At 72.2% G+C, this 55,156-nt stretch carries 54 protein-coding genes and 3 pseudogenes; 35 read left to right on the top strand and 22 right to left on the bottom strand.

What is annotated here, in order from left to right; genetic code table 11:
* Nucleotides 1–295: 295 nt before the first annotated feature.
* From AB0C28_RS53605 to AB0C28_RS53595, 3 genes and pseudogenes are all read left to right on the top strand, one after another.
* Nucleotides 296–433 (top strand): annotated as a pseudogene (locus tag AB0C28_RS53605) (universal stress protein); the annotation flags it as partial.
* Between the two features lie 101 nt (nucleotides 434–534).
* Nucleotides 535–2,019, top strand: coding sequence for an FAD-dependent monooxygenase (locus AB0C28_RS53600; RefSeq protein ID WP_358084881.1), 1,485 nt, complete (start codon nucleotides 535–537; stop codon nucleotides 2,017–2,019).
* The gene (locus tag AB0C28_RS53595) at nucleotides 2,016–2,624 is read left to right on the top strand and encodes a TetR/AcrR family transcriptional regulator (protein ID WP_357860106.1); all 609 of its coding nucleotides are present in this window, start codon (nucleotides 2,016–2,018) and stop codon (nucleotides 2,622–2,624) included. Before AB0C28_RS53600 ends, AB0C28_RS53595 begins: the two co-directional genes overlap by 4 nt.
* A gap of 10 nt (nucleotides 2,625–2,634) precedes the next feature.
* On the opposite strand, the gene AB0C28_RS53590 is transcribed toward AB0C28_RS53595, so the two are convergent.
* The 10 genes from AB0C28_RS53590 to AB0C28_RS53545 form a co-directional block, all read right to left on the bottom strand.
* Nucleotides 2,635–3,321, bottom strand: a complete 687-nt coding sequence (locus tag AB0C28_RS53590) for a CBS domain-containing protein (protein ID WP_358084878.1) — start codon at nucleotides 3,319–3,321, stop codon at nucleotides 2,635–2,637.
* Nucleotides 3,322–3,323: 2 nt separating this feature from the next.
* Nucleotides 3,324–4,004: a CBS domain-containing protein gene (locus tag AB0C28_RS53585; protein ID WP_357860100.1), complete on the bottom strand. Its 681-nt coding sequence runs from the start codon at nucleotides 4,002–4,004 to the stop codon at nucleotides 3,324–3,326.
* Between the two features lie 158 nt (nucleotides 4,005–4,162).
* On the bottom strand, nucleotides 4,163–4,783 hold the full coding sequence (locus AB0C28_RS53580; RefSeq protein ID WP_358084875.1) for a response regulator transcription factor: 621 nt from the start codon (nucleotides 4,781–4,783) through the stop codon (nucleotides 4,163–4,165).
* Complete coding sequence (locus AB0C28_RS53575; protein ID WP_357860094.1) at nucleotides 4,780–5,988, bottom strand: sensor histidine kinase; 1,209 nt, start codon at nucleotides 5,986–5,988, stop codon at nucleotides 4,780–4,782. The genes AB0C28_RS53580 and AB0C28_RS53575 overlap by 4 nt, the downstream gene beginning before the upstream one ends.
* A 34-nt stretch (nucleotides 5,989–6,022) precedes the next feature.
* Complete coding sequence (locus tag AB0C28_RS53570; RefSeq protein WP_358084872.1) at nucleotides 6,023–7,855, bottom strand: hypothetical protein; 1,833 nt, start codon at nucleotides 7,853–7,855, stop codon at nucleotides 6,023–6,025.
* Nucleotides 7,840–8,592, bottom strand: coding sequence for an ABC transporter ATP-binding protein (locus tag AB0C28_RS53565; protein ID WP_358084870.1), 753 nt, complete (start codon nucleotides 8,590–8,592; stop codon nucleotides 7,840–7,842). The genes AB0C28_RS53570 and AB0C28_RS53565 overlap by 16 nt, the downstream gene beginning before the upstream one ends.
* A gap of 99 nt (nucleotides 8,593–8,691) precedes the next feature.
* Nucleotides 8,692–9,042, bottom strand: coding sequence for a hypothetical protein (locus AB0C28_RS53560; protein WP_358084867.1), 351 nt, complete (start codon nucleotides 9,040–9,042; stop codon nucleotides 8,692–8,694).
* Between the two features lie 682 nt (nucleotides 9,043–9,724).
* The gene (locus AB0C28_RS53555; protein WP_358084865.1) at nucleotides 9,725–10,732 is read right to left on the bottom strand and encodes a rhodanese-like domain-containing protein; all 1,008 of its coding nucleotides are present in this window, start codon (nucleotides 10,730–10,732) and stop codon (nucleotides 9,725–9,727) included.
* An 8-nt stretch (nucleotides 10,733–10,740) separates the two neighbouring features.
* Nucleotides 10,741–11,247, bottom strand: coding sequence for a cupin domain-containing protein (locus AB0C28_RS53550; RefSeq protein WP_357860028.1), 507 nt, complete (start codon nucleotides 11,245–11,247; stop codon nucleotides 10,741–10,743).
* Complete coding sequence (locus tag AB0C28_RS53545) at nucleotides 11,244–12,134, bottom strand: LysR family transcriptional regulator (protein ID WP_358084862.1); 891 nt, start codon at nucleotides 12,132–12,134, stop codon at nucleotides 11,244–11,246. The genes AB0C28_RS53550 and AB0C28_RS53545 overlap by 4 nt, the downstream gene beginning before the upstream one ends.
* A gap of 278 nt (nucleotides 12,135–12,412) precedes the next feature.
* Here AB0C28_RS53545 and AB0C28_RS53540 point away from each other — a divergent pair, with 278 nt between their 5' ends.
* The 10 genes from AB0C28_RS53540 to AB0C28_RS53495 all read left to right on the top strand — a co-directional run bounded on the left by AB0C28_RS53540 (nucleotide 12,413) and on the right by AB0C28_RS53495 (nucleotide 21,818).
* Nucleotides 12,413–13,519 carry an LLM class flavin-dependent oxidoreductase gene (locus tag AB0C28_RS53540; RefSeq protein WP_358084859.1) on the top strand — a complete coding sequence of 369 codons (1,107 nt, stop codon included), beginning with the start codon at nucleotides 12,413–12,415 and terminating at the stop codon, nucleotides 13,517–13,519.
* A complete protein-coding gene (locus AB0C28_RS53535) occupies nucleotides 13,516–15,054 on the top strand; it encodes an ABC transporter substrate-binding protein (RefSeq protein ID WP_358084856.1) in 1,539 nt (512 codons plus the stop codon). The genes AB0C28_RS53540 and AB0C28_RS53535 overlap by 4 nt, the downstream gene beginning before the upstream one ends.
* Complete coding sequence (locus AB0C28_RS53530) at nucleotides 15,051–16,076, top strand: ABC transporter permease (RefSeq protein ID WP_357860016.1); 1,026 nt, start codon at nucleotides 15,051–15,053, stop codon at nucleotides 16,074–16,076. The genes AB0C28_RS53535 and AB0C28_RS53530 overlap by 4 nt, the downstream gene beginning before the upstream one ends.
* Entirely contained in the window at nucleotides 16,073–16,936 is an 864-nt protein-coding gene (locus AB0C28_RS53525) for an ABC transporter permease (protein WP_357860013.1), read from the top strand. The genes AB0C28_RS53530 and AB0C28_RS53525 overlap by 4 nt, the downstream gene beginning before the upstream one ends.
* Complete coding sequence (locus AB0C28_RS53520) at nucleotides 16,920–17,786, top strand: ABC transporter ATP-binding protein (RefSeq protein WP_357860011.1); 867 nt, start codon at nucleotides 16,920–16,922, stop codon at nucleotides 17,784–17,786. The genes AB0C28_RS53525 and AB0C28_RS53520 overlap by 17 nt, the downstream gene beginning before the upstream one ends.
* A complete protein-coding gene (locus tag AB0C28_RS53515) occupies nucleotides 17,783–18,628 on the top strand; it encodes an ABC transporter ATP-binding protein (protein ID WP_358084853.1) in 846 nt (281 codons plus the stop codon). Before AB0C28_RS53520 ends, AB0C28_RS53515 begins: the two co-directional genes overlap by 4 nt.
* A 16-nt stretch (nucleotides 18,629–18,644) precedes the next feature.
* Nucleotides 18,645–19,418 carry a hypothetical protein gene (locus tag AB0C28_RS53510; protein WP_358084851.1) on the top strand — a complete coding sequence of 258 codons (774 nt, stop codon included), beginning with the start codon at nucleotides 18,645–18,647 and terminating at the stop codon, nucleotides 19,416–19,418.
* A gap of 138 nt (nucleotides 19,419–19,556) precedes the next feature.
* Nucleotides 19,557–19,991, top strand: a complete 435-nt coding sequence (locus AB0C28_RS53505; RefSeq protein WP_357860002.1) for a hypothetical protein — start codon at nucleotides 19,557–19,559, stop codon at nucleotides 19,989–19,991.
* Between the two features lie 4 nt (nucleotides 19,992–19,995).
* Nucleotides 19,996–21,156 (top strand): ATP-binding protein, encoded by a 1,161-nt coding sequence (locus AB0C28_RS53500; RefSeq protein WP_358084848.1) that lies wholly within the window; start codon nucleotides 19,996–19,998, stop codon nucleotides 21,154–21,156.
* Nucleotides 21,153–21,818 (top strand): response regulator transcription factor, encoded by a 666-nt coding sequence (locus tag AB0C28_RS53495; RefSeq protein WP_357859996.1) that lies wholly within the window; start codon nucleotides 21,153–21,155, stop codon nucleotides 21,816–21,818. Before AB0C28_RS53500 ends, AB0C28_RS53495 begins: the two co-directional genes overlap by 4 nt.
* A 27-nt stretch (nucleotides 21,819–21,845) precedes the next feature.
* On the opposite strand, the gene AB0C28_RS53490 is transcribed toward AB0C28_RS53495, so the two are convergent.
* Nucleotides 21,846–22,715: a universal stress protein gene (locus AB0C28_RS53490; protein ID WP_357859993.1), complete on the bottom strand. Its 870-nt coding sequence runs from the start codon at nucleotides 22,713–22,715 to the stop codon at nucleotides 21,846–21,848.
* A 221-nt stretch (nucleotides 22,716–22,936) separates the two neighbouring features.
* Between AB0C28_RS53490 and AB0C28_RS53485 the strand changes: the two genes are divergently transcribed.
* From AB0C28_RS53485 to AB0C28_RS53455, 7 genes are read left to right on the top strand one after another with little or no spacing between them, the layout of a single operon-like run.
* Complete coding sequence (locus AB0C28_RS53485) at nucleotides 22,937–23,290, top strand: metalloregulator ArsR/SmtB family transcription factor (RefSeq protein WP_357859991.1); 354 nt, start codon at nucleotides 22,937–22,939, stop codon at nucleotides 23,288–23,290.
* Nucleotides 23,271–23,747 (top strand): oxidoreductase, encoded by a 477-nt coding sequence (locus tag AB0C28_RS53480; RefSeq protein WP_357860339.1) that lies wholly within the window; start codon nucleotides 23,271–23,273, stop codon nucleotides 23,745–23,747. Before AB0C28_RS53485 ends, AB0C28_RS53480 begins: the two co-directional genes overlap by 20 nt.
* Complete coding sequence (locus AB0C28_RS53475) at nucleotides 23,744–25,789, top strand: proton-conducting transporter membrane subunit (protein ID WP_357859988.1); 2,046 nt, start codon at nucleotides 23,744–23,746, stop codon at nucleotides 25,787–25,789. The genes AB0C28_RS53480 and AB0C28_RS53475 overlap by 4 nt, the downstream gene beginning before the upstream one ends.
* Nucleotides 25,786–26,730: an NADH-quinone oxidoreductase subunit H gene (locus AB0C28_RS53470; protein WP_357859985.1), complete on the top strand. Its 945-nt coding sequence runs from the start codon at nucleotides 25,786–25,788 to the stop codon at nucleotides 26,728–26,730. Before AB0C28_RS53475 ends, AB0C28_RS53470 begins: the two co-directional genes overlap by 4 nt.
* 16 nt (nucleotides 26,731–26,746) lie before the next feature.
* Nucleotides 26,747–27,406, top strand: a complete 660-nt coding sequence (locus AB0C28_RS53465; RefSeq protein ID WP_357859982.1) for a hypothetical protein — start codon at nucleotides 26,747–26,749, stop codon at nucleotides 27,404–27,406.
* A complete protein-coding gene (locus AB0C28_RS53460; RefSeq protein ID WP_358084845.1) occupies nucleotides 27,406–28,926 on the top strand; it encodes a proton-conducting transporter membrane subunit in 1,521 nt (506 codons plus the stop codon). The genes AB0C28_RS53465 and AB0C28_RS53460 overlap by 1 nt, the downstream gene beginning before the upstream one ends.
* A 37-nt stretch (nucleotides 28,927–28,963) precedes the next feature.
* Nucleotides 28,964–30,430 carry an NADH-quinone oxidoreductase subunit C gene (locus AB0C28_RS53455; RefSeq protein ID WP_358084842.1) on the top strand — a complete coding sequence of 489 codons (1,467 nt, stop codon included), beginning with the start codon at nucleotides 28,964–28,966 and terminating at the stop codon, nucleotides 30,428–30,430.
* Nucleotides 30,431–30,520: 90 nt separating this feature from the next.
* On the opposite strand, the gene AB0C28_RS53450 is transcribed toward AB0C28_RS53455, so the two are convergent.
* Nucleotides 30,521–31,489: an endonuclease/exonuclease/phosphatase family protein gene (locus AB0C28_RS53450; RefSeq protein ID WP_358084839.1), complete on the bottom strand. Its 969-nt coding sequence runs from the start codon at nucleotides 31,487–31,489 to the stop codon at nucleotides 30,521–30,523.
* A gap of 348 nt (nucleotides 31,490–31,837) precedes the next feature.
* On the opposite strand from AB0C28_RS53450, the gene AB0C28_RS53445 reads away from it, so the two are divergent.
* Together AB0C28_RS53445 and AB0C28_RS53440 are read left to right on the top strand one after the other, a co-directional pair.
* A complete protein-coding gene (locus AB0C28_RS53445) occupies nucleotides 31,838–32,344 on the top strand; it encodes a hypothetical protein (RefSeq protein WP_357859970.1) in 507 nt (168 codons plus the stop codon).
* A 624-nt stretch (nucleotides 32,345–32,968) separates the two neighbouring features.
* Nucleotides 32,969–33,502, top strand: a pseudogene (locus AB0C28_RS53440) (NAD(P)H-binding protein); the annotation flags it as partial.
* A 348-nt stretch (nucleotides 33,503–33,850) separates the two neighbouring features.
* Here AB0C28_RS53440 and AB0C28_RS53435 read toward each other — a convergent pair.
* Nucleotides 33,851–34,459, bottom strand: coding sequence for a helix-turn-helix domain-containing protein (locus tag AB0C28_RS53435; protein ID WP_357859967.1), 609 nt, complete (start codon nucleotides 34,457–34,459; stop codon nucleotides 33,851–33,853).
* Nucleotides 34,460–34,527: 68 nt separating this feature from the next.
* Between AB0C28_RS53435 and AB0C28_RS53430 the strand changes: the two genes are divergently transcribed.
* Complete coding sequence (locus AB0C28_RS53430) at nucleotides 34,528–35,292, top strand: SDR family oxidoreductase (protein WP_358084836.1); 765 nt, start codon at nucleotides 34,528–34,530, stop codon at nucleotides 35,290–35,292.
* A gap of 56 nt (nucleotides 35,293–35,348) precedes the next feature.
* On the opposite strand, the gene AB0C28_RS53425 is transcribed toward AB0C28_RS53430, so the two are convergent.
* The 4 genes and pseudogenes from AB0C28_RS53425 to AB0C28_RS53410 form a co-directional block, all read right to left on the bottom strand.
* Complete coding sequence (locus tag AB0C28_RS53425; RefSeq protein WP_357859963.1) at nucleotides 35,349–36,116, bottom strand: phytanoyl-CoA dioxygenase; 768 nt, start codon at nucleotides 36,114–36,116, stop codon at nucleotides 35,349–35,351.
* Between the two features lie 111 nt (nucleotides 36,117–36,227).
* Complete coding sequence (locus tag AB0C28_RS53420; RefSeq protein WP_358084834.1) at nucleotides 36,228–37,541, bottom strand: M23 family metallopeptidase; 1,314 nt, start codon at nucleotides 37,539–37,541, stop codon at nucleotides 36,228–36,230.
* Nucleotides 37,542–37,685: 144 nt separating this feature from the next.
* On the bottom strand, nucleotides 37,686–38,252 hold the full coding sequence (locus AB0C28_RS53415; RefSeq protein ID WP_358084884.1) for a WD40 repeat domain-containing protein: 567 nt from the start codon (nucleotides 38,250–38,252) through the stop codon (nucleotides 37,686–37,688).
* Between the two features lie 3 nt (nucleotides 38,253–38,255).
* Nucleotides 38,256–38,318, bottom strand: a pseudogene (locus tag AB0C28_RS53410) (hypothetical protein); the annotation flags it as partial.
* Between AB0C28_RS53410 and AB0C28_RS53405 the strand changes: the two are divergent.
* Nucleotides 38,295–38,567 (top strand): hypothetical protein, encoded by a 273-nt coding sequence (locus tag AB0C28_RS53405; protein WP_358084887.1) that lies wholly within the window; start codon nucleotides 38,295–38,297, stop codon nucleotides 38,565–38,567. The pseudogene AB0C28_RS53410 and the gene AB0C28_RS53405 sit on opposite strands and share 24 nt — an antisense overlap.
* Before the next feature lie 197 nt (nucleotides 38,568–38,764).
* Here AB0C28_RS53405 and AB0C28_RS53400 read toward each other — a convergent pair whose 3' ends face one another.
* The gene (locus AB0C28_RS53400; protein WP_358084831.1) at nucleotides 38,765–39,136 is read right to left on the bottom strand and encodes a hypothetical protein; all 372 of its coding nucleotides are present in this window, start codon (nucleotides 39,134–39,136) and stop codon (nucleotides 38,765–38,767) included.
* A gap of 170 nt (nucleotides 39,137–39,306) precedes the next feature.
* On the opposite strand from AB0C28_RS53400, the gene AB0C28_RS53395 reads away from it, so the two are divergent.
* The 8 genes from AB0C28_RS53395 (at nucleotide 39,307) to AB0C28_RS53360 (ending at nucleotide 47,410) form a co-directional block, all read left to right on the top strand.
* Nucleotides 39,307–39,732: a hypothetical protein gene (locus AB0C28_RS53395; protein WP_357859955.1), complete on the top strand. Its 426-nt coding sequence runs from the start codon at nucleotides 39,307–39,309 to the stop codon at nucleotides 39,730–39,732.
* Nucleotides 39,733–39,965: 233 nt separating this feature from the next.
* Nucleotides 39,966–40,301: a peptidase inhibitor family I36 protein gene (locus AB0C28_RS53390; RefSeq protein ID WP_357859953.1), complete on the top strand. Its 336-nt coding sequence runs from the start codon at nucleotides 39,966–39,968 to the stop codon at nucleotides 40,299–40,301.
* Nucleotides 40,302–40,509: 208 nt separating this feature from the next.
* Nucleotides 40,510–41,934: a cellulase family glycosylhydrolase gene (locus AB0C28_RS53385; protein WP_358084828.1), complete on the top strand. Its 1,425-nt coding sequence runs from the start codon at nucleotides 40,510–40,512 to the stop codon at nucleotides 41,932–41,934.
* Nucleotides 41,935–42,136: 202 nt separating this feature from the next.
* The gene (locus AB0C28_RS53380) at nucleotides 42,137–42,793 is read left to right on the top strand and encodes a hypothetical protein (RefSeq protein ID WP_358084825.1); all 657 of its coding nucleotides are present in this window, start codon (nucleotides 42,137–42,139) and stop codon (nucleotides 42,791–42,793) included.
* Nucleotides 42,794–42,871: 78 nt separating this feature from the next.
* Complete coding sequence (locus AB0C28_RS53375) at nucleotides 42,872–44,242, top strand: DUF4331 domain-containing protein (RefSeq protein ID WP_358084822.1); 1,371 nt, start codon at nucleotides 42,872–42,874, stop codon at nucleotides 44,240–44,242.
* Between the two features lie 27 nt (nucleotides 44,243–44,269).
* Nucleotides 44,270–45,571 carry a tetratricopeptide repeat protein gene (locus AB0C28_RS53370; RefSeq protein ID WP_357859942.1) on the top strand — a complete coding sequence of 434 codons (1,302 nt, stop codon included), beginning with the start codon at nucleotides 44,270–44,272 and terminating at the stop codon, nucleotides 45,569–45,571.
* The gene (locus AB0C28_RS53365) at nucleotides 45,568–46,896 is read left to right on the top strand and encodes a High-affinity nickel-transporter (protein ID WP_358084819.1); all 1,329 of its coding nucleotides are present in this window, start codon (nucleotides 45,568–45,570) and stop codon (nucleotides 46,894–46,896) included. Before AB0C28_RS53370 ends, AB0C28_RS53365 begins: the two co-directional genes overlap by 4 nt.
* An 82-nt stretch (nucleotides 46,897–46,978) precedes the next feature.
* Nucleotides 46,979–47,410, top strand: coding sequence for a nitroreductase family deazaflavin-dependent oxidoreductase (locus AB0C28_RS53360; RefSeq protein WP_358084816.1), 432 nt, complete (start codon nucleotides 46,979–46,981; stop codon nucleotides 47,408–47,410).
* A 49-nt stretch (nucleotides 47,411–47,459) separates the two neighbouring features.
* Here the strand turns inward: AB0C28_RS53360 and AB0C28_RS53355 are convergent, their stop codons facing one another.
* Nucleotides 47,460–48,512, bottom strand: coding sequence for an LLM class flavin-dependent oxidoreductase (locus AB0C28_RS53355; RefSeq protein ID WP_357859933.1), 1,053 nt, complete (start codon nucleotides 48,510–48,512; stop codon nucleotides 47,460–47,462).
* A gap of 132 nt (nucleotides 48,513–48,644) precedes the next feature.
* Nucleotides 48,645–49,229 carry a TetR/AcrR family transcriptional regulator gene (locus tag AB0C28_RS53350; RefSeq protein ID WP_358084813.1) on the bottom strand — a complete coding sequence of 195 codons (585 nt, stop codon included), beginning with the start codon at nucleotides 49,227–49,229 and terminating at the stop codon, nucleotides 48,645–48,647.
* Nucleotides 49,230–49,324: 95 nt separating this feature from the next.
* Here AB0C28_RS53350 and AB0C28_RS53345 point away from each other — a divergent pair, with 95 nt between their 5' ends.
* The 3 genes from AB0C28_RS53345 to AB0C28_RS53335 all read left to right on the top strand — a co-directional run bounded on the left by AB0C28_RS53345 (nucleotide 49,325) and on the right by AB0C28_RS53335 (nucleotide 51,753).
* The gene (locus AB0C28_RS53345; protein WP_357859927.1) at nucleotides 49,325–50,251 is read left to right on the top strand and encodes a zinc-binding dehydrogenase; all 927 of its coding nucleotides are present in this window, start codon (nucleotides 49,325–49,327) and stop codon (nucleotides 50,249–50,251) included.
* A 191-nt stretch (nucleotides 50,252–50,442) separates the two neighbouring features.
* On the top strand, nucleotides 50,443–50,895 hold the full coding sequence (locus AB0C28_RS53340; RefSeq protein WP_357859924.1) for a hypothetical protein: 453 nt from the start codon (nucleotides 50,443–50,445) through the stop codon (nucleotides 50,893–50,895).
* A gap of 78 nt (nucleotides 50,896–50,973) precedes the next feature.
* On the top strand, nucleotides 50,974–51,753 hold the full coding sequence (locus AB0C28_RS53335; protein WP_357859921.1) for a hypothetical protein: 780 nt from the start codon (nucleotides 50,974–50,976) through the stop codon (nucleotides 51,751–51,753).
* Nucleotides 51,754–51,830: 77 nt separating this feature from the next.
* Here the strand turns inward: AB0C28_RS53335 and AB0C28_RS53330 are convergent, their stop codons facing one another.
* Nucleotides 51,831–52,112, bottom strand: coding sequence for a hypothetical protein (locus tag AB0C28_RS53330; protein WP_358084811.1), 282 nt, complete (start codon nucleotides 52,110–52,112; stop codon nucleotides 51,831–51,833).
* Between the two features lie 74 nt (nucleotides 52,113–52,186).
* A complete protein-coding gene (locus tag AB0C28_RS53325; protein ID WP_358084808.1) occupies nucleotides 52,187–54,865 on the bottom strand; it encodes a BTAD domain-containing putative transcriptional regulator in 2,679 nt (892 codons plus the stop codon).
* Nucleotides 54,866–55,156 lie beyond the last annotated feature (291 nt).

The following is a 55,156-nucleotide window of genomic DNA, read 5'->3' as shown; positions in this document are numbered from 1 at the left end:
CTGCTGCTGATGTGGGCGGCCGAGCTGCCCCTGACCACCAACCCGTTCATGGACGACCACATCGTCTACGCGATCGTCCTCGTCGGTCTGGCCCTCGCCGGCGCCGGCCGCACGTTCGGACTGGGCAACCTGCCCGTCGTCCGCCGCACCCCGTGGCTCAAGTGAGTCCCTCGGCCACCCGCCCGCCCTGCCCCGCAGGGCGGGCTTTCGCCGACGCGGAAGCGAGGACGGAGGAAAGATCACGATCGTCGTGGGAGTGGACGGCTCGCGGGCCGGGCTGGAGGCCGCCGGCCGGGCGGCGCGGGACGCCGAGCTGCTGGTGGTGGGCTCGCACGGGTACGGCACGTTCGCCGGCATGGTGCTGGGCTCGGTCGGTCATGCCCTGCTGCACCACGCCCCGTGCCCGCCGGCTGTGGTGAGAATCACCCGTTGATCCGGCCCGTCCCCGACGCTGACGGCTGGACAGGACGGCTCATCGCGAGCACTATTTATTTTACGAGACCGTTTCGTAAATAAAATGGTGAGGTGATGGCGATGGACACGGAAGTACTGGTGGTCGGCGCGGGACCGGTCGGTCTCGCGCTGGCCTGCGGGCTGCGCGAGCACGGCGTCGCGGTACGGGTGATCGACAAGGCCGCCGGCCCGGCGGCCACCTCGCGGGCGAACTTCGTGCACGCCCGCGGCTCGGAGGTGCTCGACCGCCTCGACGCCCTGGGCGAGCTGCCGCAGGAGTCGGTGCGGGCCATGACGATCACCACCTACGCGGGGGACCGCCCGATGATGCGCATCCGGTTCGGCGACCCCGGGCTCCGCACCGCCGCCGCGCCCATGGTGATCTCGCAGGCGCGGGTCGAGGCGGTGCTGCGTGAGCGGCTGGCCGAGCTCGGAGTCCGGCCTGAATGGGGCAACGGCGTGGTCGAGATCGCCCAGGACGCGACCGGCGTCACCGCGGTGCTCGCCGACGGCGGCACCGTGAGGGCCGGCTGGCTGGCAGGCTGCGACGGCGCCGGCAGCACGGTCCGCAAGCTGGCCGGCATCGGCTTCCCCGGCGTCAAGGTCAGCGAACGTTTCCTGCTCGTCGACGGCCACATCGACGGCGAGCCCGCGCTGGACCGATCGGGCACCAGCGGCTGGGTGCATCGGGATGGCATGCTGGGCGCCATGCCGATGCCCGGCGGGCACTGGCGGCTGCTCGCCTACGACCCCGCCTTCACCGACGACAAACCCAGCGAGGAGCAGATCGCCGACCGGATGCGGCGCATCCTGCCAGGCCGCACCGGCCGGCCCGGCCTGCGGCTGGGCGAGGTCACCTGGGCCTCGCTGTTCAGCGTGCACCGGCGCCTGGCCGACGGCTACCGCGCCGGGCGCGTCCTGCTGGCCGGCGACGCCGCGCACGTCCATGCCCCGTTCGGCGGCCAAGGCATGCTGACCGGCCTCGGCGACGCCGAGAACCTCGCCTGGAAGCTCGCCCTCGTGGTAAATGGATCGGCTGGGGACCGGCTGCTCGACACCTACCAGGCCGAACGCCGCCCGCTCGCCACCGCCGTGCTGCGGGGCAGCACCGCGGCCACCAAGGTCAACATCGCCGACGGGCCGCTCGGCCGGTTCCTGCGCGACCAGATCCTGCTGCGCGTCTTCAGCCCGGCCTGGATCCAGCGGTGGATCACGTACACGACCTCGCAACTGTGGGTGAGCTACCGCGGCGGGCCGCTCGGGGGCCGGGGCGGCAGACCCCGTCCCGGCGACCGCGTGCCCGACCTGGCCTGCGAACGCGACGACGGCACCCGCACCCGCTTGTACGCCGAGCTGCGCGGCACCTGGGCGGTGCTCGGCGACCGCGCGGACGCCGCCTTCGAGGCGGCCCGGCGGCGGCTCGGCGACCGCGTCGTCCGGCTGCACGCCTCCGGCTCCGCGGGGCAGGCGCTGCTCGTCCGCCCGGACGGGCACCTGGCCTGCAAGGGGGGTCCGGCCGAGTTCGGCCGCTGGCTGGACGAGTGGCTGGACGGGGCACTCGGGTGACGGTCACCCGAGGACGAGGGCGCCCGCGCGACCCAGGCACCGACACCGCGATCCTGGCCGCCGCGCTGGAGCTGTTCGTCGAACGCGGCGTCGAGGGCACCAGCATGGAGCAGGTCGCCAAACGCGCGGGCGTGGGCAAGCTGACCCTCTATCGCCGCTGGAGCAGCAAGGAGGAGCTGCTCGCCCAGGCCATCGAGCAGGAGGTGAGCGCCGAGGTCAGCCCGTCGGCCGCCGACGTCCAGGCCCTGGCGCCGCGCGACATCGTCGAACGCCTCCTGCCCGCGGCGGCCGAGACGGCCGCGAGCCCGGGCTTCCGCGCACTGGTCGCGCGCATCCTGGGCTCGGCCGTCAGCCATCCGGAGCTGATGGAGATCTATTGGAAGCACTACGTCCTGCCCCGCAGGGAGCTGGCCGCCGCCCTGCTCCGCCGCGCCCAGCAGGACGGCCTGGTGGCCGCCGACGCCGACCTGGACGTCGTCATCGACATGATGGCCGGCGCGGTGACCTACCGCGTCCTGCAACCCGACCCCCCGGACGCCGCCGGGATGCTGCGCTACCTGAAGGCCGTCTACCGCCAGGCGGGCCTGTACCCGCCAGGACCATGAGGTCCCGAGGTCACGCGCCACCCCAGACGGGCAGGTCGGCGATGTCGTCGTGCTTCCAGCTCAGCTCGTCGTGCACCGCCACGACGCCGTCGATGTTCTCGGCCAGGTGGACGGCGGTGACGGCCTGGCTGCGCTCGGGGAAGGTCCCGGTCAGGGTGACGACGGCGTCGGTCACGCTGACGTCGGCCCGGCCGCGCAGAGCCTCGCGGACGTCCCGTTCGATGTCCTCGTCCAGGCGCAGGAAGACCTTGATGAGGTCACGGCGGCTGACGATGCCGACGAGGCGGCCGTCGGCGTCCACGACCGGCAGGCGCTTGACGCCGTAGCGGTCCATCAGGCGCGCGGCCGTCACGACGGCGGCGTCGGGAGTGGTGACGCGCGCGGGACTGGTCATCAGCGCGCCGGCGGTCTCGCCGAGTGACTTGCGGTAACCGCTGCCCTCGCTGCCCGCACTGTGGCGGATGCGGGCACGCAGCGGCGGCCGGTAGTCGTCGCCGTAGTAGCGCTCCTTGAACTCCTCCTTGGCCAGCAGGTCGGCCTCGGAGACCACGCCCAGGACGCGGTTGTCGTCGTCCAGCACCGGCACGCCGCTGATGCCCCGGCTGATCAGCAGTTCGGCGACGGTGTGGAAGGAGGCGTTCTCGTTGACGGCGGCGACGTCGGTGGTCATGACGTTCTCGACCTTCTGCACGGACATGGCTACCTGCCTTCCCACTTCGAATCGTCGGTCTTCCAGGTGAGCCGGTCGACGACGTCGACCACGCCGTTGACCCGCCCGGTCATGCGGACGGCGATCGCGGCCTCGGTGCGGCGCTCCATCCGGCCGGACAGCGTCACGACGCCCTGCAGCACGTCCACGCGGACGTCGCCGGTGTCGACCCACAGGCTGCGGTCGAGAACATCGTCGCGCACCTCGGCGGCGATCGCCTCGTCGCCGCGCAGGAAGAGTTTGACCAGGTCACGGCGGCTGACGATGCCGACGAGGCGGCCGTTGTAGTCGACCACCGCGAGCCGCTTGACGCCGTGGCCGTCCATGAGGCGGGCGGCCTCCACGGCGGACGCCTGCGGCGAGACGGTGACGGCCGGGGTGGTCATCAGCTCGGCGGCGGTGTCGCCCTCGGCCTTCCGCCGGCCCTTGGGGTGGCGCAGCCGGGCGCGTAACGGGGGCCGGTAGCCCTCACGGTAGTACTGCTCGCGGAACTCCTCCTTGCGCAGCAGGTCGGCCTCCGACACCACGCCGAGCACATGGTTGTCGTCGTCGGTGACCGGGACGGCGCTGATGCCGCCGCTGATGAGCGTCTCGGCGATCTCCTTGAACGGGGTTGCGGCGGATACGGCGACGACCTTGTCCGTCATCACGTCCGCGACGGTCCTGCGCATGACATCCTCCTTGCCGGTTGCCCTCATCACACCTCGGGCGGGCGGCGGCGTTCAGAGGCGAAGGTCCCGAGCGGGACGGTCGTTGGTCCGCGCGACGGCAGGTCTCCATGGCGGCAGGTCGTCGATCCGGCAGGTCTTCGCGGTGGCCGGCCGGTCGGCTAGCTGAGCAGACCTCGCCGGTACGCCTCGCCGACGGCGGCGGCGCGGTCGCGGACGCCGAGTTTGTCGTAGATGTGCAGCAGGTGAGTCTTGATGCTGGCCTCGCTGATGAAGAGCTTGGCGGCCGCCTGGCGGTTGGACGCGCCGTCGGCGACCAGGGCCAGGACCTGCAGCTCGCGGTCGGTGAGGGGCGCCCTGACCGGCTTGCGCACCTGGCCCATCAGCCGGCCCGCGACTGACGGCGACAGCACCGGCTCACCGGCGGCCGCGGCGCGGACGGCGCGCAGGAGCTCGTCGGTGGGGGCGTCCTTGAGCAGGTAGCCGGTGGCGCCGGCCGCGATCGCGGGCAGGACGTCGGAGTCGCCGTCGAAGGTGGTCAGGACGAGGATCTTGATGTGCGGATGGGAGCGGCGCAGCGCGGTGATGGCGCTGACGCCGTCCATCTCGGGCATGCGCAGGTCCATGAGGACGACGTCGACCTCCAGCGCGGCGGCGCGATCGACGCCCTCGCGGCCGTTGGCGGCCTCGCCGGCGACGTGGATGTCAGGCTCGGCCTCGAACGCGGCACGCAGGCCGTTACGGACGATGGGGTGATCGTCGACGATGAGGAGACGGATCACTGCGGGTCTCCTTGGAGCGCGGGGACGGTGGCGCTGACGGCGGTGCCCTCTCCGGGCGTGCTCTCGATCTCCAGCGAGCCGCCGACACCGCGCAGGCGTTGTCTCATGCTGCTGAGCCCGAATCCTTTACCGCCGGGGTCGCGGAAGCCGGTGCCGTTGTCGCGGATGTCGAGCAGGACGACGGAGCCGGTGTAGGACAGGGTGAGGCCGGCCCGGGTGGCGCCCGCGTGTTTGGCGACGTTGGCGAGGGCCTCCTGCGCGACGCGGAAGAGGGTGACCTCGATGGCGGGGCTGAGCGGCACGCGGTCGCCGGTCACCTCGACGTGGAGATCGACACTGGTGGTCTGGGCCCAGTTGCGGGCCAGCACGGTCATGGCTTCCGGCAGGTGGGCGTCCTCCAACTGGTGGGGCTGGAGGGCGGCGACGGAGCGGCGGGCCTCGGTGAGGCTGTCCTGGGCGAGATCGAGCGCGAGCTCGACGTGGGTGCCGGCGTCCTCGACGCGCTGGGCGGCGCGTAACTGGGTGATGATGCCGGTGAGGCCCTGGGCGAGGGTGTCGTGGATCTCGCGGGCCATGCGCTGGCGTTCGTCGAGGATGCCGGCCTGGTGGGCCTGGGTGAGGAGCTGGGCGTGCAGGTCGGCGTTCTCCTCCAGGGCGGCCTGGAGGTCGCTGACCACCTTGCGGTATTTGCGCTGCCGCTCCTCGATCTTGACGCCGGCGATGTGGCCGCCGCCGATGGCGACGGTCTGCACGGCGACGATCGCCAGGTGGAAGGCGATGAGCTGAACGGTGGCCTGGGCCCAGTCGATCGTCGACTGGTACAGCACGACGGAGGTGGCGGCGACGGCGGCGAAGGTCCACTTCGACGGAGCGAAGTTGGCGGCGAGGAAGAAGCCCGACGTGCAGTAGATGATGAAGATGGGGTCGTGGGCGGTCAGCAGGGCGGCGGTGACCAGCATGCCGGCGAAGTGCACGGCGACGGCGGCCCTGCGCCCGCGCATCGCGGCGGGGAGCAGGGTGCGTGAGCCGATCAGCCAGGCGAGGGCCAGGCCGGTGAGCGCGAGGGTGCGCGGGATCCCGCCCGCGGGCTGGACGGGTGTGGCCAGACTGATGACCAGCGAGGCAGCGAGGGTGACGTAGGGGACGATCTCGATGGCGACGACGAAGCGTCGTTCCCAGGTGGAGGGCGGGAAGAGGTCGTTCATCCGAGGGTCCCCTCCTCTCGGGCGCGGACGGGTCTCACCGGGTGGTGGCCGGTGAGGTCGAGCTTAGGCGCATGGGGATCAGGAAGGCGTATCCGTACATGAGCAGTCCCAGGGCGATCATGAAGATGATCATCGGCCACTGCCAGGTCGGCGGGAGGTGAAGGGCGAGGAACCACACGGGGTTCTCGAACCCGAAGATCTTCATGACCATCGGCACGAGTCCCTGCGGGATCAGGGGGAGCCAGGCGATGGCGTGGCAGATCGAGACGCCGACGCGGTGGTGGAGGGGAAGATCGGCGATGACCGGCTTGCCGGGCTTGGGCGCCGGTCCGTGCTTCATGAGGTTGAGCAGCTCGATTCCGTCCTTCTCCAGCCTGCGGCAGGCGATCTCGCCGAGCCCCCAGGCGCTCAGCGCGCCGGTCAGCAGCCCGGTGGCAAGGCCGGCCCAGGGATCGAGCAGCACGGCGCCGGCCGCGGGCAGGGCGGTGGCGGGGACGGTGACGAGCACGAGCCAGGCGAGACCGGTCTCGGCGCTCTCGTCGGCGCCGGTGCTCAGCGGGTTGCCGCCGCGCTTGTGCGGGTCGGTGCCGGGGACGAGCGAGGTGACGGCGATCAGGACGATGACCCCGGCGCCACCGCCGAGGAGCGCGGGGAGCAGGGCGAGCATCCAGGGCCAGGCCCAGCTCTCGCCGCTGACCAGGCTCCCGGCCAGGGAGAGCACGACGGCGGGCGGGCCGACGACGAGCAACCAGGCGAGCTGGCGGCCCCGTACGTCCGCGCGTTCCGCCCCAGGGGTCATCAGGGTGAGCCAGAGCGCGGTCCCGTCGGCGCCGTAGAGGTTGGCCGAGGCCGCGGCGGCCACCACGATCGCGATGAGTCCCGTGAAGGGCACCACGATCCAGCTGCCGATGGTGACGAGCAGGAGCGGGGTGACGACGGCGTAGGTCAAGGCGGTGACGAGCAGCTGGATGCGGACGAGGTCGCGCCACCAGGTGCGCAGTTCCCTGGCGGCGACGGCGCGGGCGCCGCCGGCGGCGGGGAAGGGGCGGGGCGTGCCCCGGCGCGGCGGCACACCGCCGCGGGCGGCCGAGACGACGCGCCGCGACAGCAGACACGCCCAGGCGGCCAGGAGCAGGGCGATCACCCCGGCGCCCGCGGCGAGGATGGCGACGGCAAGGAGCCAGGGGGCTTCGATGGCGGCCAACCCCCATCCGGAGGGCAGCACACGGACGATGACCTCGGACCAGGCCGCGCTGTCGGCGCCGCCCAGGGCCACGAGAGGCGCCCAGCCGTTGCCGCACAGAGCGATGGCGGCGCCGGTCACGACGCCGACCGCCGCCGCGGTGACCCGGGACCTGACGAACAGGCCGATGGCCGCCACGATGACCCGGGAGATCATCACCATGGTGACGAACGTGGTGACGGCCGCCACCAGGCCGATGAGCACTCCGGCGAGGCCGTACCGCCAGCCGTGGACGGGCAGGGACAGCAGGGCGATGAGGGTGATCGCGGGCGCGGGGCCCGCGAAGGCGCCGGCGAGCAGCGCCGCCGCCATCCGGCCCGGCGCGATCGGGAGCATGGCGAAGTACTCGGGGCGCAGCGCCTCACTGCCACCTCCCATGAGGATGGGGCCGAAGACCCAGCCGCAGAGCCATCCGGCCAGGCAGAGCGGCAGGTAGGCGGGCCACAGGACGGCGACGGCGATCGTCCCCAGGGCCAGGGTCAGCCCGACCGCGCCGCCGATGTAGAGGTTGGAGGCGTTGTCGCCGCGCAGGGAGTTGCGCATGAGCATGAGCCGCATGCGGATCAGGTGCCGGGCCAGGACGGCGGGGCCCGGGGTCAGCGGTGGGGTCAGGACGTGAGCCATGCCAGCCCCTCCGTCGCTCGCGGGCGGGCGCCGACCAGGTCGACGAAGGTCTCCTCCAGGGTGGCGGCGCCGCGTACGTCGGCCAGCGGCCCGGCGGCCACCACGCGCCCGCCGGAGATGACGCCCACGTGGTCGCAGAGCTGCTCGACGAGCGGCATGACGTGGCTGGAGATGATCACGGAGCCGCCCTCGGCGACGAACCTGCGCAGGATCGTCCTGATCGTGGCCCCGGAGACGGGATCGACGGCCTCGAAGGGCTCGTCCAGGACGAGCAGCCGGGGCGCGTGCAGGAGGGCGACGGCCAGGCCGATCTTCTTGCGCATGCCGGTGGAGTACTCGATGACCAGCGTCCGCTCGGCGGAGTCGAGTTCGAGGACGTACAGGAGTTCTTCCACGCGCTCGGCGACGACGGCGGCGGGCAGGCCGCGCAGCAGGCCGAGGTAGGTGAGCACCTCGCGGCCGGTGAGCCGTTCCGGCATGGCGTTGCCGTCGGGCAGCACGCCGATCAGGCCCTTGGCCTGGACGGGGTCGCGCCAGACGTCCACGCCGAAGATCTCGGCGCGGCCGGCGTCGGGGCGGAGCAGGCCGACGGACATGGCCAGGGTCGTGGTCTTGCCGGCGCCGTTGGGGCCGACCAGGCCGTAGCAGGATCCAGCCGGAACGGTGAGGTCGATGTCGTCGGCGGCGACGTGGTCGCCGAAGACTTTTCGAAGTCCGGTGGTACGGAGAGCGGGCATGGTTCGAGAATCGCCCGGGGACGGGGGCGGCGGATCGTCCGGGCGGAGAGCGGGATGGTGGATTCCGGCATCAACCGATCGGTTGATGCCGGAGCACGGTCAGGTGATCAGGATGTTCCCGACCTGGCCCAGGTTCTCCGCCTCCAGCGTGACGGAGGAGACGTTGTCGGCGGGCGCCGGGTAATAGATGTAGCCTCGCCCGGTCATGCCGTGATCGAGCGCGGGCACCCAGTTCTCGACGAACTCGGTGTACATCTTCAGCGGGTGACAACGCGTCTTCGTCGCCGGGTCGACCAGCATGAACGCGCCGAAATCGGCTCCCGAGGAGAAGGCGCTGTCCCAGCCGTTGAAGGGGGCGGGCACGGGGATGAGCCGCTGGGCGCCGTCCGAGACGACGTCGAAGGAGGCGACCAGGTAGGCGCCGTCGCGGTAGAAGGGATGGAAGTCCACGCGCAGCCGGTCCTCCCCGCGCTGCCAGCCGAGCGAACCCGCCGTTCTGGTTGTAGGCGTCGTCGCCCTTGCTGTCGGTGTGCCCCACGACGCTGATCGGCGGCTTGGCGGGGTCGGCCCTCTCGCGGGTCTCGCGTACGGGGTCGTCGAGGATCGCGGTGGCCTTGTCAGAGACGCGCTCCTTGGCGACGGGCCCGCTCGCGCCCGGGATGACCGGAAGGCCCGTCATCGGCGCCATCGGCAGGTCGGGCACCAGCGACACGCGCCCCACGTCGGCGGGCAGTGGCGGGAAGTACACCTCGACCGGGTAGCGCACCCCCGGCCGGAACTCGTCGGGCAGGATTCCCTGCGTCACGGGATGCCGGGTGCCGAACGCGAGCCCGTTGGCGTCCTTCTCCCGCAGCGTGAGGTACACCTTCCCCGCGACCGGGTCCAGCAGCCGGAACCTGCCGAAGCTCACGCTCTGCCCGCGCAGGCCGTCATATCCGAAATCTCCGGAGGCCGGCTGGTCGCCGGTGGTCGTGATCACCATCTTCATCGCGGTGAGCGCGGAGTGGCGCTCGACCGCCTTGACCTCGACCCGGAACGGGGCGGCTGTCGCCGGTGGACGTGTCGATTCGCTGCAGCCGACGAGTACGGCGGCGGTCAGGACGAGCACGGCACCTCGGGTCGCACGCACGGATCACCTCCGGATCAACGCCGGGGAGCCTAGCGCCTTACCGCCGGGTGGGGCCGCTTCGCACCCGAACGTGCGCCTCCGGGTGGGCTCAGGCCGTTCTGGCCGCGCGGGTGGCCGCGATGGTGTCGAAGTCCGGGATGCGCTCGGCGATGGGGCTGCCGGTGAAGTCGCCGATCCAGCCGTCGTCGTCGTGGAAGAAGCGGATGGCGGTGAAGGCCGGGCTGGTGCCCATGTCGAACCAGCCCGCCGGGCGACGGCGTGGGCGCCCGAGCGGGCGAGGGCGTGATGGGGCTCCGCCACGGTGGCCGGGGCTGTGCCGGTGGCTCCGTGATCGAGCCGCTGACCGGCCAGCGTCCAGCCGATGGTGCCGTTGCGCAGTGCCGCCACCGGGTTGGGCAGGCCGGCGTTGATCAGCGACTGCGCGCCGATGATGCTGCGCGTACGCCCCGCGCAGTTCACCACGACGGGCGTGGCGGGATCGGGAGCGAGCTCACGAATGCGCAGCACCAGCTCCGCACCCGGCACGCTGGTGGCGGTCGGGATGCTCATGGTGTGGAACTCGTCGAACCGGCGCGCGTCCACGATCACAGGAGGCGTGCCGGCGTCGATCAGCGCCCCCACCTGCTGGGCGGTCAGCGACGGGGTGCGGCTGACCGACTCGACCAGCTCGCCGAACGCCTTGCTGGGCACGTTGACGTCCTGGAAGAGCTCGCCACCCGCCGCGATCCAGCCGTCGAGCCCGTCCAGCAGCGGGCGCGCCTGGGTGTACCCGAGCCGGCGCAGCACGTCGATCGCCCGGCGCGCGGGCGCGTCCGCGTCGCCGTAGACGACGACGGGGGTGTCCCGGCGGGGGATGCGCCGCCAGGCGTCCAGTTCCAGCAGGGAGAGGGGGAAGTTGGCCGCCCACAGCGGATGGCCTTGCGCGTACGCGGCCTCTTCGCGTACGTCGGCGATGACGGCCTCGTCGCGGCGCAGCAGCAACGCGCGGACTTGAAAAGCGGTAAACCCCATCGACCGGCTCAGCGGAGCTCGACGCCGGACCAGTCGAGCCCGTCGAGGTTGACCACGATCGCCTCCTGGGTCGTGCGGGCGATGACGACGACGGCCTCGGTCTCCGGGTCGGGGTTCTCCTCGCGGTGCGGGACGAACGGCGGCACGAAGACGTAGTCGCCGGGACCGGTCTCGACCCGATGCTCCACCGGCTCGTCGCCCTCCACGTCGAGGAAGACGAAGACGGGATGCCCGGACACGACGTAGATCGCGGTCTCCGACGCCCCGTGGTGGTGGTCGCCGGACGCCGTCGAGGCGGCGACGTGCGTCTGCCCCATCCAGAGGTTCCGCGCGCCGACCGTCTTGCCGCTGATCGCCTCGACCCGCGTCATCCCCGAGGTCTGCGAGGTCTGCCCGATCAGGCCGTTCGGCGCGACGTGGTGCAGGGTCCGGTGGAACGGGTCGATGCCTGCGGGCACGAGGACGCCGCTCGGCGTACGGACGAAAAGTGCGTCGGACGGCTGAACGGGCATCATGCTCCTTTGGCGAGGACGAGATCGTGGGACGGCACCTTGGTCAGGACCGGCGCCGAGAGGAGAGCGCGCAGTGTGTCCGACGCGCGTTCGGAGACCGCCGGCGCGACCCCCTGACGGGTCCACAACGCCAGCGGCAGCGGGCTCGGCCGGGGCAGGTCGTCGCGGGGCACGAGGCCGGCCGGGGTCTGCCCGAGGGTGGCCAGCAGCGCCACGCCCGCGCCCGCGCTGACGGCGGCCTGCACCCCGGCCAGCTGGTTGGCCTCGGCGGCGATGGCGACCTGGATCGAGTGGTGCGCCAAGGTCACGAGGGCCCGGTCGCGCAGGGCGCAGGGGTCGTCGAAGGCGACGACCGGAAGAGGCTCACCCCGCCTGGGCGCCGTCCACCCGGGAGCGGAGTACCAGGTGAGGGCCAGGTCGCCGACCGGCGTGGCGCGCGGATCGTCGGCTGGGCCGATGAGCAGGGCCAGGTCGATGCGTCCCGTCGCGAAGCTCTCGCGGAGCTTGGTCCCGCGGTCGATCCGGAACTTGACTCCGTAACGAGGCGCGAGCGCGGTCGCCAGGTGCGGCAGCAGCTGGGCCGCGGCGTGCTCGGTCGACCCGATGACGATCGTCCCGCGCGCCTCGTGGCCGAAGCTGCGCAGCCCTTCGTCGTGCAGCGCCAGGAGGTTGCGCGCCAGGCCGAGCAGCTTCTCGCCGTCGGCGGTGAACCGGGAGCCGCGGCCGCGCCGCTCCACCAGCGGGCGGCCGATCGCGGACTCCAGCCGGCGCACGTGCTGGCTCACCGCGCCCTGGCTGAGGTGCAGGGCGTCGGCGGCCCGCTGGAAGCCACCGGCGTCGGCGACAGCGACGAAGCTGCGCAACGGAGCGATGTCCAGCGTACGGTTCATGTCCCGAAGTATACCTATTATTCCTACCTGATGTAAGGGTATTTATCACGTGACGTGATGAGCGGTGATTAGAAAGCGTCGTTGGACAGTCCGGCGGGCGACGCCGCAGGCTGACGAGTGTGCACCGGCCGGCCGTCGGCGGCGGTGTGACCTCCGTGCCCACCGAATCCGTGCCCACCCAAAGTGCCCACCCAAAGTGCCCACCCAAAGTGCCCACCGAAAGTGCCCACCGAGAGCGGCCGACGCGGCCTCAGTCCACACGTTGAAAGGTTCGCACATTGTCGATCCAGATCCTGGGGATGGTCTCGACCACCTACGGCTCGGAAAGCGCCGGTTGGCGGGGACCCGTCGTCGACCCCGGCTACCTCGCCGACTTCGCCCGCGCCCACGAGGAGGCCGGTTTCGACCGCGCGCTCATCGCGCACAGCGCCAGCTCGCCCGAGGGCTTCGCCGCCGCCGCCCACGTGCTCTACAGCACCGAACGCCTGGGCGTGCTCATCGCCCAGCGGCCCGGATTCATCCAGCCCACCCTGACCGCCCGTAAGCTGGCCACGCTGGACAACCTCACCGGCGCGGGCCGCGTGGCCATCCACCACATCACCGGCGGCAGCGACACCGACCAGCGGCGCGACGGGGACTTCCAGGACAAGCAGGCGCGCTACCGGCGTACCGCCGAGTTCATCGACGTGCTCAGGCGCACCCTCACCTCCGACGAGCCCTTCGACCACGAGGGCGAGTTCTATCGCTTCGAGGGCGCGTTCAGCTCGGTCAAGCCTCGGGGAGAGGTGCCGATCTTCTTCGGCGGGCAGTCCGACGACGCGATCAGGGTGGGCGGCCGCTGGGCCGACGTCTACGCCCTGTGGGGCGAGCCCCTGGCGCAGACGCGCGAACGCATCGACGTGATCCGCGCCGAGGCCGCGCGGCACAGCCGCGAGATCGGCTTCTCCCTGTCCGTACGCCCGATCGTGGCCGAGACCGAGGACGCCGCCTGGGAGAAGGCCGACGGCATCCGCCGCGCCTTCGAGGACAACCTCACCCAGAAGGGCAACGCGGCCTGGCGGATCGGCCGAGGCGAGAACACCGCGGTCGGCGCCAAGCGCCTGAAGGACGAGGCGGACGAGAAGCTCGTGCACGACGAGCGGCTCTGGTTCGGCGTCACCCAGCTGACCGACGGCGGCGGCAACTCCACCGCCCTCGTCGGCACGCCCCAGCAGGTCGCCGACGCGCTGCTGAACTACTACGACCTCGGCATCCGTACCTTCCTCATCCGCGGCTTCGACCCGCTGGCGGACGTGCGCGAGTGGGGCAGGGAGCTCGTCCCGCTGCTGCGCGCCGGCGCCGCGGCCCGCGAGCAGGCGCCCATCGCCGCTGGGCAGGGCCGATGAACGTCAGAAAGGCCGCCGGCGTCGTCGGCGTGGTGGCGCTGCTGCTGGCCGGCTGCGCCTCCCGGGCGTCCGTCGGCGGCGCGGCCTCCTCCGACGGCACCGCCGTGGCCGCCGCCGATCAGCGCGGCGACACCCTGACCTGGGGCTGGTCGCTGCCGTCCACCTGGGACCCGGTGACCTCCGCCGTGGGCAACGACGTCCACGCGCTGACCCTCGTCTACGAGGGCGTCACCGAGGTGGACGAGAAGGGCGAGGCCAAGCCCGGTCTGGCCGAGTCGTGGACGTACGCCAAGGACGGCCGTTCGGTCACCTTCCACCTCCGGCCCGGCCTGACCTTCTCCGACGGCACGAAGCTCGACGCCGCCGCCGTCAAGGCCAGCCTGGAACGCGGCAAGACCGCGAAGGACTCGACGATCGCGCCGCAACTGGTCACGGTCGAGCGCATCACCGCCGACGGCGCCACCGACGTGACGCTGCACCTCACCCAGGTGGACTACCAGATCCCGCTGCTGCTGTCGGGCAAGACGGGGCAGATCGTCAGCCCGGCGGCGGCGAAGGACCCCGCCAAGCTGGCCACCCAGCCCGTCGGCGCCGGCCCGTTCATCCTGAAGACCTACGTGCCCGGGTCGCAGGCGACGCTGGTGAAGAACCCCGCCTTCTGGAACGCGGGCCAGATCCTCGTCGACAACTTCGTGCTCAAGCCGACCCCCGACCCGTCCGTCGCGGTGGCGGGGCTCAACTCGGGTCAGTACGACGTCGCGGACCTCACCGCGTCGCAGGTCGGCGGGGTCGAGGCGGCCGGATTCCCGGTCGTGGCGACCGACGTGCTGCCGGTGCGCGTGCTCGACGTGAACAACACCGTCAAGCCGTTCGACAACCCCAAGGTCGTCCAGGCGATCAGTACGGCGATCGACCGGCAGGCGCTGGTCAAGGCGGCCAACTTCGGCTATGGGCAGCCGGTCTGGCAGCCGTTCCCCAAGGGCTACGTCGCCCACGACCCGGAGCTCGACAACCTGCACCCGCACGACGTGGCCGCCGCGAAGCGGCTGCTGGCCGAGGCGGGATATCCGGACGGCGTGGACGTCCAGCTCGCGCTGGGCAAGGCGGACGACCCGGTCGGCGAGCTGATCCAGCAGCAGCTGAACGCGGCCGGCATCCGCACGACGCTCACCGTCCTGACGCCGGGCGTCAACAACTACATCACCCGCAGGTACCCGTTCGTGCTCGACCAGTTCAACGCCCGCCAGTCGCCGGTCCAGGCGCTGCAGGTCCTGTTCGGCGCGCAGGGCCTGATGAACCTGGGCAAGACCACTCCCGAGGCACTGCCCGGCGCGGTCGCGAAGGCGAGCGGCCACCCGCTGACCGACCCCGCCTACCCGGCGGCGATCCAGAACGCCACCAAGATCGCCGTGACGAACATGCCGAACGTGTTCCTGTTCACGGTGACGCGCTTCGCCGCGCACAGCCCCAAGGTGCACGGCCTGCGGAACTGGGTGGACATCCAGCGCTTCGAGGGCGTCTGGGTGGAGAAGTGACCACGCTGAACGTGCGTGAGGCGCCCTTCAAGACGGTCGACGCCGGCGCGTTCGTGCTGACCACTGTCGCGCGGACTGCCGCCGCCCTCGGCCGGGCCCTGCTGATCGCGCTCCCCGTGCTGCTCGTCTCCACCTTCATCACCTTCATGCTCGGCGGGCTGACGGAGCAGGACCCCGCCTCGGTCGTGCTCGGCGACTCCGCCACCCCCGCCGACGTGGCGCGGATGCGCGAGGTGTTCGGGCTCGACCAGCCGCTGCTCGCACGCTACGCGCTGTGGTTGTGGGACGCCCTGCACGGCGACCTCGGCGCCTCCTGGTTCACCAAGATCCCCGTGGCGCAGAGCATCGCCGACCGGCTGCCGGTGAGCCTGTCCGTGGCCGCCGGGGCGCTGCTCATCGCCGTCGTGCTCGGCGGCGTCTTCGGCGTGCTCGCCGCCGTCAGGCAGGGCGGCCGGCTGGACCGCGCCGTCACGGTCGTCACCTCCGTGCTGGCGACCGTGCCCGGGTTCGTCGCCGCCATCGCCCTCATCACCGTCTTCTCGCTGCTGGTGCCGGTGCTGCCGTCAGGCGGCTGGGCGCCTCCGTCCGACGGACTGCTGACCTGGGCGAGCTTCCTCGTGCTGCCGTGCGTGGCGCTGAGCCTGGACGCCGCCGCGGACGTCGCCCGCCAGCTGCGGACCGGGCTGGCCGACACCCTGCACGAGAACTACGTCGTCGGGGCGCGGGTGCGCGGCCTGCCGGGGTGGCGCATCGTGCTCGTGCACGCTCTGCGCAACGGCGCGGGGCCCGCGGTCGCCGTGCTCGGCATGCACGTGCCCCGGCTCATCGGCGGAGCCGTCATCGTCGAGACCGTGTTCGCGCTGCCCGGCATCGGCGAGCTCACCAAGACCGCGGCGCTCGGAGGTGACGTGCCCGTCGTGCAAGGGGCCCTGCTCGTCACGATCGGCGTCGTGCTGGTCTCGTCCGCGCTCGTCAACGTCCTGCTGGTCAAGCTGCGCCCGGCCGCACGGAGGGAGATATGAGGACCATCACCGACGCCCTGCGCACCCGCGCGGGCGCCGCCGCGGCGGCCGTGCTGGCGGCCGTGCTCCTGCTCGCCGTGATCGGGCCCTTCCTCGCGCCGTACGATCCGCTGCGCAACGGCGCCGACATCCTCATGCCGCCGAGCGCGGCCCACTGGTTCGGCACCGACTACCTCGGCCGCGACGTGCTGAGCCGGGTCCTGGCGGGCGCGCCGGCGTCGGTGCTGACCGCGTTCGAGGCCGTCGGCATCGGGCTCGTCATCGGCGTCGTCCCCGGCATCACCTCCGTCTACCTGGGGCGCGTCTACGAGTGGATCACGCTGCGGGTCATGGACGGGCTCATCGCGCTGCCCTTTCTGATCTTCGCCATCGCGGTGGCCGCGCTGCTCGGCAACGCCGTCCACCAGGCGATGATCGCCGTCGGCATCCTGCTCGCGCCGTCGTTCTACCGCATCACCAGGGCCGCCGCCCTCAGCCACGCGAACGCCCAGTACGTGACCGCCGCGCAGCTGTTCGGCGCCTCGACCTGGCGGGTGCTGCGCACGCACGTGTGGTCGAAGATCCTGCCCACGCTCGTCGTGACCACCGCGAACGCCACCGCGGGCGGCCTGCTGATCGTCTCGTCGCTGACCTTCCTCGGCATCGGCGTCGTGCCGCCCGAGCCGACCTGGGGCGGCATCGTCGCCAGCGACCTCGGTTACCTGACGCAGCGGCCGTACGGGCCGGTGTTCCCGTCCCTGTTCATCATGGCCACCGTCGGCGCGCTCAACCTGCTCGCCGATGCGATCAGGGACGCCGGCGGCGACCACGGCCGCGCCCGGACGCTGAGGAGAGGAGCCGCCCGTGTCCGTCTCACCTGACGCCGCGACGGCGGTCCGCACGGTCGCGGACGCCGTGAGCGAGCCCCTGCTGTCGGTACGCGGGCTGCGCGTGAGCGTCGCCGACGGCACCGAGGTCGTCCGCGGCGTGGACCTGGACGTGCCCCGCGGCTCGGCCGTCGGGCTGGTCGGCGAGTCAGGCAGCGGCAAGACCCTGACCTGCCGCGCCGTCCTGGACCTGCTGCCCGCCGGCGTCGAGGTCACCGGCGGCCGGATCAGCCTGAGCGGCGAAGAGCTGACCGCGCTGCCGTCGGCCGGGCGAGCCCGCCTGCGCGGCACCCGTCTCGCGGCCGTCTTCCAGGACCCCGCCTCCTACCTCAACCCGTCGATCACCGTCGGGGCGCAGCTCGCCGAGGTGCTCCGTGTCAAGGTCGGGCTGGCCCGCCGGGCGGCGCGGGAGCGGGCCGTCGAGCTGCTGCACGCCATGGGGCTGCGCCGCCCCGAGCGCGTCTACGCGCAGTACCCCTTCGAGCTGTCGGGCGGGATGTTGCAGCGGGTGCTGATCGCGATGGCGATCACCGCCGAGCCCGAACTGCTGATCGCCGACGAGGCGACCACGGCCCTCGACGTGACCGTGCAGGCCGAGGTGCTGGAGCTCCTGTCCGACCTGCGCCGCGACCGTGGCCTCACGCTCATGGTCGTCTCGCACGACCTGGCCGTGATCGCGCAGATGTGCGAGAGCGTGTACGTCTTCCGCGACGGCGTCGTCGTCGAGACGGGACCCACCCGGCGGGTGCTGCGCGGGCCGCGTCATCCGTACACGCGCGAGCTGATCGCCAACCACGAGCGCTTCGGGATCGACCGGGTGCGCGAACAGGGGAGCCGCCGATGACCGCGCTGCTCGACGTCTCCGGGCTGCACGTCGCGCTCGGGCGCGGTCGCGGGCGTACCGAGATCCTGCACGGCGTCGACCTCACGGTGGCGCCGGGGGAGATCGTCGGGCTGATCGGCGAGACCGGCTCGGGGAAGACCACGCTCGCCCGCGCCGTGCTCGGGCTGGTGCGGGCGCACCGAGGCTCGATCGCGATCGACGGGCGCGAGGTGGGCGGGCTGCGCGGGGGTGCGCTGCGGGCGTTCCGCCGCGGCGGCGCCGCCCAGTACGTCTTCCAGGACCCGCTGCGCAGCCTCGACCCCGAGCGCACCGTGTCCGACACGTTGATCGAGGGGCTCGCCGTGCGCGGTGGGCGCTCCCGCGCCGAGCTGCGGGAGGCCGCACGAGAGGTGGCCCAGCTCGTCTCCCTGCCGCTCGACCTGCTGTCCCGGCACCCCGGCGAGCTGTCGGGCGGCCAGCGGCAGCGCGTCGCCATCGCCCGCGCCGTCGCCGTCGATCCGCGGCTGCTGATCTGCGACGAGCCCGTCAGCGCCCTCGACGCCTCGACCCGCATCACGATCCTCGAACTGATGCTCCGCCTGCGCGAGACCCGCGACCTCGGCGTGCTGCTGATCACGCACGACCTCGGCTCGCTCGGCGGCGTGGCCGATCGGGTCGTCGTGCTGTACCACGGGCAGGTGGTGGAGACGGGCACCACGGAGGAGATCTTCCTGGCGCCGCGACATCCGTACACCCGCCTGCTCGTGGCGTCCGTGCCGTCGATCGGAGATGCGCGACCGCCGGATCCCGAGCTGCGCCGGGCCCTGCGCGCCGAAGTGCGCGGCCTCACCGCCCACCCTTGAACTCCTGGAGCATGACATGACGCAGATCACCGACTTCCACGCTCCCGCCGGGCTGCGGACCAGAGGCACGGTCGTCATCGTGCCGGGCCGCGGCGAGACGGCGGCGACGTACGCGCGGTTCAGCGCGCGGCTCGCCTACGACGCCTACCGGGTCCGGATCGCAGCCCTGCCACCTGCCGACGAGTCCTTCCTGGACGCCCTCGCCCGGGGGTTGGCCGAGGCCGTCGAGGAGGTCGCGGCCGAGACGCCGGACGGGCTGCCACGACCGTTGGTGCTGGTGGGTTCCGACCTGGGCGCCGCAGGAGTCGCCGCCCTGCTCGCCACGGCCTCCACCACAGCCGCCTCGACGGCGGGGTGGTGGCCGCAGGCGGTCGTGCTGGCCGGGCTGCCCGGCAGCGGTTCGCGGGCCGGCGGCGGGTGGGAGGACGAGCTCGACCTCCGCACCTCCTGCCCCACGCATCGCGGCGTCCTGACCGGCGACACCGCCGTGGAGCGCGGCATGCTGGCCGGTGCCGTGCCCCAGGACCTGCTCGACGCGGCGTACGCGAACACCGCCGACCTCCCGCACCTGCTCCTGGTCGGCGACGCCGATCCGCTGGCGGACCGGGACGCGGTCGCGCGGGCGGCCAAGACCCTGCCGCGCGCACGGCTCAGTGTCGTGCGCGGCGCCCACCACGACGTGCTCAACGACCTGCAGCACCGCTCGGTGGCCGCTGAAGTGGTCACCTTCCTGGAAGCCCTGCGCGACGGGCTGACGCCGGCCGTCACCGTGGAGGCCAGCGCCTGGTGAGCGTTCTACTCCTTTCGCGGTAGAACGTACGGCGAATGGTGCAAGGGAAGGTGACGATCAACGGATGACGCGCTCCCGCCTCGGCCCGGCCTAGCGTTTCTCCCCGAGACAGCCGGACGAGAACCGAAGGAGTTCGCCATGAGCAGGAAGATGATGAACGCGATCGCCGGGCTGAGCGTGACGGCCGGTCTGCTGGTCTCGGCCGGCGCACCGGCGGGCGCCCAGGTCAGCCAGGCTGCCGCATCAGGCCGGGCCGGCACGGCCGCGGTGGCCGCGCCGAAGCCGCCGAAGGGCGCCAGGGCGGTGGTTCAGGTGAGCCCCAACCCCACCACCAGGCGAGGCCAGCGGGTGACGATCACCGGCCACTGCGGCGGCGGTAAGGGGCTCAAGGCGGTGCTGGCCGGGGTGGACAGGAAGCACCCGGTGCTGCGGGACATCCGCATCGTCAAGGACGACGCGAAGGGGTTCGTGGCGAAGGCGACCCTCGCCCCCGAGATCGGCAACGGCGTCGGTCCCGTCTTCGTCGACTGCGGCGGCGAGGCGGGAGTGACCCTCCTCGTCACCCACGTCTGAGCCCATGGCGGAACCATCCCCACGCCGCGAAGCCGCTCCGGCCCGGCACCTCGCCCGGATCACCGACCTCGCGCTCTCCGTCCTCACCCTGGTCTTCTTCGTCGCCGTGGCCCTCGCCACCGGGGTGCACGGCCCCTGGTCGGGCCCGATCCCCCTAGGGCTGTTCCTCGGCGCGCTGCTTCTGGTCAGACGCCGATGGCCGATGACCGTGCTGCTGCTGTCGATCGGCGGCGTCCTCGTCTACCACCTGACCGGGCACTGGTCTCCCGCCGGGTGGATCTGGCCGGCCGCGGTCGCCTACTTCACCGCCGCCACCACGCCACGCGTGCGCTGGGCGGCCGCCGCCGGCCTGGCCCAGCTGGTCTACTCCGCGATCGACTTCCGCCCGATCCTGGACCTCAACCCCAGCCGCTACCTGATCCACGTCGTCGGAGAAGGACTGCTCCTCGCGATCCTCATCGCCGCGGGCCGCGCCTACGCCGCCGCGCTGCGCCGGCGCGAACAACTGCGCGAGGCCGACGACCGGGCCCGCGTGGCGGAGGAACGGCTGCGCGTCTCGCACGAGGTGCACGACGTGATCGCCCACACGCTGGCCGTCGTCGGCGTGCAGCTCAACGTGGCCGCCGACGCCCTGGAGGAGGAGGACCAGGCCGCGGCCGCCGCCGCGCTGAGCCTGGCGAAAGACGTCAGGAACCGGGCGATGGCCGACCTTCGCGCCCTCATCACGGTCCTGCGCGACGGCCCGGAGGGCACCGCGCCCCAGGCCGATCTGGCCTCCCTGGACACGCTCGTCGCCGACGCCCGCGCCGCCGGCCTTGAGGTGACCTTCGAGGAGCACGGCGACCGGGCCGCCGTCACCGCCATTCCCGCCATCGCCGTGCACCGCGTCGTACAGGAGTCCCTCGCCAACACGCTCAAGCACGCCGACGCGAGCGAGGCCGCGGTGACGATCGGCTACGGACCCCGCTCGATCACCGTGGAGGTCTCCGACAACGGCCGAGGCGCTCCGGCAGATGCCGCAGGAGCCGCGACGGCCGGGGGTCACGGGCTGGCCGGCATGCGGGAACGGGTGAGCGCACTCGGGGGCGCGCTCACCGCGGGACCCGCACCAGGCGGCGGCTTCACCGTACGGGCCGAGATCCCTGTGGCAGGCTCGTCGGCATGACGATCACGGTGCTCCTCGCCGACGACCAGGCACTCGTCCGGGCCGGCTTTCGCAGCCTGCTGGCCCGCTCACGGGACCTCACGGTCGTCGGCGAGGCCCAGGACGGCGACGAGGCCGTACGGCTGGCGTCGAGCACCCGTCCCGACGTGATCCTCATGGACATCCGCATGCCCGGCACCGACGGGATCACCGCGACGCGCCGCATCGTCACCGACCCGGCCACGCGGGGCTGCCGCGTCATCATCCTCACCACGTTCGACACCGACGAACACGTTTTCGCCGCCCTGCGCGCCGGAGCCAGCGGCTTCCTCACCAAGGAGGTCGAACCCGCCGAGCTCCGCCGCGCGGTCGCCGCCGTCGCCGGCGGGGACGCGCTCCTGTCGCCGGGCGTGACCCGCCGCGTCATCGAGCAGTTCGCCCACCGGCAGGACCTCACGCCCGCCGCGGGGGAGCGGCTGGCCGCCCTCACCTCCAGGGAACGGGAGACGGTCAGGCTGGTGGCGCTCGGCCTGTCCAACCAGGAGATCGCCGAGCGCCTCGTCATCAGCCCGCTCACCGCCAAGACCCACATCACCAGGGCCATCGCCAAGCTGAACGTGCGCGACCGGGTCCAGCTCGTCATCCTGGCGTACGAGAGCGGCCTGATCAGGCCGGGCGGGTGAGCCCGAGGTCCTGAGCAGGCACGCCCGTCACCCGTCCGGGAGGTCGCCGGGGACGACGGCGACCGGGCAGGCGGCGTGCTCGACCATCGCCCTGACGACCGTGCTCAGCCGGCCGTGGTGGCGGGTCCGTTCCGCGCCCACGACGACCAGGCTCGCCCGGCAGGACGCCGTGCGCAGGGCCTCCTTCGCCGGCGCGGTGGCGGCCTGCGCCTCCACGCCCACGTCCGTGTGCCGGACGCGCCAGGGGGCCAGGCGTTCCTCCATCCGTTCGCGCCCGGTCGCGGTGGCGGCCTCGACGTCGGGCACGGGCGCCATCGCCACTCCCCATGCCAGGTTCTGCAGGTGCACGGCGTGCACGGTCATGAGCGGAAGCTGACGCAGGGCGGCCTCGTCGAAGGCGAACTGCAGGGCCGCGTCCGGCGTGGCCGGGCTGAGGCCGAGGACCACGGGGCCGGGACGGGACGACGCCGGTATCGGGCCGGGGCCGCGTACGACGATCACCGGGGACCGTGCGTGGGCGGCGACATAAGTGGCGACCGAGCCGACGAGCGACCTGGCCAGGGATCCCAGGCCCCGGGAGCCGACGACGACGAGGGCGGCGCCGGTCGACAGTTCGACGAGGCGTTCGGCGGGCGATCCCTCGTACAGGTCGGTCATGACATGGTCGACGGCGCTGGTGGCGCGGGCGCAATCGGCGCCGTGGGAGAGCACGTGCTCGGCCGCCTTGCGCAGATGGAGCTTGGCCTCCTCGGATGCCTCGCCGTACGGCCAGTGCCAGGCGTGCGTCAGCGTCAGCGGCAGCCCCCTCAGCTCGCACTCGTCGAGCGCCCAGTCCAGAGCCTGGACCGAGAAGTCGGAGCCGTCGTAACCGACGACCACGCTGCGGACTTCGGTCATGGTTGTCACCTCGCATCCGCGACCCCAGACCGCCGGACTCTCACCACCGGCTACCCCATGGGAGGGGGCCTATCCCTGGGTCGCGCCGTGGAAGCGGGCACGCGGTCACGGGACGGACCTCTTCATCGGGTGCGCTATCGTAATTGCGCAGATTCGTAATTAATGAATGCGGCATGAATGCGTGTGTTCGGGAGACCGCGGGATGGGACGGAGGGCCCGTGATGTCGGTGCCGCTGTACGAGGCCAAGGCCGAGCTGTTCCGCCTCCTGGGCCATCCGGTCCGGATCCGGGTGCTGGAGCTGCTCCAGGACGGGCCGAAACCGGTCCGCGAGCTGCTGGCCGCGATCGAGGTGGAGCCGACCGGCCTGTCGCAACATCTGGCGGTGCTGCGCCGCTCCGGCCTGGTCACCGCGCAGCGGGAGGGCACCACCGTGGTCTACGCGCTGGCCGGCGGCCGGGTGGCCGGTCTGCTGCGCGCGGCTCGCGAGCTCCTGGCCGAGAAGCTGTCCGGCCAGCACGAGCTGCTCAACGAGCTGCTGGAGGGCGGTGAAGAAGATGTGGCGCAAGATCGTTAAGACGGGGCGGGTGGCCGAGCCCGCTCCGGAGCGCGCCGACGGCGAGGTGCCCGAGAAGGCCGCGGAGCTCGCCGGATCGGTGCAGATCAGGCACGTGGACGCGGGGTCGTGCAACGGGTGCGAGGTGGAGATCGCCTCGGCGTTCGGCCCGGTGTACGACGCCGAGCGGTACGGCGCGCGGCTGGTGGCCTCCCCGCGGCACGCCGACGCCCTGCTGGTGACGGGGCCGGTGACGCGCAACATGGAGATGGCGCTGCGCCGTACCCACGACGCGGTCTCCGAGCCGCGGCTGGTGATCGCGCTGGGCGACTGCGCCCGCGACTGCGGCGTGTTCGCCGGCGCGTACGGCGTGGCCGGGGCGGTGCGCGACGTGGTGGACGTGGACGTGGAGGTGCCGGGCTGCCCGCCGCGTCCCGAGGAGATCGTGGCGGCGTTGCGCGGGCTGACCGGCCGATGAACCTCGTCGGCACCCTGTACGTGACGGCCCTGGCCGGCTGCGCGCTCGCCGCGCTGGCCGCCCTGACGGCTCCGGCGCGGGCCAGGCTGCCGCTGGCGGGCTGGTGCACCGCCGTCGCGGGGGCCGTGGGAGCGGCGGCGGGAGTCTTCGCCCTTGCCGGCGGCGTTTCTCTGGGTGGTCCGGTGGGCGGGCACGGCCCGAGCTGGTCGGCCTGGCTGCCGGACCTGCTGCCCCTGGCCGGCGTGCGGCTCGCGATCGACCCCCTGGGCGGGGTGTTCATCGCGGTCATCGGGCTGGTGACCGTGTGCGCGGCGATCTACGGCATCGGCTACTGCGCCCACGGCCTCGACGGGCGCCTGTTCCAGGCCGTGCTGCCGCTGTTCGTGGCGGCCCTGCTGCTGGTGCCCGCTGCGGCGAGCGTGAGCACGTTCCTGCTCACCTGGGAGCTGATGGCGGTGACCTCGCTGCTGCTGGTGCTGGCCGAGCACCGGCGGCGGGCGGAGGTGGGCCGGGCCGGGCTCTGGTACGCGGTCATGACGCACCTCGGCCTCGTGGCCATCCTGACCGGGCTGGTGGCGTTCGCCGCCGGGGCCGCCGGCGAGAGCTTCGCCCAGTTGCGCGCCGCCGAGCTGTCCTCGGGCGCCGCGACCGTCGTGTTCCTGGCGACGGCGGCCGGGTTCGCCTCCAAGGCCGGCATCGTGCCGCTGCACGTCTGGCTGCCCCGGGCGCATCCGGAGGCGCCGAGCCACGTCTCGGCGCTGATGAGCGCGGCGATGGTGAACCTGGGCGCGTACGGGATCATCAGGGTCGGGCTCGACCTGCTGGGCGGCGGGCCGGCCTGGTGGTGGCTGCTGGTACTGGCGGCCGGCGCGCTGTCGGCGCTGTACGGCATCCTCCAGGCGGCGGTCACCTCCGACCTGAAGCGGCTCCTGGGCTACTCCACGACGGAGAACCTCGGCCTGGTGCTGGTCGGCGTGGGCGCGTCCGGCTTCTTCGCCGTCTCCGGCCTCCCCGTGCCGGCCGCGCTGGCGCTGGCCGCGGCCCTGCTCCACGTGGTCAACCACGCGGCGTTCAAGACGGTGCTGTTCCTGTCGGCCGGCTCGGTGTTGCACGCCACCGGCACCCGCGACCTCGACGCGCTGGGCGGGCTGCGCACCCGGCTGCCCTACACCACGGCCGTGTTCGCCGTCGGCGCGCTGTGCGCCTCGGCGCTGCCGCCCGGCAACGCCTTCGTCAGCGAGTGGCTGCTGCTGCAGAGCCTGATCCACGCCCTGCCCGGCGCCGGGGTGGCGGGCGCGGTGACGATGCCACTGGCCGTCGGGGTGATCGCGTTGTCGGCCGGACTGGCCGTGGCGACCTTCGTCAAGGCGTTCGGGGTGGGCTTCCTGGCCCGGCCGCGCAGCGCCGAGGCCGAGCGGGCGACCGAGAGCCCGCCGTCGATGCTGGCCGCGATGACGTTCGCGGCGGTGAGCTGCGTGGTGCTGGCGCTGGCCCCCACGCTGGTCGTGCCCGCGCTCGGCCGGGCGGTCGGCGTGATCTTCCCCGGGCGCGACGTGGTCAGCGGGGAGCTGACGCTGCGGCTGGCGGGCGTCTCGGGGATGATCTCGCCGCTGCTCATCGCCGTCGCCCTGGTGGCCGCCGTCGCGGCCGTGCTCGGCCTGGTACGGATCACGGCCACGCGACGGGCCAGGCGCGCCGCCCGGCTGTGGGACTGCGGCGCCGGCCCCATGTCGGCCCGGATGGAGTACACCGCCACCTCGTTCGCCGAGCCGCTGCAACGGGTCTTCGACGACGTACTGGCCCCCGAGAGCGATGTGGACGTCACCCCGATGAAGGAATCGGCCTATCTGGTGGAACGCGTGCGTTTCCAGGCGCGCGTGCCCGATCGCATCGAGCACCGGCTCTACGGTCCGCTGATCGCCGCGGCGGCGGCCCTCGGGAACAGGGCGCGCGCCCTGGCCACCGGCAGCGTGCACCGCTATCTCGGCTACGGCTTCTGGGCGCTGACCGGCGCGCTGATCGTCCTGGTGGTGCTGTGGTGACGGGCACGATCGGAGCGGTGCTCCAGGTTCTCGCCATCGCGGTCGGCTCGCCGCTGCTCGTGGGGGTGATGCGGCAGGTCCGCGCCCGCATGGAGGGACGCGCGGGAGCCGGCATCGCCCAGCCGTGGCGCGACCTGCGCAAGCTGATGCGCAAGCAGGCGATCTCGCCCCACGGCACCGGCTGGGTGTTCCGCCTCGCGCCGCTGCTGCTGGCAGGCACGGCCCTGGTGGCGGCCGCCGTCGTCCCGCTGGTGACCACGGCCTCGCCGCTGGACGGCGTCGCCGACCTGTTCGCGGTGACCGCGCTGCTCGCCCTGGGCTCGGTGGCGCTGGCGCTCGGCGCGCTCGACACCGGGACCGCGTTCGGCGGCATGGGCGCCAGCCGCGAGATGACCGTGCTGGCGCTGGTCGAGCCGACGATCCTGGTGTCGGTGTTCGCGCTGTCGATCAGGGTCGGCTCCACCAACCTGGGCTCGATCGTCACCGCGACGGCCGAGGATCCACTGTCGGTGATCTCGCCGGTGAGCGCGCTGGCCGCGGTCGCGCTGGCCATCGTCACGATCGCGGAGACCGGCCGCATCCCCGTGGACAACCCGTCCACGCACCTTGAGCTCACGATGATCCACGAGGCCATGGTGCTGGAGTACGCGGGACCGGACCTGGCGCTGATCGAGTGGGCCTCGGCGATGCGGCTGTCGGTGCTGCTGGGCCTGCTGGCGAGCCTGTTCTTCCCGCTCGGCATCGCGGGCGCTGACGCAGGGACGCTCGCGCTGCCGCTGGCCGTGGTCGCGATCGTGGTCAAGGTGGCGCTGCTGGGCGTGCTGCTGGCGGCCGGCGAGGTCTTCATGGCCAAGCTGCGATTGTTCCGCGTGCCCGAGCTGCTGGCCGGGTCGTTCCTGCTGGCGCTGCTGGCCGTGGCCGCCTCCTTCTTCCTGGCCTGAAACGGGGGCGAGACACATGACCGATGCTCTGTACGTCCAAGCGCTCTACCTGGCGTGCGGCGCGTTCCTGCTGACCGGCGTGATGGTGTTGTGGCGGCGCGAGCTGTCGGCGATCGTGCGGCTGTTCACCCTGCAAGGGGTGGCGTTGACCGCGCTCGTCGTCGTCCTCGGCCTCTGGCACGGCGAGCTGGAGCTGATCCTGGTCGGCGCCGGGGTGGGCGCCCTGCGGGCCGGGCTGCTGCCGTACCTGATGCGCCGCGCGCTGGTGGCCGGCGGCGCGGGCCGTGAGACGCAGCCGCTGGTCAACGTGGCCACCTCGCTGCTGGTGGCGGCGGTGCTGGCGATGCTGGCGTACGCGGTCTCCCAGCCGCTCATCCGGCTGTCGCCCACGCCGGCCACGCAGGCGGTGCCCGTCGCGCTGACCGTGCTGCTGATCGGGTTCTTCGTCCTGGTGACCCGTAAGCGGGCGCTGTCGCACGTGGTGGGCTTCCTGCTGATGGACAATGCCATCACCGCCGCCGCGTTCCTCACCACCAGCGGCGTCCCCCTGGTGGTCGAGCTCGGGATCTCCCTGGACGTCCTGCTGGCCGTGCTGGTGCTGCAGGTGCTGACCACCCGGATGCGGGCCGCGTTCGGCGGTACCGACCTCGACGAGCTGCGGGAGTTGCACGACTGATGGAAAGCCTGCTGGTGCTCGCTCCGGTCGCGGTGCCCGCCGTCGCCGCGTGCCTGTACGCGGTGCTCGGCTGGAACCGGGTCACCGCCTGGCTCGGAACACTCTCGGCGGCCGTGTTGCTGGCCTGCGCGGTCGCGCTGTCCACGGCATCGGCCACAGCTGGATCCACGGTCGGGTCCACGGCTGGATCTGCGGCTCTTTCTACGGCGGGTACGCGTGAGGCGCTGGGCGGGCTGCTCTTCAGCGATGCCCTGAGCGCCTTCATGCTGATCGTGATCGGCGTGGTCGCGCTGCTCGCGATGGCCGCCAGCCCCGCCTACCTGGCGGCCGAGCTCGCCGCCGGGCACACCGGCCCGCGCGCGATGCGCCGCTACGGCGTACTGACGCAGGCGTTCATCGCCGCGATGGCGCTCGCCGTCCTGGCCTCCGGGCTGGGCCTGCTGTGGGTAGCCATCGAGGCGACCACCATCGTGACCGCGTTCCTGGTCGGGCACCGGCGCACCCGCGCGGCCACGGAGGCCGCGTGGAAGTACGTGGTCATCTGCTCGGTCGGCATCGCGCTCGCGCTGCTCGGCATCGTCATGGTCCACTACGCCGGCACGCACGCCGGCGTGACCTCCCTGGACTGGGCGCCGCTGGCCGAGGGCGCGAGCCGGCTCGATCCCGGCGTGATGCGCGTCGCGGTCATGCTGCTCGTGCTCGGGTTCGGCACCAAGGCCGGGCTGGCGCCGATGCACGCCTGGCTGCCCGACGCGCACAGCCAGGCCCCGGCCCCCGTCTCCGCGCTGATGTCCGGGGTGCTGCTGTCGGTGGCCTTCTACGCCGTCCTGCGGGTCAAGGTCATCGCCGACGTGGCGCTCGGCGCCGGATTCGTCCGGACGCTGCTGGTCATCGTGGCGCTCGCCTCCCTGACCGCGGCCGCGCTGCTGCTGCTCGGGCAGCGCGACTACAAGCGGCTGCTGGCCTACTCCAGCATCGAGCACATGGGGCTGCTCGCCCTCGGCGCGGCGATCGGCACCAGCCTCGCCCTGGTCGCGGTCCTGCTGCACATCCTCGGGCACGGGCTCGGCAAGTCGGTGCTGTTCCTGGCCGCGGGCCGGCTGCACCAGACGTACGGCAGCAGCCTGATCGGAGCGGTCCGTGGCCTGGCGAGTAAAGCCCCGCTGCTGGCCGGGACCTTCGCGCTGGGACTGCTGGCCCTGCTGGGGATGCCCCCGTTCAGCCTGTTCGCCAGCGAACTGGGCCTGGCCCGGGCGGGCTTCGCCGCCGGGCTGGGCTGGCCGGTGGCGGCGGCGCTGGTGCTGATGCTGGTCATCGTCGCCGCCGTCACCCGCCACACCCGCCACATGCTCCTCGGCGACGGACCAGACGGTGGGCCGGGTGGGGTCGTCACTCTGCCCCGCAGTCTGGCCGTGCCGCTGGTCGCGGGGCTGGCCGCGTGTGCCGTGCTGGGCGTCACCCTCGGACCACTGCACTCCCTGCTGCAAGCCGCCGCCGTGATCGCCGGAGCGACCCCGTGAGCATCCGTACCACCGCCGTGATCGCCGGAGCGACCTCATGAGCATGCGTACCATCGCCGACATCAGCCCAGGCGAGCTGCCGGAGCAAGCGGCGCGGCTCCTCGCCGACGGCCACAGGCTGGCGCTGATCTCCGCACGTCAGGAGGCGGAGGAGTTCGCCCTGGCGTACCTGTTCGTCGCCGGCGGCCCCGACCGTCGTGCCGAGCTGCACGTGCGTCTGCCCGTCGCGCGCCCGGCCGTGCCGAGCCTGGCTCGCCTGTCCTTCCCGGCCGGCCGGTTCGAACGCGAGATCCGCGACCTGTACGGCATCACCCCGCTCGACCATCCCCTCCCGCGCCGCCTCGTGCGCCACCACCACTGGCCGCGCGGCTGGTACCCGATGCGCGCCGACGCCGGCCCGCCCCCCGCTTTCGGCGACCCCGAAGGCCCGTACCCGTTCCTCACCGTGGAGGGCCAGGGCGTCTACGAGATCCCCGTCGGACCCGTCCACGCCGGCCTCATCGAACCCGGGCACTTCCGCTTCTCCGTGGTCGGCGAGACCATCATCAAGCTCAAGGCCCGGCTCTGGTTCGTGCACAAGGGCATCGAGAAGCTCTTCGAGGGCCGCCGCCCCGAGGACGGGCTGGAGCTGGCCGAACGCGTCAGCGGCGACACCAGCGTCGGCCACGCGCTCGCGTACTGCCTCGCCGTGGAGGAGGCCACCCAGGCCGAGGTGAGCGAGCGCGCGCAGCGGGACCGTGCCGTGCTGCTGGAGCTGGAACGCCTCTACAACCACGTCACCGACCTGGGCGCGCTCTGCAACGACGTCGCCTACGGCATCATGCACGCCCAGACCGGCCGCATCAGGGAACAACTCCTGCGCATCAACGACGAGGTCACCGGGCACCGGCTGCTGCGCGGCGGCGTCCGCCTCGGCGGCGCCGAGCTGCGGACGCTGCCCGATCCAGAACGGCTGCACGCCATCGGCGCGGACGTCGCCGAACTGACCGCACTCGCCCTGCGGCACACCGTGGTCGCCGACCGCTTCACCGGCACCGCCGTCCTGTCCGCCGACGCCGCCCGCGACCTCGGCACCCTCGGCTACGTGGCCCGCGCCAGCGGCCTCGACCCCGACGCCCGCCGCGACCACCCGTTTGCCGACCTCGGGGACTTCACCCCCGTCCGCCACACCGGCGGGGACGTGCTGGCCCGCTTCCAGGTCAGGGCCGAGGAGATCGCCGCCTCCATCGCGCTGATCACCCACCTGGTCGGCTCTTCCCCGTCGGGGGACATGCGCCCGGAGGAGCCGTCGTCCTCGGGCGTGGGCCTGGTCGAGGGCTGGCGTGGCACGATCGCCCACCGCGTCGAACTCGCCCCCGACGGCACCCTCGCCCGCGTGAAGATCGCCGACCCGTCCTTCTTCAACTGGCCTGCCCTGCCCGTGGCGCTGGGCAGCGCGATCGTCCCGGACTTTCCCCTGGTCAACAAGAGCTTCAACCTGTCCTACGCCGGCAACGACCTCTGACGACGACCGGTACCGGGAGCCCGCCGGTACCTTCAAGCCGAAGCCCGAACGCATCTAGCAATCCGGCGCGGTGGCGGCGGCCCGGGGACGTCACTCGCCGGTCGTGACCGTGAGGGTGGCGTCGACGATGCGGTGGTCGGAGCAGGGCTTGTCGCGGTTGGCGCCACAGACGTGGCCGATCGGCAGGGCGTCCGCGTTGTAAGCGGTCAGCCGGGCGGCGGGGGAGAAGATCAGGTCGACCTTGCCGGACTGGCCGCAGGCGCCCAGCCGGTTGCTCTCGGTGGTCTGCTCGCCCCAGCCCGGGCAGGCGGGCTCGCGGTCGTCGAGCTCGTGGTAGCGGCCGGTGTTGGCGCGGTTGGCGTCGGTGTCGATCGAGGGGTCGTACCAGGTGTCCAGCAGTGGTGAGTGCGGCTGCACGTTGAAGTCGCCCGCGATGATCGGGACCTCGCCCCGGGAGCGGTAGGACTCCAGAACGTCGTGCACCCGGCCGAGCTGGGCGGCCCTGTGGGCGGCGACGGTGGTCAGGTGGGTGGTACAGAACCTGACGGCCGTGGGCTGGGCCGTGACGGGCGCGCAGAGGAGCTTGCGCTGCCTGCCCGACCCGTCGTCCGGCAAAGTCTCCCGAAGCGTGCCGCCCAGCGGGAAGCGGCTGAACAGGGCGATGCCGATGCCGTGCCCGGCGCAGTAGCCGGGGTCGCCCGCCGCCGTCATCGGCTCGTAGCGGGCGAAGTTCGCCGGATCGCGCGGCCAGCCCATGCGCTGCAGGGCGTCGATCACGGCGCCGTACTGGTTGCGGCAGATCTCGTTGACGGACACGAGGTCCGGGTTGCGGTAGCTGATCGAGCCGGCGATGGCCTGGATGACGCCGTTCGTCGTCGAACCCAGGTGCTGGTGGTGGCCGGCCATGTTCCAGTGCCAGATCTTGTACGTCACGGTCGCGGCGGAGTTCGCGGTCGTGGCAGCGGGCGCGGGGCCGGCCGGCAGGGCGACGGTGGCGACGAGGATCGCGGCGACGGTCAGTAACCGGCGCGCGAGATCCGGCATGGGTGAGATCCGCATGGGTCCCCTTCTCCGATGATCAACTCATCGCCATCCTGGCCGAAGGACGGTTCCGGCGCCAGGCGCGGATCGGGCGGAGGGGCGTCCCGGGGCGAAGGTGCGGCGCGCGTCCGGATATTTCCGGCGTCGGATGGACAGCCGGATGGACAATGGCGCCGACGTGGCCGGACTTATGGCGGACATTCGCCGGACATTTGCCGCCGAATGCCGGTCGTATGGGGAATTGCGCAGATCAACGGCGGGCCCGCGTGGATAGAGTGGCTGCCGGTCGATCCGGATCGCGTGCGACACGACACAGGGCCCTGCTTGTGCCGGCGATCGGGCGATCCGCAGGAAAGGAAAAGAGACATGTATTCGAGATTCGCCATCATCGGCACGCTGGCCGCGGCCATTGTCACCGCCGGTTCCGTTGTCTCCACGGCCCACGCTGAGGCCGGGCCGCGGAGCATTCCCCTGGTACGCTACTTCGACGGTTTGAAGCATTATGTGACCAGCGGCCCGCGGCCCGGCCCGAACTACCGCGAAGAAGGCCGGTTTCCCATTCTGACCAGAAACACCCCCGGCACGAGGGCGATCTACGGCTGCCTCGCCGGCCACGCCCCGCGTGACCAGTTCCTGTCCGCCACGGCCGACTGCGAGAACAGGCCGGGCAACGCCGGGAAGAACACGCTCCTGCGCCGGGAGGGGTTCCTCTACACGAGCCCGGGCGCGGGCAGGCGGCCCCTGTACCGCTGCTACGTCCCGCACACGAAGAGCCACTTCGTGTCCGTCCGCTCCGACTGCGAGTCCAATCCGCCGACGTCGAAGGTGAACGCCGAGTTCATCCTGGGGTACTTCCCGTCCGCCGGCCGGTGACGAGGGGCGGGGGTCGGCGCAGCGCCCCGCATGCCGAGAACTCGGCAGAATGGCTGTCGCCGATGGCGGCGGATTCAGCGAATCATTTCGCCACCTCGTTTCGGCCTCGTCCCCGCCGCATCGTCTCCTGAGAAAAGGAAACCCCCCGTCATCCATCGAGAGGCGGCGGTCAAGCCCGCGTGAAGCCATCAAGAAACTGCCGATCGTTAGCCTGAGGATGCGAAAGGGGCACGTACGGTGCGAATTGCTTGCACCGGGTCTCTTGCGCGGCTATTTCCGCTGCCAGAAGGAGTGGTATTCGCATGGCGAAAGCTCTGACACTCAGAGTACTGCGTCTCAACAGGGGCAAGATGGGTGGACGCTACCACTGGGCGACGCCTACCGGATGAACACGGGGAAGGTCCGGCCGAAAGGCCGGGCCTGCCCTTCCCATCGAAGGGAATCGATGTCCGAGCGATATCAACCCGTCCCGGCCCGCCCGGCCGGTTTCCGATCGGCAACACCTACGAGTACGACCAGGACCGCCTGGCTTTCCTGGCGCGAGCCCAGCGCGACTACGGAGACGTGTTCCGGTTCAGCCCGACGGCGATCACCGTCGTCGGCCTGCTGGCGCTGCTGTGGGTCATGCGGATGGACGTCACGCCGTGGCGGCTCGTGCCCGCTCTCGTGGTCGCGTGGCTGGGATCCAGCTTGATGATGGGGCGCACCGTCGGGGCCGCGATCCTCGCGGTCATGAGGAGGCGTGGCGTGCCCGTCCGCGCCCTCGTCAGAAACGCCGCGACGCTCCCCGGGCATCCGCTCGTCGACATCGTCGAGGGCGACTACGACGACCCGCGTTCCCTCGACGCCGCGACCGCCGGCATGGAGGCGGTCTTCGTGCTGACGACGCCCGGCTCGCCCGTACCGCGGCACGATCGGGCCCTTGTCCGGGCGGCCCGGTCGGCGGGCGTCTCCAGACTCGTCAAGCTCTCCGCCACCAGCGCCGGCGCGCGGGGTCCTGACGGCAGGATCGTGGGGCCCTGGCACCGCGCCGCCGAGGACGCCGTGACCGCGTCCGGGCTGTCCTGGACGATCCTGCGCGCGCCCAGTTTCGCGTCGAACTTCCTGCGCTGGGCCGACCTGATCGACCAGGGACTGCCGATCCCCAACATGACGGGTTCCGGCCGCCAGGGCGTCATCGACCCGCGGGACGTGGCCGCCGTCGCGGCCGCGTGCCTGCTCACCGGCGTCGGCGCGGGACGGGCGATCACCCTGACGGGCCCGGAGCCGTTGAGCGTCCCCGACCAGGTCGCCTGCCTGGCGCGGGTGCTCGGACGCGAGATCACCACCGTGGACGTGCCGCCCGACCAGGCGCGGGTACGGATGCGCTCGGCCGGGATGGACGCCCCCGCCGTCGAAGCGGTCGTCGCCGGGGCGACCTGGGCACGGGAAGGAGGCGGAGTGTCCTCCACGCCCGGCGTCGTCACCATACGGGACCGGCGGCATCCTCGTGCGGGCCCGGCGGCGTCACCGTACGGGGCCGACGGCGTCGTCGCCGAAGACGGCGGCGAGGGCCTTGCCGATCAGCTCGGGCAGGTCGGTGCGCCCGTCGTCCTCGGCCCAGCGCACCAGTGCCGTGTGCAGGGCGGCCAGGCAGGCACTGGCCGCCGCCTGCGCCTGGAACGCCGTGTCGGGATCGGTGGCGTCGTCGCCCAGGGCGCCGATGATGGCCTGCTGGAGGGCGTACTGGTTGTCCAGGTGCCTGGCCCGCAACGCAGGAGTCGAGATCATCAACTGGAGGCGGGCGAGCAGGAGCTGACGGTCCGCGTCGCCGGTCAGGGCGGTGGCCGCGTCGATGAGCGCGCCGCCGATGCGACGGACCAGCGGCCCGCCGGCGGGCGACGCGACGATCCGCTCGGCGACGAGCTCCGCGTGCTGGTCGACCAGGACCAGGTCCTCCTTGGTGGCGAAGTGCCGGTAGACGGTCATGGGTGACACACCGGCCGCCTCGGCGACGTCGTTCATCGTCGTGGCGTCGTAGCCGCGCTCACTGAACAGCCGGACCGCGTGCGCCTGGATCGTGCGCCGTGTCTGGGCCCGTCGTCGCGCTCGCAGGGTTGAGTGCTGGTCGGTCATGTGTTAGACACTACCCTCATGATAGTCACTACCAACTTGGTAGCGACTAACGTTAAGGAGTGGTGGACATGAACGATCTGACCGGCAGAACGGCCCTGGTCACCGGAGCGTCCCGCGGCATCGGCCAGGCGATCGCCGTCCGGCTGGCGGCCAGGGGAGCGACGGTGATCGTGCACTTCGGCGCGGACGAGGATGGCGCGGCGGCCACCGTCGGCGAGATCGAACGCGGCGGCGGGCACGCCTTCGCCGTCCAGGCGAGGCTCGGCGCGGACGGCGACGTCGAGACGCTCTTCGCGGGGATGGAGGCGGGTCTGGGGGGACGGCCGCTCGGCATCCTGGTCAACAACGCGGCGGCCCCGCCCGCCGGCCCGCTCGGCGGCACGACCAGGGCCGAGTTCGACCACCTTTTCGCGGTGAACGTACGGGCGCCGTACTTCATCATCCAGCGGGCGCTGCCCCTGATGCGGGACGGCGGCCGGATCGTCACGATCTCGTCCGTCGCGACCAGGATGGCCAACCCCGCCCAGACGTCCTTCGCCATGACCAAGGGCGCGATCGAGACGATGAGCCTGACCCTGGCCAACGAACTCGGCGCCAGGGGCATCACGGTCAACGCGGTCGCCCCCGGCGCCACCCGCACACCGGCCAATGCCTCCGTCTTCGAGGCTCCGGGTCTGGCCGGGTTCATCGCGGGAGCGACGGCGCTCGACCGGCTCGGCGGCGCCGACGACGTCGCCGACGTGGTCGCGTTCCTCGCCTCCGACGCCGCCCGCTGGGTCACCGGCCAGGTCATCGACGCCAGCGGCGGCCTGTTCCTGGGCCCGCGCACCTGACGCGACCCCCCGGTCACAGGCACTCGCTCGGCTGAGGGCAGCTGTGCCCGGCCGGGTCAGGTGGGTGTCGCCAGCCCGGTCACGATGGCCCGGGCCACGGGGGAGGGGTCCGAGCCGTCCAGGACGAACCCGTCCGGCACGTGCACCGCGGGCTGGGCCATCATGCGCGGGGCCGGGCCGCGGTGCGGCCAGGTGGCGGTGTGTATGACGAACGGATGGCACAGGTAGACGTCGCCCGCCCGGCCGGTGGCGTGTGCGGTGGCCCGGCACAGCACCGACGGCCGCCACTTCGCGCCCACCTCCGCGCCGTTGATCCCGGCCTCCCCGTACGGCTGCAAAATCGGCGGGATGTGTAGGTGTGAGCCTTTGACGAGCCGGGTCGGGGCGTCATCGGGGCCGGTGTCGGAGAACAGGAACAGCGCGAGCAGCCCCCGCCCGCGCGAGCGCACGTTGGCCCAGTAGCCGCCGTCGGGGCCTTCGTAGCTGCCTTCGATGTGGTAGCCGGACCCCATGCCCGGATAGTCCTCCGACGGGAAACGGACGGGGATCAGGCCGCCCACCTCGGTGCTACGGGTCCACCTGCCCGGCCCGATCAGCTCGTCGTACGCGGCGGCCAGCGCCGGCGACGTCGCCGCCTCGGTGAACGGGGCACCGGAGGGGCAGGGGACGTCCACGCTCGGCCGCCAGGTGGCGGGGTCGTCCCGGCGGATGCCGTGCCCGGCCAGCGACTCCCAGATGATCTCCCGGCACGCCGCGGCCGTGTCCGCGCTGAAGGCGCCTCGGACGACCACGTAGCCGTCGCGTACGAAACCGTCCACATCCACGCGTCGATTGTGCGGCCTCCGCGTCCACAAAGCACCCGGGTTACCCGGTCGACCGGCGGCCTGTTCCTGGGGCCGCGCACCTGACGCGACCCCCGGGTCACAGGCGCTCGCTCAGGAGAGGGTGGCGGAGCCCGGCTGGGCGGACAGGAGGGTCTGGGTCCAGCCGGTGGCGTCGACGGTGCCGTGGCCGGTCAGGTCGTCGCCCTTGCCGTCGTAGGGGTCGGCGTCGTGGTAGCGGTAGAGGGCGCCGGCGGGGTGGTGGCCGTAGTAGACGCCCGCGCCGGGGGAGAGCAGGTGGGTGAAGTTCTGCCAGGTGGCGTCACGGAGCTGGTGACGCTGCCAGTCGTCGGCGCCGTTGACGCGGTAGGAGAGCAGTTGCCCGCTGGCGGTGGTGCCGAGCAGCCAGTCGGGGCCGGCGGTGGTCAGGGTCTTGAGGGTGAATCCGTCGCCGATGTGGGTGTTGCCGGTGATGTCGGCCAGTACGGGCTTCGCCGTTCCGATCGTGTAGCGGCGCAGCGTGCCGGCGGCGATGCCGTAGAGGTGGCCGTCGCCGTCGTAGGCGAGGTGGTCGTGGGTGTAGCCGTTACCGAGACGGACGGGCGGCTCGAACTCCAGGGTGTCGCCGTTGGTGCGGACGTCGACCCGGTAGAGCGTGCCGTCGGAGCCGGCCTTGGTGACCAGGATGGTGTTGTAGTTCAGCGTCGCCATGGCCTTGGGGGCGAAGCCGAGGGTGGCGGTGGAGACGACCGCGCCGTGGGTGCGCTTGCCGGTGGCCGCGTCGATCGCCGTGTACGTGAGCCGGCCGTCCGGCAGCACCCCGTACACCGAGACGCGGCCCTTCGGGGAGGTCGTGGCGCAGTTGCGGCTGGTGACGTTGTTCCAGGTGCGGTCGTCCGACTGGCCGTAGGTGACGCCGTCGAAGGCCGGCCGGATCCGCTCGGAGCCCTCGAACCCCCAGGAGGCCGACCCGTCGCCGTCGGAGTCGCGCCCGAGCTCGAAGTGCAGGTGCGGATGGCCGTTCGCGGTCTCGCCGTCCTTGCCGACCTGGCCGATCACCGTGCCCCGCCGCACCGTGTCACCGGCCGACACGGCGCGGGACTTCAGATGGAGGTACGTGGTGAAGTAGCCCCCTCCGTGATCGATCTGGACCATGTTGCCCGCGTTGCGATGCTTGAACGACTGGTTCACCCGGCCCGCGGCGGGGGCGATCAGGGTGGCCCCCTCGGTGCCGTGCTGGTCGGGCTCCTTCACCATGTCCAGCGCCGGGGCGTGACCCCACGTGTCCAGCTGCCACTTCTGGCCGCAGGGGAACGGGAGCTGGAGATCGGGGGCCGCCATCGCCTGGCCGCTCGACGCGCCGGCGACGGTGAGGCCGGCGGCGAGCGTCACGGTGACGACGGATCGTAAGAGGACGGATCGGGACACTGTTCCTCCTGGGGTTTCCGGCGGGCCTGCTGCTCGCGGCCGGGCCGGATGGGGGATGTCAGGGGGCCCGGCGCGGATCGAGCCGTGGCCTTGTCACCTCGCCGACCGTAGAGATCGGTGGTATGCCGCTGGTATGCGGGATGGTCAGGGTGTCTGTTGCGGGCAGACCCGCTGATACGCCTCCTCGGGCATGTAGCGGGCCCACTCCGCGGGTGTGAGCGGCCGGCCCGCGATCTCGCACAGGGCGGCGACCGGGTCCGCGGGCCGGTCCAGGCTCCACAGGCGCACCGCGGCGTCGGCGGAGGAGGTGGCCAGCGTGCTCCCGTCCGGGGCGAACGCCACCGACCAGATCGCGTCACCGTGACCGATGAACGGGATGCCGACCGGCCGCCGCGTGGCCACGTCCCACAGCCGCGCCGTGAAGTCGTGGCCTCCGGCGCTCGCCACCTGACGTCCGTCGGGACTGAACGCCACCGACACCACCGGATACCCGTGGCCGGTGAGCGGGGCCCCGACCGGCTGGCGGGTGGCGACGTCCCAGAGTCGTACCGTGCGGTCGTCGCTCGCGGTGGCCAGCAACCGGCCGTCCGGGTCGAACGCCACGCCCCACACCGCGTCGTCGTGCGCACGCAACGGGGCTCCGGCCGGTCGGCGGCCGGCCACGTCCCACAGCCGGATCGTCAGGTCGGTGCCCCCGGCGGTGGCCAGCAACCGGCCGTCCGGGCTGAACGCGACCGAATGGACCGCGCCCCGATGGCCGGTGAATGCGCCGACCAGTCGGTGGGTGGCGACGTCCCAGAGGGCGACGACTTCAGGGAGGGGACGCACGTCGGGGTAGCCAGGTGCACCAACCACACGCAGGACTGGTGGGAGTTCAGGGCCGTCATCACCTGCGGGTGGTCGGCCGACGTCAAGGGCTCCTGGGAGACGCTGCCTCCGGGCGCGACCAAGGAGTCCCGCGGCCAGTGCAGCGGAGGCTCGGGAGTCGGCGCCATCGGCACCGACAAGCGCAACCTCAGCCAGTGACCCGACGATCATCGAAGAAGTCCCGTACGCGAAAGTCGCTGGTCAGGGCGGTGCACCAAGGAAATGACCGGCACTGAGTGAGGACGCCCGGCATCGCCCCCCCGATGCCGGGCGCCCACCTCGGGTGTCGGTTCGCGCGTTGACGTCGTACGTCCGGCCCGGGTCCCGCTTCCGGGCGCGGATGTGGGATCTCCGGTTCACCGGGGGACGCAGACCGCGTGCACCTCGACCGTGACCCGCTTCTTCTTGGAGCTGAGGAAGACGAGGCTCCACGCCTCGGGCACACCGTCCGGCGGGTCGCTGATGTCCTGGGGCGCGTTCACCTCGACGATCACGGGCTCCTCCCGGTTGTGGTCGCCGTAGTAGGCGTAGCCGCCGCTGACGGCCCGATGCCCGCGCGGGCAGACCACGTTCGTGCCGAGCCCGCCGGGGGACAGGCTTCTGCTCTCCGTGACGACGGTGACCGCGGCGCCCGTCCAGCCGAACTGGCGGGCCGCCGCGAAGCCGCCCCCGGCGAGCACGCCGCCCACCGCCGCGCCCGCCGTGACCAGCCCGAGCGTCCTCGCCATCCGTGAAGCCCCACCCATGAGCGCCCTTCCCCTCTCCGCCGGTACGGCAGGACGTTAGCCGGGTCGTGTTGAGATTCTGTTGACGATCTGTGGAGGCGCCTGGAACGGCATGGAACGTCGTGGAACGCCTTCCCAGGTGTTCGGATCGAACAACCACCAACGGGGGGAACATGAGAATTCGACGTGCCTTGGCGGGGCTGATGCTGGCCGGTGGGCTGGCGACGACACTGGGGGCGGCCCCCGCGACCGCCGCCGCGGGCTCGGTCCACCTCTCGATCGAGGCCACCGGGCAGGGCGGATACCGGGCCTACTTCGTCAGCATCACCGGCTTCGCGCCCGTCGCCGTCGCCGGTCAGGGCGTCTGCGTCAACCTGTACGGCGACGACACCTTCGACCACCACCTGTTCGGCGGCTTCGGAGTCGCGTGCGGGGAGACCCTGAGCAACCCCTCGCCTGGTCGCATCAGCATCTCGTTCTATCTGGACGGCAACACACTCAACGAGGACTGGGGCGGTGACGAGGTCTTCGCCAAGGTGGACATCGGCCCGCCGTCCTCGGTGCGGCTCACGTCCAACGTGGTGCACGGGAACTACTGACCGTCACTGCTGACCGCGAGCCTTCGCCGTACAGCACCAAAGGCCCTCGCTCCGATCCGGGGGAGCGGAGCGGGGGCCTCCCGTCTGCTCGGCCCCCCGAGGCGGGGTCGGTCCTCCGTCTCGACAGTCGCTGTTGCGGGCCTGGGCGGCGGTGGATAAATGGATGGCGCCTCGCCACCCGCGACCGCATGATGGTCACGTAAAGCGATGATGTCTATCCGAGGAGTGACTGCGTGTTCGGCATTCGTTCTTTCCTGATGGCGATCACTCTCGTGCTCGCGTTCGCCGGGCCGGTGGGCGCCGCCGACGGCTTCGGTCGGTGTCCGGACGGGTATCTGTGCCTGTTCCGGGACTTCGAGGGGAACGGCACCGTCGCCTGGTTCCGGGCCGGTGCGCCGGATCTGGAGCCCTTCGGGGTCAAGGACGCGCGTTCCGCGTGGAACCGGACCGGCCGTTCCTACTGCCTCTACGCCTCTCCCGGGTACGTGGTGCACAACGCCACCGTCCCGCCGGGGCACAAGGAGAACCTCAACCCGGAGATCGCCTACAACTCCGTACGGGCCTGCTGACGCCCTGTCTGGGGCATTGGGTCTTGCGTCAAGGTTCGATGTCAACTTATGCTGCGCCGCAAGTTAAGAAACTTTCCTAACCGGGGAGGCGGTGGAGCGGCTTTCCCGGTGACCGAGGGTGTGGCGGTCGTGCTGATCGGCCCGCTGACTGTTTCCAGGAGAATCGGAGTCGTTCGTGAGGCGTAGCGCAGTAGCGAGGATCTTAGCCGTGGTGGCCGCGATGGCCCTGCCGCTGGTGGGGGTGCCGATCAGCGCCGGTGCGGCGACGGCCCGGGCCGTGGCGGCGGCCGACCCTCTGGTGTCCCAGGGCAGGACCGTGACGGCCTCCTCGGTCGAGGTCGCCGGCCTGGAGCCGGACAAGGCGGTCGACGGCAGCACGTCCACGCGCTGGGCCAGCGAAGAAGGGGTGGATCCGCAGTGGATCCGGGTGGACCTCGGCTCCGCGCACAACGTCTCCTGGGTCCGGCTCAACTGGGAGGCCGCGTACGCCGGCGCGTACCGCGTGCAGACCTCGGCCGACGGCTCCACCTGGACCGACGTCTACTCCACCACCGCCGGCGACGGCGCGATCGACGACCTCACGGTCAGCGGCCAGGGCCGGTACGTACAGGTGCACGGGACCCAGCGCGGCACCCCGTACGGCTACTCCCTGTGGGAGCTGGAGGTCTACGGAGCCCCGACCGGCGGCGGAGGCGGCGGCACCCCGGTGCAGGCCAACGGGCAGTTGCGGGTGTGCGGCATCAAGCTCTGCAACGAGAACGGCAAGCAGATCCAGCTGCGCGGCATGAGCAGCCACGGCATCCAGTGGTACAGCCAGTGCCTCAACACCGCCTCGCTCGACGCGCTGGCGAACGACTGGAAGGCCGACGTCCTGCGCATCTCCATGTACATCCAGGAGGGCGGTTACGAGACGAACCCGCGGCTGTTCACCGACCGCGTGCACTCCCTGATCGAGCTGGCCACCGCCCGCGGCATGTACGCCATCGTCGACTGGCACATGCTCGACCCCGGCGACCCGATGTACAACCTCGCCCGGGCCAAGACGTTCTTCACCGAGATCGCCCAGCGGCACAACGCCAAGAAGAACGTCCTGTACGAGATCGCCAACGAGCCGAACGGCGACGCCGTCACGTGGCCGGTCATCCGTGACTACGCCCACCAGCTCATCCCGGTGATCCGGCAGCACGACCCCGACGCCCCGATCCTGGTCGGCACCCGCGCGTGGTCGTCGCTCGGCGTCTCCGGCGGCGGCAATGAGACCGAGATCGTCAACAGCCCGGTCAACGCGGCCAACATCATGTACACGTTCCACTTCTACGCGGCCTCGCACGGCACCGAATACCTGAACACGCTCTCCCGGGCCGCCGACCGGCTGCCGATCTTCGTCACCGAGTTCGGCACCCAGAGCGCCTCCGGCGACGGGGCTGACAACTTCTCCAGGTCGCAGCAGTACCTCGACCTGCTGGCGCAGAAGAAGATCAGCTGGGTCAACTGGAACTACTCCGACGACTTCCGTACCGGCGCCGTCTTCAGGACCGGGACCTGCCCGAACGGCTCGTTCGCCGGCACGGGCAACCTGAAGGAGGCCGGGGTCTGGATCCGCGACCGGATCCGCACCGCCGACGACTTCTGACCACAGGAACGGGCGAGCGCCGAGAGCGTTCCGTACCCCCGTCACCGGGCTCAACGCCGGTGACGGGAGGTGCGGAACGCTTTTTCTTTTCCATGCCGTCCTTCGACACTCGCCTTTACAGAACGTTACCTGATCACTACGTTGAGTACGTCATCGCATGTCAGAGGCACTGTGCTGCCTCCGGTCAAGGAAAGGTCATGTTGTGCGTGCTCTTGCTCGCGCCGCCCGGACGATCGTGATCGGCGCCGCGGTCCTCGCGGTCTCGACGGTCCCCGCCCAGGCCGGCCCCCTCCAAGCGACTCCCGGCGCCCCGTCCGTCCAGCCGCCCACCGCCTCGTGCTTCCAGTTCCCGTACTTCGGTCCGAAGGGGCACGCGAACTTCGACTTCGGCCGCGAGATCGTCCGGCTCCTGGACGAGCGCGGCGTACGCGTGCGGGGCATCGCGCCCATCGAGGCCAAACCCGCCAACCGGGGCGTCTACATGCCCATCGGCTGGAAGCGGGACCACATCGACCCGTGCAACGGCGTCTACTACCCCGGTGGCTTCGCCCTCGAAGACGTCAGGAGCGGGCACGAGGCCGCCATCCACGACATCTACCTGCGCCCCGACGGGGCCCACGCGCAGGTGTCCATCGACGGGCAGCCTCAGGGCGAGCGGCTGGTGGCCACGTACAAGCTGCACGAGTTCGCCGCCGGCGTGCCCACGCCGCGCCCGCTCGAAGGCGGCGTCGGCCCCCGCCACTGGCCGTTCTACGTCAGCGCGTATCTCAGCCGCACGGTCAGGGACCTCACCGGCATCCCGCTGGCCGAGGGCGACTACCTGGCCAACCTCGACGCGGTCGTCCAGTACGTGCCGTAGCCGCGACCCCTGACCTGAGCCCCTGCCGGGCCGTGCCTCGGGGCGCGGCCCGGCACTCGCGAATCGAGAGACGACACGATGCGACTGACCAGCGCCAGCAGCCGGTGGACATGGACCGCCGGCGCCTCCATCGCCGTGCTGGCGGCCACGGTGCTCATCGGCCCCGCGATGCGCCCGAGCACTGCCACCAGCCACTGGGACGCCCCCGCCACCACCGTGAACAAGCAGATCGACGCCACCGACCTGTACGCCTTCACCAGCCCGGAACGGCAGGACACGGTCACGATCGTGGCCAATTACATCCCCTTCCAGGCGCCGCAGAAGCCCTACCAGTTCGACACCGACGCCCGCTACGAGGTGCACGTCGACAACACCGGCACCGGCCGGGCCGCCGTCACCTACCGCTGGACGTTCGCCAACAAGGCCCTGCCCGCGCCCTCCTTCGTGCGCGGGCGCGAGCGGCAGGCCGGCCCGCTCGACTCCCTGGTCGAGCAGAGCTACACGCTGACCAGGCTGCGCGACGGCAAATCGGAGGTCCTCGTCCGCGACGGGTACGCGGCCCCCACCGACCTGGGCGCCCCCGGCTACGCCGCGACGCGCCGCAAGGCCGTCCGCGACCTGCCGGGCGGCGGCAAGGTCTTCACCGGCACCGCCGCCGACCCGTTCTACTCCGACAACCGCGCCGTCAACCTGCTGCGCTTCGGGCTGCCGTTCTTCCCCGTCAAGACCGGCGTGCCGATGAACGTCAGCGCGCTCGCCCTGCAACTGCCCAAGTCGGAGCTGGCGCTCGGCGGCGACCCGGTCCGCAACCCGGTCATCGGCGTCTGGACCACGGCATCGCGCAAGTCGAGCACCCTGCTCGGCTCCGGTGCGGCCGGCTACACGCAGGTCTCGCGGCTGGGCAACCCCAACTTCAACGAAGTGATCATCCCGCTCAAGCAGCGCGACCACTTCAACACCCTGCGCCCGGACGGTGACGAGAGCGGCGGTCTGGTCGTGCCGTCCACCCTCGACCCCGACCAGGCCAAGGTCGTCGCCAAGCAGGTGAACGTCACCGCGCCGCCCGCGCCGCGCAAGGACCTGGAGCAGATCTACCTCACCGGCCTCACCACCAGGACCGGCGGGCCGATCAAGCAGGACCTCACCTCCCACCAGCTCAACCAGGACGCCCCGCGCACCGTCAAAGCGGAGGAACTGCGGCTCAACCTGAGCACGCCCGTCGCCGCCTCGCCCGACAAGTACGGCATCCTCAAGGGCGACGCCCAGGGCTACCCGAACGGCCGCCGTCTCATCGACGACGTCGTGACGATCAATCTACGCATGCTCCTGGGCGAACCCGCCGGTCGTGGCGCGCCCGGCCTCATCGCCGAGGACAACCCGGCGTTCCTCCTCAAACCGATCACCGACAGCTTCCCCTACCTGGCCCTGCCCGTCACCGCCGCCGGCTGACCCCCGCCACCGAGGACCTCCGATCAGATGAGTCGCCTACGGAGATTGCCGCCGCTGCTGGGATGCGTGCTGCTGGGCTGCGTCCTGGTGACCCTGTTCGCCCCCGGCGGGCTGCTGCGCAGGGACGAGCCGCCTCCCGCGCCGGCGGGCTGGTCACCGTACGACCTCGCCGGATCGATCCAGGCCGTCCAGGCCCGCCTGCGCCGTCACCCCGACGACGCGGCGGCCTGGGCGAGCCTCGGCGACATGTACCTCAAACAGAGCCGCCGCACCGCCGACACCGCCTACTACGCCAAAGCCCAGGGCGCGTTCGAACGCTCGCTGCGCCGGCCGACCGGCGACGGGCAGCCGTACATCGACGCCGTGATCGGCATGGGGGCGCTGGCCAACGCGCGGCACGACTTCGCCGGCGCCGTACGCTGGGCCGAGCGCGCCCGCAAGGCGGCGCCGTTCCGGTGGGCCCTGTACGGCGTGCTCACCGACGCCCACCTCGAACTCGGCCAGTACGAACAGGCCGAGACCGCGCTGCGCCGCATGCTCGACGGCCACCCCGACCTCGCCTCCTTCACCAGGGCCGCCCGCGTGGAACAGCTGCGCGGCCGGCCGGGCCCCGCCCGCGACCTGCTGCGCCGCGCCTGCGCGATCCCCGGCGACCCCGCCGAGTACGCCTTCTGCCAGTGGCAGCTCGGTGAGCTGGCCTGGAGCACCGGCGATCCGCGTACCGCCCGCGCCGCCTACACCCAGGCGCTGGCCGCCGACCCGGGACACGCGCCCGCCCGCGCCGGCAAGGCCCGCGCCGAGGCCGCGCTCGGCCACACCGGCCAGGCCCTGCGCGACTACGCCACCGCCGTCGTCCGGTCCCCTGCGTATGTCGTCGAGTACGGAGAGTTGCTCGAACACCTTGGGGATGTGGAGGGGGCCAGGCGGCAGTACGCCGTCTTCACCGCCCAGCAGCGGCTCCTGGCCGCGAGCGGGGGCATCGACGGCTTGGCGGCTGGTACGTTCGCGGCGAATCATGGTGATCCGGAGATCGCGGTCAGGCACTTGCGGGCCGAATGGGGACGACGTCACAGCGTCGAGGTCGCCGACGCGCTCGGCTGGGCGCTGCACCGGGCCGGGCGTCACGCCGAGGCCGCTGTTCACGCCGTCCGTGCCGACGCGCTCGGGGGGCGGAACGCGTTGTTCGCCTATCACCGGGGTGAGATCGAGCACGCGCTCGGGCACGACGCCGCCGCGCGTACCCACCTGACCAGGGCACTGTCCATCAACCCGCACTTCTCGCCGGGCGGGGCGGCGCGGGCCAGGGAGCTACTGGCGGAGACGCCGTGATCGTGGCGCTCGCCGTCGCCGTCACGTTCGCCGCGCATCCCCTGGGGAATTTCAGCGTCAACCACTACGACGGGCTGACGATCCACCGGGACAGGATCGAGCACCTCGCCGTCGTGGACCTCGCCGAGATTCCCACCCTGCAGCAGCCGCCGACCGGTCCTCCGGACGTCCATGCTCGCCGGGCCTGCGCCGATCTGCGGGACGCGGTACGGGCCGACGCCGGTGGGCGGACGCTGAGCTGGCGGGTCACCGGCGCCTCCTTCGCCTACCGGCCGGGCGCCGCCGGGCTGCGTACCAGCAGGCTCACCTGCCGGCTCACCGCGCCCTTGCGGGTCGATCGGCCGGTGGCGCTGACCTTCGCCAACGCCTACCGGGGCGACGCCGTGGGCTGGCGGGAGATCACCGCCAAGGGGCAGGGCGTGCGGCTGCGCGACTCCACCGTCCCGGCCGGGAGCGTGTCGGGCGAGCTGCGCGACTATCCCGCCGACCTGCTCAGCTCGCCGCTCGACGTACGCGCGGCCAGGATGACGGCGGAGCCGGGCGACGGTGGCGGGTCCGCGGCGCCGGCGGGCGTGCCCGGGGTGGACGTCCTCACCCGCTACACCGGCCTGCTGGCCGACCGGCTCAACACGCTGGTCGGCGCCGATCGGCTGACCGTGCCGCTCGGGCTGCTGGCCCTGCTGGTGTCGCTCATGCTGGGCGCCGTGCACGCGGCGATGCCCGGCCACGGCAAGACCGTCATGGCCGCCTACCTCGCCGGACGGGAACGACGGCTGCGGGACGCCGTCACCGTCGCGGCCACGGTCACCGCCACGCACACGGCGGGCGTCCTGGTCCTGGGAGTCCTGGTGACGGCCGCCGGTGCGATAGCCGGGGATGTGGTGCTGGGCTGGCTGGGGGTGGTGAGCGGACTCCTCATCACCACGATCGGCGCCGCCCTCCTTCGCTCCGCCCGCCACAACCGCCCAGGCCACGATCATGGGCACGGTCATGGACACGGGCACGGGCGTGTGGGGCGGTCGGGTGGTGGGGTGGTGGCGCTGGCGGTGGCCGGTGGGCTGGTGCCGAGCCCGTCCGCGCTGGTGGTCCTGCTCGGCGCGATGGCGCTGGGCCGCACCGCGTTCGGTGTCCTGACCGTGGTCTGCTACGGGCTCGGCATGGCGGCGACGCTGCTGGTCACGGCGCTCACCCTGCGCAGGCTGGGCGGTCTCGCCGTCGCGGGCCGGATGCGGCGGTTGCGCCCGTACAGCGCCGCCATGACCGCCGCACTCGTCCTGCTCGTGGGGCTGGGCGTCACCGTGCGCGCGGTGACCGCGCTCGTATGAAGATCCCTCCCGCCCGTGAGGCCGGTCGCGGAAGCGGGTACTAAGGGAATCCGACTGACGGGCAGAAAGGTTGAAGATGGCTATGTCAGACGAGACTGTGGAGCTCAGCCCCAGCGACTGGGTACGCGAGCAGACGGAGAAGATCCGTGAGACCGGCACCACCGACGGCATCCTGATCCAAGGCGCGCCGATCGTGCTGCTGACCTTGCGGGGTGCGAAGACGGGAAAGCTGCGCCACACCCCGGTGATGCGGGTGGAGCACGAGGGCAGCTATGCGGTGGTGGCGTCCAAGGGCGGTGCTCCCAAGCACCCCACCTGGTACTACAACATCAAGGCGCACCCCGAGATCACCTTGCAGGACGGCACCGTCACCCGTGACTACGTCGCGCACGAGGCCGAGGGCGCCGAGCGGGCGGAGTGGTGGGAGCGGGCGGTCGCGGTCTTCCCGTCGTACGGCGAATACCAGCAGAAGACCGACAGGCAGATCCCCGTCTTCGTGCTCGACCCGAAGTAACCGACGAACCGGCGGGCGCGGCACCCGCGCCCGCTCGGTCGCCCGAAGGTCAGCCGGCGACCGGGAGGGCCGTCTCGCCGGGCTTCGCCGTCGGACGCCAGCCGAGCTCAGGGCCCAGCTTCGTGGCGATGTCGGTGAGGATCTGCACGTAGTCCTCGTGCTCGAACGTGAACGGCAGCGCGAACGCGACCTCGTCGATCTCGCGGAAGGCGGCGTGCGCGTACAGCAGCTCGGCGATCTCGGCGGAGCTGCCCACGAGGTCGGGCGCGAACATCATCCGGGCCGGGCCCTGCGGCTCCGCGGTGCGGGGCAGGCGCTTGGCGGCGTACTCCTCGTACTTGGCCCGCTGCTGCGGCGTGGCCGAGTCCGTGGGGATGACGACCAGCCCTTGGGAGACGCGGGCCCGCTCGCCGTCGGGGTGCGCGGCGCGGAACGCCCGTACGTGGGAGAGCTGGATCTCGGCGAAGTCCTCGGACTCTTCCGCCTTGACGACGCTGCTGGTCAGCAGGTTCATGCCGTGCTCGCCCGCCCATCGGGCCGAGCGGAGGCTGCCGCCGCCGTACCAGAGCCGAGAGCCCAGGCCGGGCGAGTGCGGCTGGACGCGGTCGGAGAAGACCTCGAAGCCCTCGGTGCCGCTGAAGTCGGTGGCGGGTTCGCCGCGGACGAAGGACAGCAGCCGGCTCACCCGCTCGTACCCGAAGTCCTGGAGGTCGGCGGTGCCGGGGTAGAGGGCGTCCTTGATCTGGTCGAAGTGGAACGGCGGGCCGACGCTGATGCCCGCGTTGAGCCGGCCGCCGGACAGGATGTCCACGGTGGCCAGATCCTCGGCGAGGCGGAGCGGGTTCTCCCAGGCGAGCGGGGTGACGGCGGTGCCCAGCTCGATGCTGGTGGTGCGCTGGGAGGCGGCGGCCAGGACGGCTACGGGGGAGGAGATGCCGTACTGCAGGTGGCGGTGGCGTACCCAGGCGCTGTCGAAGCCGAGCCGCTCGCCCAGCTCGATGATCCGCAGCGTCGATTCGTGTCCCGGGCGCGGGTCGTCCCCGTCGAACAGTCCGATGGTCAGGAAACCCAGCTTGCGTAGTGGGCGGGTGGGCAGCGGCACGGTGGTTCCTCCTCCTTGATCCTGTCCAAGGCAACCAGAAATAGGGGGAAATAATTGCCGCTTCTCCGCTTCGGGCCGCTTCGGGCCGCTTCGGGCGAAGCGTCACACCGCCGCTCGCGTCACAGCCCTTCGTCAGGGCTGGCCGGGGCCGTCGAGGAGGGCTGTGGCCATGTGCTGGACCGAGCGGGTGAAGCGGCGGGGATCGCCGGGCGGTGTCATGTGGCGGATCAGGTCACCGTCGAAGACGGCGAGCAGGGCGTGGGCCAGGAAGTCGGCGTCGAGGTCGGGGCGCGCCTCGCCGAGCAGGCCGCGCAGGTGGCCGTGCCACGAGCGGTAGCTGGGGTCGCCGTACTTGTCCTCGGCGCACGCCTGCTCGTGTGCCGACAGCAGCACCGCGTTGCCCTCCGCGATGGCGCCGAGCCCGTCGAGGAAGGCGAGCAGCCGATCCCGTACGGGAGCGCCGGGCCCCAGCGGGGGAGGCCCGTCCGCGATCCCGTCGCGCAGGTCGCGTGACCGTTCCTCCAGCAACGCCTGGAGCAGGCCCGCGCGGCTGCCGAAGCGGCGGAACACGGTGCCCTTCCCGACCCCGGCGAGCGCGGCGACGCGGTCGATCGAGACGTGCTCCCCGCCGCCTTCGTGCAGCAGCTGCTCGGTCGCCCGCAGCACCGCCCGGCGGTTGCGGGCCGCGTCGGCGCGTTCGGTGCGGTGCTGGGCCATGCGCGCTCCCGATGAGGTGGACTGTCGGTCCGCTTATGTTACCGTGTGGCTCAAGCGGACCAAGAGTCCGATTACGTTCTCATGAGGAGCTGTTGATGCACATGCGCGCGCTCGTCGTCGATCCCGGCGCTCCCGGTTCCCTGCGGCTCGGGACGGCCGCCGAACCTCACCCCAGCCCCGGCCAGGCCGTGATCGAGGTGCGGCACATCTCGCTCAATCGTGGCGAGGTGGTGTTCGCCGGCAGCCGCCCGCCCGGCACCGTCCACGGGTACGACGCCGCCGGCGTCGTCGTGCGGGCAGCGCAGGACGGTACGGGGCCGGCCGCCGGCGCCAGGGTCGCGGCCTTCGGTGCCGGCGCGTGGGCCGAGCGGATGGCCGTGGACACCACCGCCGTGGCCGAGGTCCCGGAGCGAGTCGATCTCGCCGACGCCGCCGCGCTGCCGATGGCCGGCGTCACGGCGCTGCGCACGTTGCGTTCCCGGCCCATCCTGGGACGGCGGGTCCTGGTCACGGGCGCCGCCGGCGGGGTCGGCCGGTACGCCGTCCAGTTGGCCGCGCTGGGCGGTGCGCACGTCATCGCCTCGGTGGGCTCCGCGGAGCGCGCCGACGGTCTGGCCGCGCTGGGCGCGCACGAGGTGGTGATCGGGCTGGAGGGCATCGACCGGCCGGTCGATCTCATCCTCGACAACGTGGGCGGGCCGCAGCTGGTCGCGGCCTGGGACCTGCTCGCGCCGGGCGGCAGCCTGCGGAACATCGGCTGGGCCTCCGGCGAGCCGGCCGTCTTCGCGCCGTACTCGCTGCTGTCCATCGGCCCGCCCAAGACGATGAGCACGTACGGGGACGTCCGCGACGTCGGCCCCGACCTGGCGACCCTGCTGGACCTCGTGGCCGCGGGCCGCCTCTCGCCCGAGGTGGACTGGCGCGGATCGTGGCAGCGCGTCACCGAGGCCGCCCAGGCGCTCCTCGACCGGCGCATCGCCGGCAAGGCGGTTCTCGACCTGGACCTCGACCCGGCCGCCTGACCATCCCGGCTGACCCCCGCGTACACGCCCGGGATGGCCGGATGCGGCCAGTTCGCGTGAGTGGCGGGCCCGTGAGCAGCGCGGACAGCGGACTTAACGGCGAGCTGATCCCTTACTAAGCGCCCGTGCCGTCGCCGCCTAAGCGCCTCGTACTACTCCGAAGTCGTAGCAACAGGCGAAAGGGGACCAGCATGACCACACTGCAGAACGAACCGGCCGACCTCAAGGTCACTCCGAACCTGTCGGTCTTCGAGCCGCCGGGCAACACGCCGTCCAACCTGGTCATCCGGCGCTCCGTCACCCCGACGTTCCTGGTGGCGATGGAGTTCGAATTCGTCTCGCAGCTGATGATCTCGATGACCGGCAGCTTCAGGTACGAGATCCAGTACTTCGCGGACATCTTCGGCCCCGGCGCCGACGTGAGTCTGGGCACGGTACGCAAGACCACCGTGCTGGGTCAGCCCAAGTACTCGGCGACCCTGCCGGTCAACCAGGAGACCGGCCTGACCGTGTCCGCCTCGATGCTCGCCGACGGGGTGTACCGGCTCAGTGCCGTCGTGACCTTCCTGACCCTCGCAACCCCACCGACGCTGGTCGCCATGACGGCCTTCGCCGAGGGGCCGGCCATCCAGGTCATGCCGTAGGGCACACCTCGCCCGGCCGCCCCGGAGCGTCGCGGGCGGCCGGGCTCCACCCCGCCGCATGAAAGGGCGCGCAGCAGCATGGACGACCTCACCAAGATCGAGACAATCGGGACGAAGATCGCGACCAGGTTGGCCGGAGTGGGAGTCACCAGCTACAAGGAACTGGCCGACCACTCCGCGGCCGAGCTCATCTCGTTGCTGCCAGGCGTGGCCGGCCTGACCCGCGACCGGGTCGAGGGCTGGCGGCGGGACGCTCTGCGCCTGACCGAGACGGCGCCGGCGGAGGTGTCCGACGGGGGCGGTTCCGGGCAGCATGACGAGAGCTACGTCATCCGGGTGCTGGTCAACGAGCGCGACGGATCCATCAGGGCGACGACCATGGAGCACGTCGGCACGGGCGCGGAGGATCGCTGGCCCGGCTGGGACCCCGGCCGGGTGCTCGCCTTCATCGGCGAACACGTCAAGGAGGAGCCGGCCGCCTCCTCGGAGCCGGCGCCCGGCGCGCGGGTGAAACCGATCATGGGCGCCGTGGCCCACCTCGGCCTCGGGACGCGCGCGCTGCCCGCCCTGCGGCCCTTCACCGTGACGGTCACGCTCGACCTCCGCGAGGCCGGAGCCCTCGTCTATGACGTGGTCCTGGCGGCCAGGCTGCTCGACGGCGGCGGCAAGTCCGTGCTGGCCTCGGAGAGCGGCTCGCTGGAGCCGGGAGAACGCAGCCTGTCGGTGACCGCCCAGGCGCCGCCACCGGGCAGGTACCGGCTCGACGCGGCCGTCAGCCTGCGCCGCGCGGGCGAGAACGAGATCGCCGGCCTGGCCGCGGCGGTGGAGAACCTCCCGATCGACGTGCTGCCGGGCTGAACGTCAGACGTGCGGCCGGGCCCGAGGGCCAGACGTGCTGCCGGGCGCGAGGGCCAGAGGTGCCGCTTGGCCGGACGTCAGGCGGACGCCTCCCAGTCGATGCCGCTGTCGCGCAGCCACCGGCTCTCGTGCGGCGACACCTGTGACAGCCGCGGCGCGTCCGGAGCGACCTCGACGGACGAGACGCGCACGCCGCCACTGGAGCCGGCGTGGGGCACGTCCTCATCCCCTGGCACCAGCACCTGCTTGTCGTAGTTCGGCGGCCAGCGCAGCCGGATCCGGCGTCCGCACCGCGGGCAGGCCCACACCTCCAGCCCGGGCTCGATCCGCTCGACCACCACCATCTCGTGCGTCGTCACCAACGAGTTCGACCTCCTCCGCACATTACGGCGAGTGTTGCCGGGCAGATGGTCGTTAAACGGACGGCGAGGCGCTAAACGTCTTCTCTGCGGCGGATGCGCTCGTACAGCTCGATGGTCTCGGGGGTGGGGCCGACGCCGAGCTCCTCGTCGAGGACGCGGACGCACGCCTGGTACTGGATCAACGCGAGATGTTGCAGGCCCTGCCGGCTGTAGCAGGTCATGAGGCGGCGGTGGGCGTCCTCGCGGCACGGGTCGAGGTCGATGATGTCGCGGCACAACTCCGCGCCGGCGGCGTGGTGGCCGAAGAGCACATGGAGCCCGCTGAGGCGTTCGAGCGCTTCGAGGTGCGCCAGCCGCAGCCGCTCGCGGAGCACGACGAGCCAGTCCTCGTAGGGCACGTCGGCCAGGAACTCGCCCCGGTACAGCCCGACGGCGCGTTCGAAGGAGCGCAGCGCCTCGTCGGGGTTGCCGCCGTTCTGCAGGTGGCGCCCGCGCTCGACCTCCGCGTCGAACACGTCGATGTCCACCCACAGCCGCATGCCGGCGTGGAAGCGGTACGCGCCGTCCGCGAGCACGATGACCGGGGTCTCGGTCTTCGTGCGCAGGACGCGGCGGACGGAGTGGATGGTCACGTTGAGGTTGTTGCGGGCCGGGCCGGGCTCCGCCTTCGGCCAGAAGAGGTCCATCAACTGTTCGCGTCGCGGCCAGGGGTCGCGATGGGTGACGAGGTAGGCGAGCAGAGACCGGCAGCGACCCGCGGGCCAGCCCGTCACCTCCCGGTCGTCGACGCTCACACAGAGCGGCCCGAGCAGATGGATCGCCAGCCGGGGCGCGTCCGCAGGAGCCGGTCCGGCGGGTGCCAGTGCGATGGGTGACGGTTCAGCGCTGGACGGCGCGGCGGGTGACGGTATGGCGAGGGGCGGGGCGGCGGGCGGTGGTCCGGGTACGGGCTCGGCGGCAGGACGGGGCGGATGCGCGGGCCGCGCCGAGCGGCGGGTGAGCCATCGCCGAGCCGGGGCGGCCCCGCCGGCCATCCGCGCCGGCGGCGGCAGCCGTACCCACGGACCCGGCTCGTGCAACCGCCGCGGGAAGTCCGTGACCAGCCGCAGCACCTGGTCGAGCGTCCGGCGTTCCTCCTGCTCCAGCGCGGCGAGCGCCACGCTGTGCGCCTGCCGCCGCAGGCGCAGCTCGTACGCCTGCTCCACCAGCCGCGCGGATTCGCCCAGCACGGCCGCGGGCACGCCCGAGTCCTCAGGCCGCCGGCTCAAGGCGTGGCGGAAGTCGGCCAGCGCGGTTTCCTGGTCGCCGGCCCGCAGCGCGAGCATGCCCCGGTGCCAGAACGACCAGAACGTGAGCGAGGACCTCGCCTCCCCGGCCGGCGCGTCCTCGGCCAGCGCGCACGCGACGGCGGCACGGGCGGCCGCCTCCCGCAGGTCGCCGCGCTGCGCGGCCAGCACGCTCTCTCCCATCACGCACCGGCAGGCGGAGCCGGGGTCGCCCGCGCGGCCGAAGGCGCCGGCGGCGACGGCGAAGGACCTCCTGGCCACCTGGTCCTGCCCGCGCGCGGCGGCGATCTCGGCCCGGCCGTAGGAGAGCTCCGGGTACGCCGCCACCACCTCTTCAGGCAGGCGCGTCAGCCAGGCGTCGAGTGTGCGCCACCGCCCGAGGCCGACGAGATCACCGGCCTGACCGGCGACGAGCCTGGCGGCGGCCTCGTGCTCGCCGAGGTTGAGGTGAAGATCGACCGCCTGCTCCAGGCCGCCATGACGGAGTAGCCAGTCCGCGCATTCGCGCACCGCCGCCGGCCCTGGCCGGGCTCTCGCCCCAGCCCTTCCCGAGACGAGCACCCGGCGCCAGCAGCCACGTACGCGATTCCAGCCGCCCTCCAACGGCTGCAGCCATGGGCCGCCGGGCGCCGGCAGCTCAGGGGGCACGTACCCGACGAGGCCGGCCCGGCCCAGAGCCGCCAGGGAGGGGCCGTCGTACTCCTCCAGCAGCGCCTCTCCCAGCACGGTCAGCGGCGCGCGGCCCGATCGTCCCAGGCGCTGCGCGGCTCGGCCGCCGCCCAGCCGGTCGAAGAGCGCCCGTACCGCCTCCAGCACGGCCGCGCGTCCGCCGGCCATCCGCCGCACCCGGTGGCGGACGGCGGCGGGCAGGCCGGGCAGCGTGGCGTCCATCCACTGCTCCACCACTGCCCTGGACAGGCGCAGGTCCTTCGGCGTTCGATAGGCCGCGTAGCCCGCCGCAGGCGCGGCGGCCAGCCTGTCCCGGGTGAGCAGGACGACGGCGACCTCGCGCCCCAGCACGGGGATCAGGCAGCGGTTGACCAGCCCCAGCGCGGGCGACGCGCCGGCCAGCACATGGGCGTTCTCCAGGACCACCGCGCCACCACCGAGCAGCCCGCCCAGTTCCTCGCCGAGAGCGCGGTAGATCGGCTCCCAGCCGCGCACCGGGCCAGGATGCCGCCGCATGAGCGCGAGGACGCTCTCACCGAAGCCCGGATCGATCCGGCGGGTGGCCTCGACGAGCAGCAGCGCCAGGGTCGCGGGGTCGCTGTCCTCTGGGCCCAGGCGAGCCCACAGCAGTTCGCCGGTGCGCGCGCCGAGCGCGGCGATCAGCCCCTCCGTCAGCAGGTAGCCGGACGGCGCCTCCAGGACGACCGCTCCGCCACGGGCCGCCGCCGCGAACTCGTCGCGTTCGTGCTCGGGACCGCCGCGCGCCGGCGGCATGATCTTCGCTGCGAGAGTCATTCTCCCCCTTGGCCAGGACGAAGCGTCCATCCCATGCGGGACGCGCGTTCACGGGCTGACGCTGGAGGGGGCCCGGCTGCATCATCATCGCCCCGCCGGGGATGACGTACCAGGCAGCATCCGCTCACCTTCGAGGCGGCGGCGCGGAGCCGGTGGTCGCGCTGGGCATCGACCTGCTCCGGTGCGAGACTGTTCGGCGTGGAAGCTGAGCACAATCCGCTGATGCCGCAGATGCGGCTGGACGAGCTGCTGGCGGAGCTGCAGGTCCGGCTGACCGCCGTGCTGGCCACC

The sequence above is a fragment of the Nonomuraea sp. NPDC048892 genome (genome assembly GCF_040649735.1).
GTDB lineage: Bacteria > Actinomycetota > Actinomycetes > Streptosporangiales > Streptosporangiaceae > Nonomuraea > Nonomuraea maheshkhaliensis.
The sequence above is the reverse complement of the archived record's forward strand: the minus strand, read 5'-3'. Positions and strand labels throughout refer to the sequence as shown.

Coding starts and splice junctions, on each gene's coding strand:
- AB0C28_RS53600 (WP_358084881.1), top strand. CDS start 535: ATGGACACGGAAGTACTGGTGGTCGGCGCGGGACCGGTCGGTCTCGCG.
- AB0C28_RS53590 (WP_358084878.1), bottom strand. CDS start 3,321: ATGTCCGTGCAGAAGGTCGAGAACGTCATGACCACCGACGTCGCCGCC.
- AB0C28_RS53585 (WP_357860100.1), bottom strand. CDS start 4,004: ATGCGCAGGACCGTCGCGGACGTGATGACGGACAAGGTCGTCGCCGTA.
- AB0C28_RS53575 (WP_357860094.1), bottom strand. CDS start 5,988: ATGAACGACCTCTTCCCGCCCTCCACCTGGGAACGACGCTTCGTCGTC.
- AB0C28_RS53570 (WP_358084872.1), bottom strand. CDS start 7,855: ATGGCTCACGTCCTGACCCCACCGCTGACCCCGGGCCCCGCCGTCCTG.
- AB0C28_RS53565 (WP_358084870.1), bottom strand. CDS start 8,592: ATGCCCGCTCTCCGTACCACCGGACTTCGAAAAGTCTTCGGCGACCAC.
- AB0C28_RS53555 (WP_358084865.1), bottom strand. CDS start 10,732: ATGGGGTTTACCGCTTTTCAAGTCCGCGCGTTGCTGCTGCGCCGCGAC.
- AB0C28_RS53550 (WP_357860028.1), bottom strand. CDS start 11,247: ATGATGCCCGTTCAGCCGTCCGACGCACTTTTCGTCCGTACGCCGAGC.
- AB0C28_RS53545 (WP_358084862.1), bottom strand. CDS start 12,134: ATGAACCGTACGCTGGACATCGCTCCGTTGCGCAGCTTCGTCGCTGTC.
- AB0C28_RS53535 (WP_358084856.1), top strand. CDS start 13,516: ATGAACGTCAGAAAGGCCGCCGGCGTCGTCGGCGTGGTGGCGCTGCTG.
- AB0C28_RS53525 (WP_357860013.1), top strand. CDS start 16,073: ATGAGGACCATCACCGACGCCCTGCGCACCCGCGCGGGCGCCGCCGCG.
- AB0C28_RS53515 (WP_358084853.1), top strand. CDS start 17,783: ATGACCGCGCTGCTCGACGTCTCCGGGCTGCACGTCGCGCTCGGGCGC.
- AB0C28_RS53510 (WP_358084851.1), top strand. CDS start 18,645: ATGACGCAGATCACCGACTTCCACGCTCCCGCCGGGCTGCGGACCAGA.
- AB0C28_RS53505 (WP_357860002.1), top strand. CDS start 19,557: ATGAGCAGGAAGATGATGAACGCGATCGCCGGGCTGAGCGTGACGGCC.
- AB0C28_RS53500 (WP_358084848.1), top strand. CDS start 19,996: ATGGCGGAACCATCCCCACGCCGCGAAGCCGCTCCGGCCCGGCACCTC.
- AB0C28_RS53495 (WP_357859996.1), top strand. CDS start 21,153: ATGACGATCACGGTGCTCCTCGCCGACGACCAGGCACTCGTCCGGGCC.
- AB0C28_RS53490 (WP_357859993.1), bottom strand. CDS start 22,715: ATGACCGAAGTCCGCAGCGTGGTCGTCGGTTACGACGGCTCCGACTTC.
- AB0C28_RS53485 (WP_357859991.1), top strand. CDS start 22,937: ATGTCGGTGCCGCTGTACGAGGCCAAGGCCGAGCTGTTCCGCCTCCTG.
- AB0C28_RS53480 (WP_357860339.1), top strand. CDS start 23,271: ATGTGGCGCAAGATCGTTAAGACGGGGCGGGTGGCCGAGCCCGCTCCG.
- AB0C28_RS53475 (WP_357859988.1), top strand. CDS start 23,744: ATGAACCTCGTCGGCACCCTGTACGTGACGGCCCTGGCCGGCTGCGCG.
- AB0C28_RS53465 (WP_357859982.1), top strand. CDS start 26,747: ATGACCGATGCTCTGTACGTCCAAGCGCTCTACCTGGCGTGCGGCGCG.
- AB0C28_RS53460 (WP_358084845.1), top strand. CDS start 27,406: ATGGAAAGCCTGCTGGTGCTCGCTCCGGTCGCGGTGCCCGCCGTCGCC.
- AB0C28_RS53455 (WP_358084842.1), top strand. CDS start 28,964: ATGAGCATGCGTACCATCGCCGACATCAGCCCAGGCGAGCTGCCGGAG.
- AB0C28_RS53450 (WP_358084839.1), bottom strand. CDS start 31,489: ATGCGGATCTCACCCATGCCGGATCTCGCGCGCCGGTTACTGACCGTC.
- AB0C28_RS53445 (WP_357859970.1), top strand. CDS start 31,838: ATGTATTCGAGATTCGCCATCATCGGCACGCTGGCCGCGGCCATTGTC.
- AB0C28_RS53435 (WP_357859967.1), bottom strand. CDS start 34,459: ATGACCGACCAGCACTCAACCCTGCGAGCGCGACGACGGGCCCAGACA.
- AB0C28_RS53430 (WP_358084836.1), top strand. CDS start 34,528: ATGAACGATCTGACCGGCAGAACGGCCCTGGTCACCGGAGCGTCCCGC.
- AB0C28_RS53405 (WP_358084887.1), top strand. CDS start 38,295: ATGGCCGGTGAATGCGCCGACCAGTCGGTGGGTGGCGACGTCCCAGAG.
- AB0C28_RS53400 (WP_358084831.1), bottom strand. CDS start 39,136: ATGGCGAGGACGCTCGGGCTGGTCACGGCGGGCGCGGCGGTGGGCGGC.
- AB0C28_RS53395 (WP_357859955.1), top strand. CDS start 39,307: ATGAGAATTCGACGTGCCTTGGCGGGGCTGATGCTGGCCGGTGGGCTG.
- AB0C28_RS53375 (WP_358084822.1), top strand. CDS start 42,872: ATGCGACTGACCAGCGCCAGCAGCCGGTGGACATGGACCGCCGGCGCC.
- AB0C28_RS53370 (WP_357859942.1), top strand. CDS start 44,270: ATGAGTCGCCTACGGAGATTGCCGCCGCTGCTGGGATGCGTGCTGCTG.
- AB0C28_RS53360 (WP_358084816.1), top strand. CDS start 46,979: ATGTCAGACGAGACTGTGGAGCTCAGCCCCAGCGACTGGGTACGCGAG.
- AB0C28_RS53350 (WP_358084813.1), bottom strand. CDS start 49,229: ATGGCCCAGCACCGCACCGAACGCGCCGACGCGGCCCGCAACCGCCGG.
- AB0C28_RS53345 (WP_357859927.1), top strand. CDS start 49,325: ATGCACATGCGCGCGCTCGTCGTCGATCCCGGCGCTCCCGGTTCCCTG.
- AB0C28_RS53340 (WP_357859924.1), top strand. CDS start 50,443: ATGACCACACTGCAGAACGAACCGGCCGACCTCAAGGTCACTCCGAAC.
- AB0C28_RS53335 (WP_357859921.1), top strand. CDS start 50,974: ATGGACGACCTCACCAAGATCGAGACAATCGGGACGAAGATCGCGACC.
- AB0C28_RS53325 (WP_358084808.1), bottom strand. CDS start 54,865: ATGACTCTCGCAGCGAAGATCATGCCGCCGGCGCGCGGCGGTCCCGAG.